The organism is Kitasatospora sp. GAS1066B (assembly GCF_041262605.1).
Taxonomy (GTDB): Bacteria; Actinomycetota; Actinomycetes; order Streptomycetales; family Streptomycetaceae; genus Kitasatospora.
The window spans coordinates 170,384-212,788 of record NZ_JBGCCO010000015.1 but is presented as its reverse complement, the minus strand read 5'-3'; the positions used below and the strand labels follow the sequence as shown (position 1 = coordinate 212,788).

The following is a 42,405-nucleotide window of genomic DNA, read 5'->3' as shown; positions in this document are numbered from 1 at the left end:
CGCCCCGCGGCCCTCCCCCCCCCCCCCCCGGGGGGCGTTGCACCCCCCCGGGGGCGGCACCCCCGGGTTCCGCCCCGGCCCCCCCGGGGGGGGGGGGCCCCCCCCGCACCCCGGGGGCGCCCCGACGCGGTTGGTCGAGCGGCCGTCAGCCCGCCTTGCCGAACTGGTCGGAGATCGCGGCCAGCATGATCTCCCGGATCGCGGTGGCGAGTTGGGCCGGTGTCGGGGAGGTGAACAGGGTGCGGACCGGCAGGTCGACGCCCAGGGTCTGGCGGATCCGGCTGGTGACCCGGGTGGCGAGCAGCGAGTGGCCGCCGAGGTGGAAGAAGTCGTCGTGGATGCCGATGGTGTCGAGGCCCAGGATGTCGCTCCAGGCGGCGGTGATCGCCTTCTCGACGGGGTTGCGCGGAGCGGCGTAGGCGGCCACCTCGGGGCGCTGGTGGTCGGGGGCCGGGAGGGCCCGGCGGTCGGTCTTGCCGTTGGGGGTGAGCGGGAGCTGGTCGAGGGTGACGAAGGCGGCGGGGATCATGTAGCCGGGCAGCCGCGGTTCCAGGTGGGAGCGCAACTCGGAAGCAGCGGGCGGAAGTTCACCGGTGGCGACGGTCAGGTAGGCGACCAGGCGCTTGTCCCCGGGGGTGTCCTCGCGGACGATCACGGTGACGGCGGTGACCGCCGGGTGGCTGAGCAGGGTGGCCTCGATCTCGCCGAGCTCGATCCGGAAGCCGCGCAGCTTGACCTGGTTGTCGATCCGGCCGAGGAACTCCAGCTGCCCGTCCGCCCGCCACTTCACCAGGTCGCCGCTGCGGTAGACCCGGTGGGTGCCGCCGTCCACCTCGAAGTCGATGAACTTCTCGGCGGTCAGCTCCGGTTGGCCGTAGTAGCCGACGGCCACCGCGACGCCGCCGATCAGCAGCTCACCGGGAACCCCCACCGGCACCGGGTGGTTGTCCCGATCCACCACGTAGACGCGGACGTTGGCCAGCGGGCGCCCGATCGGCGGGAGCGGGTCGCCGGGGGTCACCTCGACGGCGGTCACGATGACGGTGGTCTCGGTCGGGCCGTAGCCGTTGACCACCCGGAACGGCAGCTGCTTGCCCGGGGGCAGCCGGAGTTGGTCGCCGCCGGTGAGCAGGTAGTCCGGGCTGCCTGCCACGTCGTCCCAGGGCAGCGCGGCCAGTGACTCTAGCATCGGGGTGGAGAGGAAGGCGCCGCGGATCCCCTGCGCGACGATCCACTCCTGCAGTACCGGGGGTGCCAGCCGGACCGCCTCGGTCGGGATGCAGCAGGTGGCGCCGGAGGTGAGGGCCAGCCAGAACTCCCAGGCCCCGGCGTCGAAGGCGACCCCGCCGAGCAGGGCCATCGGCTCGCCGGCCCGGGGCGCGTAGTCCCGCTTCGTCCAGTGCACCAGGTTGACCAGGCTGCGGTGCCGGACCTGGACGCCCTTGGGGCGGCCGGTCGAACCGCTGGTGTAGATGGTGTACAGCAGGTCGTCCGCGCCGGAGCGGGCCGGCGGGTTGTCGTCGGGCAACTCGGCAAGGCCGTCCCAGTCCCGGTCGGTCAGGAACCGCGGCACACCGGCCGGGAACCGCGCGGCATGCCGGCTGTCGGTGATGACCAGCGGTGCGTGCGAGTCCTCGACCATGTAGCCGAGCCGCTCGGCCGGGAAGTCCGGGTCGAGCGGCAGGTAGCCGGCGCCGGACTTCAGCACACCGAGGATCGCGCAGACCAGGTCGGTACTGCGCTCCAGGCAGACGGCCACCACGGTGTTCGGCCGCACGGTGCCCAGCGCGCGCAGGTGGTGGGCCAACCGGTTGGCCCGCTCGTTCACCTGACGGTACGTCAACTCTTCGGTCTCGCTCCGGGCCGCGACGACCTCCGGGGTGCGCTCGGCCCACTCCTCGAAGAACCGGTGGATGGTGGTGCTGTCCGGGAAGTCGGCGGCGGTGTCGTTCCACTCCACCAGGACCTGCTGCCGTTCGGCTCCGGCCAGCAGCTCCAGCTCGGAGAGCCGGGCCTGCGGAGTGGCGGTGACGGCGGTCAGCAGGGTGCGGAAGTGGTCGATCAGCCGGGTCACCGTCGCGGGCTCGAAGAGGTCGGCGCGGTACTCCACCGAGCCGTGCAGCCCCCCGTCGGCCTCCTCGACGAGGGAGAGGGTCAGGTCGAACTTGGCCTGCTGCCCGGTGACCGGGATCGGCGTCACGGTGGTGCCGGGCAGCTGCCAGTCGGCGGCCTCCGAGGCGTTCCGCAGGACGAACATGGTCTGGAAGAGCGGGTTGCGGGACGGGTCCCGGTCCGGTGCGAGTTCCTCGACGAGCCGTTCGAAGGGGAGGTCCTGGTGGTCGTAGGCGCCGAGTGCGGTGTCTTTGACGCGGTGGAGGAGTTCGGTGAAGGTGGGGTCGCCGGTGAGGTCGGTGCGCATGACGAGGGTGTTGACGAAGAAGCCGATCATGGTTTCGAGTTCGGCTCGGTTGCGGCCGGCGATCGGGGTGCCGACCGCGATGTCCTGCTGGCGGCTGTACTTGGACAGGAGCAGCTGGAAGGTGCCGAGCAGCGTCATGAAGAGGCTGGCCCCGCTGTCGGTGGCGATGGCTCGCACCTGGTCCGCGAGGTCGGCGGGGATGCTGAAGAGGACGGTGCCGTCCTCGTCGGCGCCGCGCCGGGTGGGTCGCCGGTGGTCGGTGGGCAGCTCCAGCGGTTCGATGCCGGTCAACCGCTCGCGCCAGTAGTCCAGCTGACCCCGTAGCGCGTCGCCGGTCAGCCAGCCACGTTGCCAGAGCGCGAAGTCGGCGTACTGCACCGGGAGTTCGGTCAGCTCGGTGTCACCTTGGCCGAGAGCGGCGGCGTAGAGCTCGCGCAGCTCGCGGGCCAGGACGCCCTCCGACCAGCCGTCCGCGATGATGTGATGGAACGTCAGCTGGAGGAACTGGTCCTCGTCCGACAGCAGGACGAGGTCGATGCGGAGCAGGGGGCCGGTGGTGAGGTTGAGGGGGCGGCGGGCTTCGGTGAGGAGGAGGTGTTGGGCGTGGGTTTCGCGGGTGGTGGGGTGGGTGTGGTGGCGGAGGTCGTGGGTGGTGATGGTGGGTGGGGTGGGTGGGTTGATGTGTTGGGTGGGTTCGCCGTTGGGGTTGGTGGGGAAGTGGGTGCGGAGGATTTCGTGGCGGGTGGTGAGTGTGGTGAGGGCGTGTTGGAGGGCGGTGGGGTTGAGGGGGCCGGTGATGCGTAGGGCGAACGGGATGAGGTAGTCGGTGCTGTCGGGCTCGAGTTGGTCGAGGAACCAGAGGCGTTGCTGGGCGAAGGAGAGCGGCAATGGGCTGCCGTCACGCGGTGCGAGGGTGATCCTGGTCGCCTGGGTGGTGTCCAAGGTGCTGATGGCGGCCGCCAGTTGAGCGGGGGTCGGCGCGGCGAAGACGGTGCGCACGGGCAGGTCGACGCCGAGGGTCTGGCGGATCCGGCTGGTGACCTGGGTGGCGAGCAGCGAGTGGCCGCCGAGCTGGAAGAAGTTGTCGTGCACGCCGATGGTCTCGACCCCGAGGATCTCGCTCCAGATGGCGGTCACGGCGCGCTCGGTGGCGGTTCGGGGAGCGGTGTGGGTCGTGGCGGACTGCTGGACCTCGGGGGTGGGGAGGGCGCGGCGGTCGGTCTTGCCGTTGGGGGTGAGGGGGAGGTGGTCGAGGGTGATGAAGGTGGTGGGGATCATGTAGTCGGGCAGGTGCTGTGCGGCGTGGGCGCGTAGGTGGTCGGTGTTGAGGTCGTTGGGGGTGAGGTAGGCGACGAGTTTTTTGTCGCCGGGGGTGTCTTCGCGTAGGAGGACGGTGGCGGTGGTGACCGTCGGGTGGGTGAGGAGGGTGGCTTCGATTTCGCCGAGTTCGATGCGGTAGCCGCGGAGTTTGACCTGGTTGTCGATTCGGCCGAGGAACTCCAACTGTCCGTCGCCGCGCCATTTGACGAGGTCGCCGGTGCGGTAGGCGCGTCCGTAGGGGGTGTGGGTGAATTTCTCGTCGGTGAGGTCGGGTCGGCCCAGGTACCCGCGGGCGAGGCCGGTGCCGGTGATGAGGAGTTCGCCGGGGATGCCGATGGGGACGGGGTGGCCGTCGGGGTCGACGACGTACAGGGCGGTGTTGTCGATCGGGCGGCCGATGGGGGGGAGGGGGTCGCCGAGGGTGATTTCGGTGGAGGTGACCAGGACGGTGGCTTCGGTGGGGCCGTAGTTGTTGTGGATGCGGAAGGGGAGGTGGGTGTCGGCGGGGAGGCGGAGTTGGTCGCCGCCGGTGAGGACGTATTCGAGGCTAGTGGTGGAGTCCCAGGGGAGGGTGGCGAGGGCTTCGAGCATCGGTGTGGAGAGGAAGGTGCCACGGATCCGCTGGTCGGTGAGCCACTGTTGGAGGAGTGTGGGGGTGAGGCGGGTGTTGTCGGTGGGGGTGTGGCAGGTGGCGCCGGCGGTGAGGGCGGGCCAGAGTTCCCAGGCGGCGGCGTCGAAGGCGACGCCGGCGAGCAGGGCGACGGCGTCGCCGGGGCGGGTGCCGAAGGTGGCGTTGGTCCAGTGGATGAGGTTGACCACGCTGCGGTGTTCGACCTGGACGCCCTTGGGCTTGCCGGTGGAGCCGGAGGTGTAGATGACGTAGGCGAGGTCGGTTGGGGTGGCGGTGGGGGTCGGGTTGTCCGCGCGGCCGGTGAGCCAGTTCTGATCGACGAGTAGGTGCGGGACGTTGTCCGGGAGGCGGTCGGTGTGGCGGGTGTGGGTGATGATCAGTGGGGTGCTGGAGTCCTCGACCAGGTAGGCGAGCCGGTCCGCCGGGTACTCGGGGTCCATCGGCACGTATGCCGCACCGGACTTGAGGATGCCCAGCAGCGCGCAGACCAGTTCCGGACCGCGCTCCAGGCAGACCGTCACCAGGCTGCCCGACCCGACGCCCCGGGCGCGCAGATGGTGTGCCAACTGGTTGGCCTGCTTGTCGAGTTGACGGTACGTAAAGTTGCCTATCGCCGGGATCTCCGGGTGCGAGGTCGCCCGTGCCTCGATCAGTTGATGGACCGTCATATCCTGCGGAAAGGGCACGGCGGTGTCGTTCCACTCCACCAGCAGCTGCTCCCGCTCGGCGGCGGTGAGCAGCTCCAGTTCGGACAGCCGGGCCGCCGGCCGCTGTGCGACCGCCGCCAGCAGGGTCTGGAAGTGGCCGATCAGCCGGGTCACCGTCGCCGGCTCGAAGAGGTCGCTGCGGTACTCGACCGACGCGCGCAGGCCCGCGTCCGGCCGGTCGACGCCCGACCCGTCGAAGACGGTGAGAGTCAGGTCGAACTTGGCGTCCTGGGCATCGAGGGCGATCGGTTCGACGACGAGCCCGGACAGCTGCCAGGTGTCGAGGTCGGGGACGTTCTGCAGGACGAACATGGTCTGGAAGAACGGGTTGCGCGCCAGCTCCCGCTCCGGCGCCAGCTCTTCCACCAGCCGTTCGAAGGGGAGGTCCTGGTGGTCGTAGGCGCCGAGTGCGGTGTCTTTGACGCGGTGGAGGAGTTCGGTGAAGGTGGGGTCGCCGGTGAGGTCGGTGCGCATGACGAGGGTGTTGACGAAGAAGCCGATCATGGTTTCGAGTTCGGCTCGGTTGCGGCCGGCGATCGGAGTGCCGACCGTGATGTCCTGCTGGCGGCTGTACTTGGCCAGCAGCAGCTGGAAGGTGGCGAGCAGCGTCATGAAGAGGCTGGCTCCGCTGTCGGCGGCCGTGGCCCGTAGCCGCTCCGTCACCTCGGCGGGGATCGTGAAGTGCGCAGCGGCCGCGGGGGCATGGCGTTCGGCCGGGCGGCGACGGTGGTCGGTGGGCAGCTCCAGCGGCTCGATGCCGGTCAACTGCTCGCGCCAGTAGTCGAGCTGGCGATCCAGCTGCTCACCGCTCAGCGACTGGCGCTGCCAGACGGCGAGGTCGGCGTACTGCAAGGGGAGGTCGGGCAACCCGGCGGTGTCCGTGCCGACCGAGGCGGCGTACAGCTCGGTGAGTTCACGGGAGAGGACGGACACCGACCAGCCGTCGAAGGCGATGTGGTGGACGGTGATGACGAGGATGTGCTCCTGCTCGGCGAGGCGGATCAGGGTGGTTCGGAGCAGGGGGCCGGTGGTGAGGTTGAGGGGGCGGCGGGCTTCGGTGAGGAGGAGGTGTTGGGCGTGGGTTTCGCGGGTGGTGGGGTGGGTGTGGTGGCGGAGGTCGTGGGTGGTGATGGTGGGTGGGGTGGGTGGGTTGATGTGTTGGGTGGGTTCGCCGTTGGGGTTGGTGGGGAAGTGGGTGCGGAGGATTTCGTGGCGGGTGGTGAGTGTGGTGAGGGCGTGTTGGAGGGCGGTGGGGTTGAGGGGGCCGGTGATGCGTAGAGCGAACGGGATGAGGTAGTCGGTGCTGTCGGGCTCGAGTTGGTCGAGGAACCAGAGGCGTTGCTGGGCGAAGGAGAGCGGCAGCGGGCTGCCGTCACGCGGCGCGGGAGTCAGCGCGGACACCGCGCCGGTCGCCAGTTCGCCGATCGTGACGGCGAGTTGGGCAGGCGTCGGCGCGGCGAAGAGACCTCGGAACGGGACGTCGACGCCGAGTGCGGTGCGCAGCCGCGAGGTCACCTGGGTGGCGAGCAGGGAGTGGCCGCCGAGCTGGAAGAAGTTGTCGTGCACGCCCACCCGGTCGACGCCCAGCACCTCGGCCCAAATGCTGGTGACCGTCCGCTCGAGGGGGGTGCGCGGGGCGGTGTAGGTGGTGGCGAGATCGGGGGTGGGGAGGGCGCGGCGGTCGGTCTTGCCGTTGGGGGTGAGGGGGAGGTGGTCGAGGGTGATGAAGGTGGTGGGGATCATGTAGTCGGGCAGGTGCTGTGCGGCGTGGGCGCGTAGGTGGTCGGGGTTGAGGTTGTTGGGGGTGAGGTAGGCGACCAGGCGCCTGTTGCCGGGGGTGTCTTCGCGTAGGAGGACGGTGGCGGTGGTGACCGTTGGGTGGGTGAGGAGGGTGGCTTCGATTTCGCCGAGTTCGATGCGGTAGCCGCGGAGTTTGACCTGGTTGTCGATTCGGCCGAGGAACTCCAACTGTCCGTCGCCGCGCCATTTGACGAGGTCGCCGGTGCGGTAGGCGCGTCCGTAGGGGGTGTGGGTGAACTTCTCGTCGGTGAGGTCGGGTCGGCCCAGGTAGCCGCGGGCGAGGCCGCTACCGCCGATCAGGAGCTCGCCCGGAATCCCCACCGGCACCGGCCGGTCGTACTGGTCCACCACGTAGACCGTGCAGTTGTCGATCGGGCGGCCGATGGGGGGGAGGGGGTCGCCGGGGGTGATTTCGGTGGAGGTGACCAGGACGGTGGCTTCGGTGGGGCCGTAGTTGTTGTGGATGCGGAACGGCAATCGGCAGCCGGCGGGGAGGCGGAGTTGGTCGCCGCCGGTCAGCACGTACTCCAGGCTCGTGCCCTGGTCCCAGGGGAGCGCGGCGAGGGCTTCCAGCATCGGTGTGGAGAGGAAGGTGCCACGGATGTGCTGGTTGGTGAGCCACTGTTGGAGGAGCGTGGGGGTGAGGCGGGTGTTGTCGGTGGGGGTGTGGCAGGTGGCGCCGGCGGTGAGGGCGGGCCAGAGTTCCCAGGCGGCGGCGTCGAAGGCGACGCCGGCGAGGAGAGCGACGGGGTCGCCGGGGCGGGTGCCGAAGGTGGTGTTGGTCCAGTGGATGAGGTTGACCACGCTGCGGTGTTCGACCTGGACGCCCTTGGGCTTGCCGGTGGAGCCGGAGGTGTAGATGACGTACGCGAGGTCCCGCGAGCTGGCGGTGGGCGTCAGGTCGGTGCTGTCACCGGCCGGCCAGTCCTGGTCGACGAGCAGGTGCGGGACGTTGTCCGGGAGGCGGTCGGTGTGGCGGGTGTGGGTGATGATCAGTGGGGTGCTGGAGTCCTCGACCAGGTAGGCGAGCCGGTCCGCCGGGTACTCGGGGTCCATCGGCACGTATGCCGCACCGGACTTGAGGATGCCCAGCAGCGCGCAGACCAGTTCCGGACCGCGCTCCAGGCAGACCGTCACCAGGCTGCCCGACCCGACGCCCCGGGCGCGCAGGTGGTGCGCTAACTGGTTGGCCTGCTTGTTGAGTTGACGGTACGTAAAGTTGCCTATCGCCGGGATCTCCGGGTGCGAGGTCGCCCGTGCCTCGATCAGTTGATGGACCGTCATATCCTGCGGAAAGGGCACGGCGGTGTCGTTCCACTCCACCAGCAACTGCTCCCGCTCGGCGGCGGTGAGCAGCTCCAGTTCGGACAGCCGGGCCGCCGGCCGCTGTGCGACCGCCGCCAGCAGCGTCCGGAAGTGTCCGGCCAGGCGGGTCACCGTCGCCGGCGAGAAGAGGTCGGCGCGGTACTCCACCACCGCCTGTGACCCGGTGATGATCAGGCCCAGCTCGCCGGTTGCGCGCAAGCCGAAGGCCGGCAGCCGAAGTGCGTCGAAGTCAGCGCCGAACTGACGCTCGGAGAAAGGATGTTGAGCAGCAGCGCCAGCGTTCGCCGCAACCTGCTCGAGCAACTGCGCGAAGGTCGGGTCACCGGACAGATCGGTGCGGACGATCACCACCTCCCCGTCCCCGTCCCCCTCTCCGGCCCGGTCCGTAGGCATCCGTACGGCGATGTCCTGCTGCCGGCTGTACTTCGCCAGCAGCACCTGAAACACCGTCAGCAAGGCGTGCTGACTGGTGAGTTGGGTAGGAAGTCCGCCCGGCAGCTCGAAGGCGACGCCGTCGCGGTCGCCGCCGCACCCGGACCCGGACGCCGTCGCGGACCGGCGACGGTCGGTGGGCAGCTCCAGCGGCTCCAGGCCGGCCAAGGTCCGCTGCCGGTCATCCATCTGGTGGTCAGTCACCGTTCCACTCCCAACACGTCGTCCATAGCACGCTCGTCGCGGAGAGATGTCCGCGATGACGACGCTAGGGCCGGCCCGGACGGCGACCCAGTGGTCGGAAGTGCCGCCCGGGCGGGCGGTCACAAGTACCCAGTGCCACCGGAGCGGCGCGCTGGCCACGATGAGTCCGTCGCCCGTCGGAGACCGCCACGAGCGCGTCGACGCCGGCGGCGCCAGCCACGGGGGTACCGGGCCCGGTCGATCCGATCGCGGCCTTCCACACGGTGAAGAGAGAGGTAGGTCGGCTGTGGCACTGCGGCAGCAGTCCCCGAACAACGCGTTCGCACCCGGTCTCGGCACGCGCAACGTCGTCCTCAGTACCATCCCCTCCGATTCGCACACCTGGAACCTGCTCTACCTGCAGCTGCTGCTGGAGGAACACGGCTGCGCGGTCACCAACCTCGGTGCCTGCGTGCCGGTGGCGACCCTGGTCGGCGAGTCGGCGCAGGTCCGGCCCGACCTGATCGTGATCAGCACCGTCAACGGGCACGGCCTGCACGAAGGCCTGGACCTGGCCCGCGCGGTCCGGGCCAGCGAGGAGTTGCGGCAGGTGCCGCTGGTGATCGGCGGCAAGCTCGACACCGCGGGATCGCGGACCGACGCGGACTTCCTGCCGCTGCTGGAGGCCGGCTTCGACGCCGTCCTGGTCGGCGAGACGGCGGTGCCGGAGCTGCTGGCGCTGCTGGAGCGGCTGCCCGAGCCGGTCGCCCGCCCGCTCACACCGCCGGCCGGCGGCCTGGACCGGAGGGCCTACGCCGATGCGATCCGTTGAGCCCTATCGCACCCTCGATGCCGTCACGGGCGGCGGAGCCGCGCGCGACCACAGCCCCGGTGCCACCTTCCACGCGGTGCTGGACGCCGCCCGCCGGCGCGGCGCGCTGGTCGTGCAGCCCCGGATGGGTTTCAGCGACCCGGCCCGGATGCGGGCGGGCCTGAGCGCCACCAAGGCCGCGAACGCCACCACGGTCGGCACCCTGACGCTGGACAGCTTCACCCGGGTCGGCGACTTCGCCACCGCCGAGCGAGCCCTGCGCGAGCGCCGGCCGCTGAACGGCTACCCGATCGTCAACTTCCCCACCGCGACCACCGAGGCGATGCTGGCGGGCATCCGGGACCGGGACTTTCCGGTCCAGGTCCGCCATGGTTCGTCGCTGCCGGGCCGGATCTTCGACGCCCTGATCGAGGCCGGACTGGACGCCACCGAAGGCGGCCCGATCTCCTACTGCCTGCCCTACAGCCGCACCCCGATCCGGCAGTCCGTGCAGGCCTGGGAAGAGGCCTGCCACAAGCTCGCCGCGCTGCGCGAACGCGGCGTCGAGCCGCACTTGGAGAGCTTCGGCGGTTGCATGCTGGGCCAGCTCTGCCCGCCGTCCCTGTTGATCGCCATCACCGTGCTGGAAGGCCTCTTCTTCCGCCGGCACGGCATCCACAGCATCTCGCTGAGCTACGCCCAGCAGACCGACGCCGTCCAGGACCAGGAGGCGGTGCTCGCGCTGCACGAGATCGCGGCGGAGCTGCTGGGCGACACCAGCTGGCACGTGGTCATCTACGCCTACATGGGCCTGTATCCGAGCACCGAGCGGGGCGCGCTGAGCCTGGTGGCCGACGCGGCCCGGCTGGCGGTGCGCACCGGCTCCACCCGGCTGATCGTCAAGACCGCCGCCGAGGCGCAGCGGATCCCGTCGATCGCGGAGAACGTCACCGCGCTCGAAACCGCCGCCAGGGCCGGCGCGGCCACCGAGCGCCTGCCGGCCGCTCCCGTCTCGACCGGGATCAAGGAGGAGGCGCGGGCACTGATCGACGCGGTGCTCGGGCTGAACGAGGACATCGGCAAGGCGCTGGTGCGGGCCTTCGCCCAGGGGTACCTGGACGTCCCGTACTGCCTGCACCCGGACAACGCCGGCCGGGCGCGGAGCGTGATCACCGAGCAGGGGCGCCTGGAGTGGAGCCGTACCGGCTCGCTGCCGATCGGCCACCTGACGCCCGCGCACCGCTCGGCGCAGCTCACCTCGACCCGCCTGCTGCACGCCCTGAGCTATGTGCGGTCCCGCTACGACACCGCCGACACCGCCGACACCGCCGACACCGCCGACCCGGCCGACCTGCGCCAGACCGCCTGAGATCGAACAACCAGCGCCCAGTACCCAGGAACCAGTACCCAGAGGAATCCCACGATGACCACACAGATCGACCGCCCGCTCAGCACCGCCATGCCCGTCCCCGATGCCGACATCCTCCCGCTGCCGCGCCTGCACCTGGCCGACCCGCGTACCCGGGCGACGCTGCGGATCCAGCAGGCGCTGCTGGCCGGCGCCCGTGAACACCTGCGGGCCGGTGGTTCGGTGGAGATGACGCACCCGATCATCGGCCCGGTGACCGATCCCGGTTCGCGCGGCGCCAAGCAGGCCGACATCGATTTCTACGGCCACCACTACAAGCTGATGACCAGTGCGATCCTGTACAAGCAGGCCTCGCTGCTCACCTTCGACCGGATCTTCCTGGTCGCGCCCAACGTCCGCCTGGAGCCGATCGAGACCAGTTCCACCCGCCGTCACCTGGCCGAGTTCCGGCAGATCGACGTCGAGGTGGCCAGGGCCACCCGGGACGAGGCGATGGACCTGGTCGAGGGGGTGATCCGGCACGCGGTGACCAAGGTGCTGGCCGAGTGCGCCGAGGAGCTCGCGGCGCTGGAGCGCGACACCGCCGCGCTGCAGGCCTTCGTGGCCGCGCCGTTCGCCCGGATCCCGCACGGCGAGGTGGTCGAGCGGCTGCGCGCCAAGGGCTACCCGCAGGCCGCCGGCACCGAGATCGAGTGGCAGGCCGAGGAGCTGATCTCCCGGGACGCCGCGGCGCCGTTCTTCGTGGTCGGCTACCCCAAGGGCTCGCGCGGCTTCTACGACAAGGAGAGCACGGAGGATCCGGGCACCCTGCTCAACTTCGACCTGATCGCTCCGGAAGGCTGCGGCGAGCTGTGCAGCGGCAGCGAGCGGGAGTTCGAGTACGCGAAGATCATCACGCGGATGCGGGAGACCGGCGAGAACCCGGCCAAGTACGCCTGGTACCTGGACGTGGTCCGCAACGGCATCCCGAACAGCGCCGGTTTCGGCATCGGCGTCGAGCGGCTGACCCGCTGGGTCGCCGGACTGGACTCGGTCTGGCAGGCCACCGCCTTCCCGAAGCTCGCGGGGGTGGTCTCGCCGTGACCGCCAGCACCGTCAACGCCATGAACACCGTGAACGCCGCTAACGCCCTCACCGCACCCGGCTTCCCCGAGACCGAGGTCCGGCGTCGGGCCCGGGACGGCGCTGCCGCCGTCTTCCCCCCGCTGGCCGACTACGGCAGCGCCGTCTACGGTGCCGGCCCGCACCGCCCCCCGGCCACCGGCTCTGCCGACGCGATCGACGCCATCGACGCCATCGACGCGCTGCGCCTGGCCCCGCCGCTCTTCATGCCGGGCCGGCTCGCCAAGCTGATCGACCTGGGTCGCGAACCGCTCTACTCCGACGTCCGGTTGGCCGCCTCCTTCGGCGGGCTCGACTCCCCGCTGCCGGTGTACGTCTCGGCGCTCGGCTCGACCCGGGCGGCCAACACCAGCCTGGGCATCAGCCGGCAGGCCGGGCGGCTCGGCATCCCGATGATCATCGGCGAGAACGTCGCCCCGATGAACGGCTTCCGGACCAGCGGCGACGAGCACCGCAAGGGCCTGCTGGAGCGGATCCACGCGTACCTGGAGGAACTCCCTGACACCGTAGGAGGAATCTGTGTCCAGCAGAGCACCGAGGACGCCAACTCCGAGGTGTGGAACCAGGTCTACAGCGATCCGGCGGTCGGCGAGCTGCTCGCGACCGGACGCCTGGCCTTCGAGCTGAAGGTCGGTCAGGGCGCCAAGCCCGGCCTCGGCGGGCTCACCATGATCAGCGAGGCGGCGGTCGCCGGTCTGGACGACCAGTACGCCATCGAGCGCCTGGTCGTCGACGGGCCGGTGCTGCGCTGCTCCTCGCCCGGCACGTTCACCGAGGAGATCTTCCGGCAGCAGATCCACCTGATGCGCAACAACTACCCGCGGGCCCGCTGCTGGGTCAAGCTCTTCCCCGGCCGCGACGTCGGGCAGGCCGCCGAGGTCGCCTGGCAGGCCGGCGCCGACGCGGTCACCGTGGACGGCGCGGAGGGCGGCACCGGCTGGGCACCGACCGCGTTCCTGGATCACGTCGGCCTGCCGCTCGCCGAGTGCCTGCGCCGGATCGACACCGGGCGGGGCACCCTGCTGGCCAGCGGCCGGGTCTGGCACGGCCCGCGCGCGGTCAAGCTGCTCGCGCTCGGCGCCTCGGCCGTGGGCCTGGGCCGGGCGGCGCTGGTCGCGGTCGACGAGGACCCCGAACACGGGCTCGAACGACTGCTTCAGGCAATGGAGTTGGAGATGAAGTTGCTGATCAGCGCGCTGGGCAAGTACGCCACCGCGGAGCTCGGCCACGAGGATCTGTGGGAGGCCTCATCATGATCTACCGGCACGGCTACGAGATGGTCACCGACGACATCTTCCTCCAACTGCCCGAACTGGTGGCGGGATCGGATGTCTTCCTCAAGCTGGAGGGGCTCAATCCGGCCGGCTCGGTCAAGCTCAAGACCGCGCTCAGCCTGATCGAGGACGCCGAGCACCGCGGCCTGCTCGCGCCCGGCACCCCGATCATCGAGTCCTCCTCGGGCAACCTCGGCATCGCGCTCAGCTCGATCTGCGCCACCAAGAGCTACCCCTTCACCTGCGTGGTCGACCCGAACACCTCCACCACCAGCGCCGACCACATGCGGGCGCTGGGCACCGAGGTCGTGGTGGTCGACAGCCTGGATGCCAACGGCGGCTTTCTGGCCTCCCGGATCGCCTACATCCAGCAGCGCACCGCCGCCGACCCGCGGATGCTCTGGCTCAACCAGTACGCCAACCAGGCCAACCCGCGCGCCCATTACGAGCAGACCGGGCGCAGCATGCTCAAGGAGCTGCAGCAGATCGACTACCTGTTCGTCGGCGCCGGTTCGACCGGCACCTTCGTCGGCTGCGCCCAGTACCTGCGCGAGTACTCGCCCGAGACCCGGATCGTCGCGGTCGACGCGGTCGGCTCGGTGATCTTCGGCACCCGTCCCGGACAGCGGTTCCTGCCCGGCCTGGGCGCCAGCCGCCCGCCGGAGCTGTGCAGGCCCGAACTCGCCGACGAGGTGGTGCTGGTGGCCGAGCCGGAGGCGATCCGCGAGTGCCGCCGGCTGGCCCGTGACCACGGCCTGCTGACCGGCGGCTCCACCGGCTCGGTGCTCGCGGCCGTCCGCCACTACGCGGCGGGCTTCCCGGCCGGCAGCCGGATCGCCGCGATCTCGCCCGATCTCGGCGAGCGCTACCTGCGCACCGTGTACAACGACGCCTGGGTGGCGGAGCGGTACGGACTTCTCTCGTTCTGACTTCTCTCGTTCTGACTTCTCTCGTTCTGACTGATCGTCAAAAACAATTGAGAGGAAGCATCATGACCTCCTTCCACGTGGTCGACGGCACCCTCACCCAGGAGGTGATCGCCGCCGCCCCGGCGAAGATCCTGGAGCTGGTCCGGGACACCTACCTGGCGCACAGCCTGGGCCGGACGGTGAACCCCAACAGCTACTTCCTGCGGTTCCCGGACAAGCCCAGCTGCCGGATCATCGCGCTGCCCGCCCACCTCGGCGGCGAGCAGCCGGTCTCCGGGCTCAAGTGGATCGCCAGCTACCCGCCCAACGTCGAGCAGAACCTGCAGCGCGCCTCGGCCGTGCTGATCCTCAACGACGCCGAGACCGGCTACCCCTTCGCCTGCCTGGAGGCCTCGCAGATCAGCGCCGCCCGCACCGCCGCCTCCGCCGCGCTGGCGGTGGAGACGCTGCAGCCGGGCGAGCGCCCGCGTACCGTGCTCTTCGTCGGCGCCGGGGTGATCGGGCGCACGGTCTCCAACTTCCTCGCGGCGCGGGGCCTGGCGGTCGGCGACTGCCTGGTCCACGACCACGTGGACGCCTACGCCGACAACTTCGCCTCCTACCTGCGCGAGACCCACGGCTGGACCTCCGCGCAGCGGGCCGACGACATCGACTCCGCGCTCGCCATGGCCGACCTGGTCATCCTCGCCACCACCGCCCCCGCCCCGTGGCTCAGCGACGAGCAGACGCTGCGCCCCGACCAGCTGATCCTCAACCTCTCGCTGCGCGACATCCACCCCACCGTGATGATCAAGTGCCACAACATCCTGGACGACGTGGACCACTGCCTGACCGCGCAGACCTCCCCACACCTCACCGAACTCGAGTACGGCACCCGCGACTTCATCACCGGCACGCTGGCGGACGTGCTGCGCGGCGAGGTGACGCTCCACCAGGACCGCACCACCATCTTCTCCCCGTTCGGACTGGGCGTGCTGGACCTGGCCGTGGGCGCGCACATCTACCGGACGGCCCTGGAACAGGGGCGGGCCACCGAGATCCCCGGCTTCTTCCCGGAGCTGTCGCGGTGGTGAGCGCCCGGGGCACGCGGCTGGCGTCGCACGACCGGGCCACCACGGTGCCCGCGCCGGCCGTGCTGCCGGACGGCCTCCGACCACCGGACGGGTGATGCCCGGGGGAGCAGCGGCGGGGCGCGGCGGGCGCGGCGGGCGGACGTGTGACCTTCCTACCGTCAGGACCTTTCTGCCCGCCGCCCTCGCCTCTCCTGGAGCGTCCAGCCGTGAAACGTGTCGGTACCCTGCTTCTCTCCCTGGCCTGCTCGCTCGCCGGCGCCGCCGCGTTCGCCACGCCCGCCCAGGCGTTGGACAACGGCGTCTACGTGATCCGCGACCTCGCCACGGGCAGCTGCCTCACCCCTGGCACCCGCAACACCGCGATTGGCGGGGTGCCCGCCGTCCTCGGTGCCTGCACCCGGTGGCGGGTCGAGAACGAGCGCCCGGGCCAGGCCACCCTCGTCGACCTCACCAGCTCCGGACGCGACCAGAGGTGCCTCGACCGCGACGTGCCGAACAAGCTGATCGTCTACCCGTGCATCTTCCCGCAGCAGTGGCTCGTGCCGACGGACGCCGCTGCACCCACCAAGCTGCGCAACGTCGAGACCGGTCTGTGCGCCACCATCGTCCCCGGCAGCAGCGGCACCCTCCAGCCCTGCGACACGGCGACCACCTGGCGCTTCGAGCCCGTCCCGCCGGGCGGCGAGCCGTGCCCGTCCGACGAGTCGGCGACGGAACGCGGCTGACCGTCCGGCTCGGAGGTCGGTGCGCTCGCCGAGCGCGGTCGGTATCTCCCGAAGCTCATCGACCTCGAAGCTCGCCTGGCTCGGCCAGTTCGAGGGCGCGGAGCGCGAGCCACAGGTCGTGGACAGCGCTGGGGGACTGCAGCAGCGAGCGTTTGAGCAGTGCTTCGCTCCGTGTCAGTCGCTTGCGCACGGCGGATTCCGAGATGGCCAGTGCGTCCGCGGTGGGGCCGATGTGTGCGTCGAGGCGCAGCCAGGTGGTGAGGGTTTCCGCGATGGGTGCCGGCGCGTCGGGCGCGGTCACAGGACGGAACTGCTGTTGGGCCCACGCCCCTGTCCGGGGCAGCAGTAAGAGCTCGTCCAGGGTGGGCGATGCCTGCTCCGCGCCTGAGGCGTCGTGCTTTCGCGGGGGCGGGATCCTGGTGGTGGTCGTCCGCAGAGCGAGTGCCAGCGCTGATTGGTCGGCGAGCCGATGCAGGTTCAGGCCGAGCAGTTCTTGGATGTGGGTCAGGCGCGCGCTCAGGGTGTTGCGGTGGATCTTCAGGTGGGCTGTCGTGCTGGAGTGGAAGTTGAGCCATGAGGCGGCGGTCGCCAGAAGTTCTGTGCTGTCGGGGTCCTGGGGCCGCCTGGGGCGGTGGGCGCGGATCGGCGCGAGGAAGGTCTCGGCCCAGGTCGCCGCGGCGGGCCCGATGGTCAGCGTCAGGTCGGGGTTGGCCGTGAACGAAGCGTGCCGTTCTGAGGAGCTACGTGCGGTGGCGAGGGCGTGGAACGCCTGAGCGTAGCCGGTTGCGGTCTCCCGCAGGGGCACCGCGTTGCTCTCTCCGATCCAGCAGGCGGCCGCCAGCTCAGACGGCCACACCCGGGTCGGGGCACCGTCGCCAGGCGCGAGCATGAAGTGGTGATCGGAGTACACCGGGCACGGCACGATCCATGCGCCTTCGGCCACGTTGGCCAGTTCCCTGGCCAGCCGGCCACGAACTTCCGGCGGCCCCTCGATGACGTACACCCGTACCACCGCAGGCAGAGCCGGGCGCAGCGCCCCCGCGACCTGGCGCGCGGCGGAGGTATGACCGTTCAGCAGCAAGTGGAGGACTGCTTCCCGAGTCCCGGCGTCGGCGATCCTCAGCCGACGCTGTTGGCGCCGGGTGTGTTCCGCCAGCCAACTCAGGCTCAGCACGGAGGTGGCATCGGCGAGCAGGAGGGGCAGCTCAGGCGGGGTCGGCCGGGGCACCACGGCGGCGAGGAGAGGTGCGGAGGCGCCCCGTGATCCGTCGAGGGGAAGGACGATGCACGTAAGCCCGTCCTGGTCGATGGCAACCGAACCCAGCCGCCGCTCAGCCAACTCTCTTGCACCGCGCAGCGCGAGACCACGCCGGGCGTCGCCCAGGGGAGCCTGGGGCGGGTGGGCCAGAGTGCCAGCAGAGTTCATCAGAAACACGTCAGCGCCGATGCGGCAAGCCAGCCAGCGAAGCACCAGCGGGGTGCCGCCCTTTCGGGCAGCACGCTGCATGTCCAGCAAATCGTCGGCCCGTCGAATCCGCCCGACAGACGCCACGTCCGCACGCAGATCACCCTGCATCTCGCCCCCGAGAGACATTCGCAGATTGGTGCGGTCACAGAATAGGCAGCGGGCTGGTAGGAGCACAACAGAACTCACAGTGCAGTCCGGCACCGGAACCCCCGCTTCACCGTGCAACTTGGCACTTCACACGATGCGTCGCCGGTCCTAGGTTGGTGAGCGGCTGAGGGGGAGCCGCACACGCCGCCCCGCCAGCTGCACGCGACCTTGAACTACATCTACTTCACCGGTTGGGGCGGTTGAAACAGCCCCGCTGCCCCATGACGGGCGGCCGGGCCGCTGCTCCCCGAATCCTCTGGGGGATGCTCAGAACGGGAACCGGGAACCACGCTGGGGGGGAAAGCGCATGCCTGACGTGACCGGCGGCGGCACCAAGAACACCGAAACCGCGACGAACACCGAGCCCGCGGCGGAGCGGGCTGAGGAGCAGAGCATCGTCGAGGAACCACAGGCGGCCGAAGCCGAGCCGTCGAGCGAGTGACCTGACAGCACAAGGGAGAGAGGGAAGGTATGCCTGGTTGGGGGGGTGGCCGCGCCGACAAGGGCGACGCCAGCACGGACACAGCCGAGGAGACCACCGCGGCGACGGAGGCGGCGGACACGACCGCCGAGGACACATCGGCGGCGGAGAGCGAAGCCGAACCGACGTCGCCGACCAGCGAGTGAACCGAGCAGCGCGAGGGAGGGCGAGCGGATGCCTGGTGCGCTGCGATGCGGTTGCAGTACCAAGCAGTCAGAGCAACCTGCTGCCCTCCCGAGACGCGGCAGGCAACCGCGGGATCAGCGGAGCTTCGACCGCCCGCCCCCCGGCGACTTCGCCCCGCGGCGGGTGCGGGTCGGGCGGGAGGGGCGGACGTCCGGTCGGGGTGCGCCCTGCTCGACGGCCGGGTCCGCTGCTCGCTGCCGGGCGGCCAGCAGCGCGATGGCGACGGCCGACGGGGGCTCGCTGACCCCGCGTTCACGCATCACGCTCAGATGCTCGGTGCACCACAGTGGGCTGGCCGGACTGCCGTCTCCGTAGGTGAGACCCTCTGGCGGCAGGTAGTTGATCCCGCACTCGGTGCACTGGAAGACAAGTCGCATCTCAGTTCACATGGCCTTTCCCGCCGCAGTGGTCGCAGGGTGAGAGGTAGCTCTCCGTCCTGGGCTGCTGCCGCCCGTCAGGGCAGGTCTCGACGGTGTACCGGACCTTCTCGGTCACCCCGGTGCCCGCGCAGCGTGGACAGGTCTGCTGATTCATGGCCCTTGACGTTACCGCTGGTCTACCGGGGTCAGGCGGTTTTTCACACGGACGGGTGACCCGCGCCGGCCCCGGGCCGGGCCCGCGCGCAGTGGCGTAAGGCATCGGTGAGCCGGCGGTGAGCGCGGGGCGTCAGGGTGGGCTCAGCGGCGCACGGGGGAGCCTGACGGCTTCTAGCTGCCGCCAATTCGACTACGAGGGAGATACCTTGAAGCTTCGCCTCGCCGCCGCGTCCGGAGCCGTCGTGCTCGCCGCGGCCGCCGGACTCGCCACCGCCGGGTCCGCCTCGGCCTCCACCTCCGTCGGGGGCTGTCGCGCCCCCCTGCCGGCGGACGGTCTCTCGATCCAGACCTGCGTCGGCGGGAACGGTGGGAACGGCGTCCAGTCCGGCGCCTTCACGTCGGGCTCCAACAACACCGACATCACCCTCTGCGCGGAGGTCGTGGACAGCAACCAGAACGTGGTCAACGGCAGCCGCAACTGCGCGGTCGTCTGGGGCCCCAACGGGGCGGTCTACTCCAACTGGGTGTCCGTGGGCACCGGAACGTACTACGGCGTCTCGTACTTCACCAGCCCCACCTACTGGTACGGCGGCGAGAGCCCGTGGGTGTACGTCGTCGGCTGACACGGAAGCACCGGTGGGTGACCAGGGGACGAACCCCTGGTCACCCACCGTCGCACTGCCTGACCGTCAGATTCCGGTCAGGGGCCCGGGAGATCGAACGGGCATCGGCCGGGCCCCTTCTCCGTCGATCAGGACAGGGTCACGAGCCACAGCCCGTGCTGGCGGTGGTGCTGGTGCAGCCCTCACAGCTGAGGACGACCAGCTTGTTGGGCTCCTCGAGCATCTGCAGAGCGAGAACCTCGGACATCGGAGACTTCCCTTCTGTTATCGGTCCCTGTGCGCAGGACCGGTTGCGTGTGCCCCGGCCGACCGGGGACATCTGGGGGGAGCGGCTGTGACAGTCGCTCGGCCAGTTCGAATGCTCAGCGCGGAGCAGCGGACCGGACCAGGTCGTCGAGTGTGAAGAAGGCATCAACCGGGCCGTCGAGCAGCCGGGTCAGCCCGAGCAGGACGCCGGCCGAACCGCTCCACAGGTCGGCGCTGAGCCGGAACGTGTGCTCGCCGGAGAACCGCACGCCGGTGGGGTGGGTGACCGCGTGGCAGTACAGCCGGCGGGCGGCGGCCAAGGCGGTCTCGCGGTCGGCCGGTGAGCCGGTCCAGGTCGCGTGGTCCGCGAGCGCGAGCACCAGCCCGGCGCGCCCCTCGTACAGGCCGCTGTAGGCGGTGGTCGGGACGGAGCCGGGCGTCAGGCACCTCTCGATGAGCGTGGCCAACTCGGTGCTGGTCCACTCGGCACCGGCCGACTCGTCGAGGTGCGGCAGGTAGCGGTCGGCGACCAGGGCCAGGCCCGCCGAGCCCCGATGCAGGTAGGGGAACAACCGGTTGTCGGTGGTGGAGATCCGGAACGCCAGGCCGCCCCCGGGATACTCGACCGCGCGCCCGGCCTCCGTGCGCAGCAGGGCGAGGCCGCGCCGGATCGCCGTCGGGTCGCCGGTGAGGTGGTGCAGGTAGTAGTCGAGCAGCGCCACCCCGGGCCTGCCGTGCAGCAGGCCGGTGGCGTCGTCGGGACCGAGCAGGGGCGTCAGCTCCGGATCGTCCGGGATGGTCGCGCGCAATTGTGCCGCGCGGTCCAGGTGCCGCTCGTCCCGGTCATGGCGGTGCAGAGCGAGGTGGGTCATGGCCACGCCGGCCACGCCTTCGCCAAGGGTGGCGCGCTGTCGCAGCAACGGAGGTCGATCTGTTCGAAGGCTGGATTCGATTCCTCTTTGGCCGATTTGGCGATGAGGTTTGACCGCGATCCGTCACCGCATTTTGCTTGCCGTGTCGCATGTTTCGCGGGTACGTGACTCGTGGACGACGGTCTTTTCGGAAAGCGCCCCTGGGTGACCAGGACAAAAACCCTGGTCACCCAGACAAGAGCTGACGACGGGTCAGATATTCCGCTCCAGTTTGTCGAGCGCCGAGGCCAGTGCCTCCAATTGCTCGGCGCCCTTCACCATCTGCAGGTGTCGCCCGGGCAGGTCCAGGATCTCCAGGCCGGCGGGGTAGCACCGCTGCCAGTGGGCGGTGTACTCGGCGGGGCCCACCTCGTCGGCGCTGTCCTCCGGGCCGGCGGTGCGGACCGACTCGCTGACGAAGAGGGTTCCGCGCGTGAAAGCGCGGCCGGGCTGGTAGGCGGCCAGCGAGCGGACCTCCGCCTCCAGCACCTCGTAGGGGAGCCACTCGTCCAGGGTGACGGCGTCCACCTCGATGTTCATCTGCGGCGCAAGCTGCTTGAGGGCGCGTTCGGTTGCGGCACGGTCGGCCCCGGTCTGCCGCTGGCCGTGCTGCCAGAGGGCGTTGACCTGCTGGTAGACCTCGGTGTAGCGCTCGAACCGCGCGCGCTGCTCCGGACCGGTGACGGCCGGTTCGAGCAGGAACGCCGCCATGACGTCATCCGGGCGCTGCACGCACAGCTCGTGCGCCACCACCGCTCCCGTCGACCAGCCGAGCAGCAGGCACGGCCCCTCCGGCTGGACCGAGCGGATCTCCGCCCAGTACCGGGCCGCCATCGCCTCGATGCCGATGATCGGCGCCTCGCCCGGGTTCAACCCGGCCGCCTGCACGCCGTAGACATCGAACGCACCGGCCAGCCGGGCGGCCAGCTGCCGGTACGAGTGCGTGCTGCCGCCGCCCGGGTGGACGCAGAACAGGCGCGGGAGGCCGACCGCCTGGGCATCCGACAGGTGGACGATCAGCCCGGCGGGAGCGGCGGTAGCGGCCGTTCCGCTGGGCGACGGCTCGGTGAGCGCGGCCGCCAGCTCGGCGATCGTGGTGTGCCGCATGATCTGCTGCAGGCTGACTCGCCAACCGGCCTCGCTGATCCGGGAGGCGATCCGGACCGCGTTGATCGACTGCCCGCCGAGCTCGAAGAAGTTGTCGTGGATGCCGACTCGCTCGATGCCCAGCACCGCACTCCAGGCACCCGCGATCGCCTCTTCCACCGGGGTGCGGGGTGGGGTGTAGGTGGCGTCGAGGTCGGGGCGGTGGTGGTCGGGGGTGGGGAGGGCTTTCTGGTCGATTTTGCCGTTGGGGGTGAGGGGGAGGTGGGGGAGGGTGATGTAGGTGGTGGGGATCATGTAGTCGGGGAGGTGGTGTTGGAGGTGGGTGCGTAGTTCGGTGGTGGTGGGGGTGTTGGTGGAGACGAGGTAGGCGACGAGGCGCTTGTCGCTGGGGGTGTCCTGGCGCAGGACCACGGTGGTGGCGGTGATGGTGGGGTGGGTGAGGAGGTTGTTTTCGATTTCGCCGAGTTCGATGCGGTAGCCGCGGAGTTTGACTTGGTTGTCGATGCGGCCGATGAACTCCATGTGGCCGTCTTCGCGCCAGCGGACGAGGTCGCCGGTGCGGTAGACGCGTTCGGTGGCGCCGTTGAGGTCCAGGTCGACGAAGCGGGTGGTGGTGAGTTCGGGGCGGTTGTGGTAGCCGCGGGCGACGCAGATGCCGCCGAGGAGGCATTCGCCGGGGATGCCGATGGGGACGGGGTGGTTGTGGCGGTCGACGATGTAGGCCGTCGTGTTGGTGATCGCTGTCCCCACGGGGGTGGTTCCGGCGGTGGGGTCGATGGTGGTGTTGAGGCTCATGACGTTGGCGACGGAGCCTTCGGTGGCGCCGTATTCGTTGGCGATGACGGTGTGGCCGGTGCCGGTGGTGAGGATGCGGTTGGCGAGGGTGGGGGAGAGGTCTTCGCCGCCGGCGACGATGGTGGCGATGTTGTGGTGCTTGCCGCTGTGCTCCAGGTGGGTGGTGAGGAGTTCGAGGTGGGAGGGGGTGGCTTTGAGGAAGCTGATCTCGGTGCCGGTGAGGATGAGGTCGATGGCGGCGTCGAAGGCGCTCTGGTCGGCTGCGGGGACGGGGATGGCGAGTTGTTGGCCTTGGATGAGGGGGAGGAAGAGGGCGGTGATGGTGAGGTCGAAGGTGACGGAGGAGTAGAGGAGGGTGCCGATGCCGTTGTCGGTCTGGGTGGGGTAGTTCAGGTCGCACCAGTGGAGGTAGTTGACGACGCCTCGGTGGTCGAGTTGGACGCCCTTGGGTCGGCCGGTGGATCCGCTGGTGTAGATGAGGTAGGCGAGGTGGTCGGGGGTGGCGATGGGTGCGGGGTTGCTGGTTGCGGCTGCGGTGGGCCAGTCCTGGTCGACCAGCAGGAGCGGTGTGCCGCTTGGCAGCCTCTCGGCGTGGGTGCTGTGGGTGATGACCAGGGGTGTGGCGGTGTCTTCGATCATGTAGGTGATGCGGTCGGTGGGGTAGTCGGGGTCGAGCGGCACGAAGGCGGCGCCGGCCTTGAGGATGCCGAGCAGTGCGCAGATGAGGTCGGGGCTGCGGTCCAGGCAGACGGCGATCAGCGTGTCGGGAGTGACGCCCTGGTCGCGCAGGTGGTGAGCGAGCTGATTGGCCCGTTCGTTGACCTGACGGTACGTCAGAACACTTTCCCCGTACGTGAGGGCGATGGCGTCGGGATCGCGCTCGCACCGTTCCTCGATCAGCGAGTGGATGGTGGCGGTGTCCGGGTAGTCACCTCCCGTGGCGTTCCAGTCGACGACGATCTGCTGCCGCTCCGCCGCCGTCAGCATCTCCAGCTCGCTCAACCGCGCCTCCGGCCGTGCGGCCACCCCGGCGAGCAGTGTCTGGAAGTGCCCCACCAGCCGCTCCATCGTGGCTGGTTCGAAGAGATCGGTCCGGTACTCCAGAGCCGCCAGCAGGCCGTCGCCGCTCTCCACCAGGTTGAGCGTCAGGTCGAACTTCGCGAAACCCCGCTTGAGCTCCACGGGTTCCACCCGCGTGCCGGCGAGCCCCCAACCCCCGTCCGCGGACTCGCCGCTGCTCTCCGGAGCCTGCAGCACGAGCATCGTCTGGAAGAGCGGGTTGCGCGACAGGTCGCGCTCGGGCGCCAGTTCCTCCACCAGCCGCTCGAACGGCAGGTCCTGGTGGTCGTACGCGCCCAGCGCCGCCTCCTTGACCCGCGCCAGCAGCTCGCCGAAGGTCGGGTCCCCCGAGAGATCGGTGCGCAGCACCAGCGTGTTGACGAAGAACCCGATCACGTCCTCGATCTCGGCCCGGTTGCGGCCGGCGATCGGGGTGCCCACCGCGATGTCCTGCTGTCCGCTGTACTTGGACAGCAGCAGCTGGAACACCCCCAGCAGGACCATGAACAGACTCGCGCCCTCACTTGCCGCCGCGCTCTTCAGCCGCTCGGTCACCTCGGCCGGAACGCTGAACAGCACCGTGTCCCCGCTGCCGCCGTGCCGCGCGGGCCGGCGGTGGTCGGTGGGCAGTTCCAGCGGCTCGATGCCGGCCAACTGTGCGCGCCAGTAGCCCAGCTGGCGCTCCAGGGTGGTGCCGGTCAGCCACTGGCGCTGCCAGAGCGCGAAGTCGGCGTACTGCACGGCGGGCTCCGGCAGTTCGGCCGCCTGCCCGGTCAGCGCTGCCGCGTAGAGCGCCCGCAGCTCGCGGGCGAGGATGCCCTGTGACCAGCCGTCCGAGGCGATGTGGTGCACGGTCAGCAGCAGGTACTGCTCGTCCTGCGCCATCCGTACCAGGTCCGCCCGCAGGGGCCGCCCCGCCGCCAGTTCGAACGGCAGGCTCGCAGCATTGCGCAGCAGCTCCCGCGCCGCAGCCTGACGGTCAGTCAATTCACCGTCTGTCCGCAGGTCGTGGACGGTCACGGACACCGGCCACGGCGCCTCGACCAGCTGGGCGGGCTGGCCCGTGTCGTCGGCGACGAACCGGGTTCGCAGCACCTCGTGCCGCGTGACCAGCCCTGACAGGGCGGCCTCCAGCGCGTCCAGGTCGAGCGTCCCGGTGATCCGCAGCGCGCACGGCATCAGGTACTCGGCGCCGCCGGGCTCCAACTGGTCCAGGAACCAGAGTCGTTGCTGGGCGAAGGAGAGTGGCAGCGGGCCGCTGATGTCCCGGCGGGCGATGCGGTCGGCGGTCGCCCGCCGGCGGATCCGGGAGAGCAGGCGCGACTGGACGGACGTGACGCTGGAATTTGGATCGGGAATCTCGTTCATGATGGTTCGTTTCCTCACTGTCCACGTGATGCGGACGGACGGTTTTCCCAGAAAGAGCCGTTCTTCCGTGCCGAGCCGGTCTGAACCAGCCGTCGGGTCAGGCGGGTTCACCGATCTCATCGCCTTCATCGAGTTCATCGAGTGCTCCGAGCAGTTCGACGAGCTGGCTCTTGATCCCGACGACGGTGGGCACCAGGAAGAGCTTCCGCAGGCTCACGCGGACACCGGTCAATGCTTCGATCCGGTTGACGAGTTGGGTGGCGAGCAGCGAGTGGCCGCCGAGTTCGAAGAAGTTGTCGTGAATGCCGACCCGGTCGAGGTTGAGCACGTCGCCCATGACCTCCGCGAGTGCGACCTCGATCTCGTCGCTCGGGGCCACGAAGTCGGTGCCGTGGTCCGTCCAGGCGCCGTCGGGCGCGGGCAGCACCTTGTGGTCGACCTTGCCGTTGGCGGAGAGCGGCAGTTCGTCCAGCACCACGAAGCCGCTGGGCACCATCGTTCGGGGCAGCACCTCGCCGGCCCAGGCCCGCAGGCCGGCCAGGTCGATCCGCTGCTCGGGCGCCGCGACGCAGTACGCGACCAGTTGCTTCTGACCGGGGGTGTCCTCGCGCACGATCACCGCGCAGCTGCCGACCGGCTCGTGCCCGAGCAGCATGGCCTCGATCTCGCCGAGTTCGATCCGCACCCCGCGCAGCTTCACCTGGCGGTCGACGCGGCCGAGCAGGTCGAGTTCACCGCTCGCGGTGAAGCGTCCCAGGTCCCCGGTCCGGTACATCCGAGGGGGCCGGTCGCCCTCGACAGCCGCCGCGAACGGGTCCGGCAGGAAGCGTTCCGCCGTCAGCTCGGGCCGGTTGTGGTAGCCGCGCCCGACGCTGGCCCCGCCCAGGTAGACCTCGCCCAGCACGCCCGAGGGCACCGGGCGCTGGGCCGGGTCCAGCACGTAGACGGTCTGGTTGGTCATCGGCCGCCCGGCCAGCACCGGGCCGCCGGGCGCGGAGCGGTTGGCCCGCCAGAAGGTGCTGTCGACCGAGACCTCGGTGGCGCCGTAGAGGTTGATCAGGTCGCCGGGGAACCGGTCGAGGAACCGGCTGACCAGGGCCGGCTGCAGCGGCTCGCCACTGGCGAAGGCGTACCGCAGGTGGGTGCAGTCCTTGGGGCGGGCCTCGGTGACGAACAGGTCGAGCAGGCTGGGCACGAAGTGCAGCCCGACGATCCGGTGATCACGCATCAGGCGCGTCACCCTGGTCATGTCGAGCCGATCCGAACCGGGCACCAGGACCACGTTCGCCCCGCGCCAGAGCGGCCAGAAGATCTCGTAGGCGGAGACGTCGAAGGAGAGCGGTGTGGCCTGCAGGAAGCCCTCGCCGGCCGCGATCGGGAACTCGTTCTGCATGCCCGCCAGGTAGTTGACCACCCCGCCGTGCTCGATCCGGACACCCTTGGGCCGGCCGGTGGAGCCGCTGGTGTAGATCAGGTAGCAGAGGTCGTCGGGGCCGGCCAGCGGCGTCGGGTTGCCGGTCGGCTGTCCGGCCAGGGCGGCGCGGTCGGCGTCCAGGGCCAGGCGCGGGGTCGTGGGGGGCAGCCGGTCGCTGAGCGTCGTGTGGGTGATGACCAGCGGTGTCGCGGTGTCCTCGACCAGGTAGGCGAGCCGTTCGGCTGGGTGCTCGGGGTCGAGGGGGAGGTAGGCGGCGCCGGCCTTGAGGATGCCGAGCAGCGCGCAGATCAGGTCCGGGCCGCGCTCCAGGCAGACGCCGACCGGGGTGTCGGGGGTCAGGTCCAGGCCGCGCAGGTGGTGGGCGAGCCGGTTGGCCCGCTCGTTGACCTGACGGTACGTCAGAGTCTCCTCGCCGCAGGTAACGGCGGTGGCGTCCGGGTCGCACGCGACCCGTTCCTCGAAGAGCGAGTGGAGGGTCGCGGTGTCGGGGTAGGCGGTGGCGGTGTCGTTCCAGTCGACCAGGATCCGCCGCCGCTCCGCCGCCCCGAGCAACTCCAGTTCGGACAGCCTGGTCTGCGGCCGGGCGGTCGCGGCGGTCAGCAGGTGCTGGAAGTGCTCGGCCAGCCGGTGCATGGTGGGTGCCTCGAACAGGTCCGTGCTGTAGACGATCGCGCCCTCCAGGCCGCCGTCCGCCGTCTCGCTGAGGTACATGGCCAGGTCGAACTTGGCGTCCTTCGCGGTGAGCGGGATCGGCGCCACGGTCAGCCCGGGCAACTGCCAGGTGTCGAAGTCGGGGACGTTCTGCAGCACGAACAGGGTCTGGAAGAGCGGGTTGCGCGACAGGTCGCGCTGTGGCGCCAGCTCCTCGACCAGCCGCTCGAAGGGCAGGTCCTGGTGCTCGTAGGCGCCGAGCGCCGTCTCCTTCACCCGGTCGAGCAACTCCGCGAAGGTCGGGTCGCCGGACAGGTCGGTGCGCAGGACCAGGGTGTTGACGAAGAACCCGATCATCTCCTCGACCTCGGCCCGGTTGCGGCCGGCGATCGGGGTGCCGACGGTGATGTCCTGCTGGGCGCTGTACCTGGCGAGCAGCAGCTGGAAGGCCGCCAGCAGGGTCATGAACAGGCTCGCGCCGTGCCCGGCCGCCGTGGTCCTCAGCCGCTCGCTCAGCTCGGCCGGGACGGCGAACGCGATGGTGGCGCCCTCGCCGGTGCGCTGGGCGGGGCGGCGGTGGTCGGTGGGCAGCTCCAGCGGCTCGATGTCGGCCAACCGCCCGCGCCAGTAGGCCAGTTGCTGCTCCAGCGTGTCGCCGGTCAGCCACTCGCGCTGCCAGACGGCGTAGTCCGCGTACTGCACCGGCAGCGCGGGCAGTTCGGCCGCGCGTTGCTGCTGGGCGGCCGCGTACAGCTCGGTCAGTTCACGGGAGAGAACGGTCACTGACCAGCCGTCGAAGGCGATGTGATGGACCGTCACCACCAGGATCGACTCCTGCTCGGCCAGCCGGATCAGCAGCGTCCGGAGCACCGGACCGGTGCTGAGCTCGATCGGCCGGCAGGCCTCGGCTTCCACCAACCGCCTGGCCGCCGCCTCGCGCTCGGCCGGGTCGGGCAGCCGCCGCAGGTCATGGTCGGCCAGCAGTGGTTCGGCCAGCAGTGGTTCGGCCGGCAGCGGTTCGGCCGGCAGCGGCTCGGCCGGCGGGTCGATCAGCTGAGCAGGTCCCTCGGCGCCGGTGGTGAACCGGGTGCGGAGCACCTCGTGCCGGGCCACCAGCCCGTGCAGCGCGGCCCGCAGCGCGTCGGTGTCCAGCGGCCCGGTGATCCGCAGCGCGAACGGGATCAGGTACTCGGCCCGCGCGGGGTCGAGCTGGTCCAGGAACCAGAGCCGCTGCTGGGCGAAGCTCAGCGGCAGCGGGCCCCGGTCGCGCGCGGCGGGGGTGATCCGGCTCGTCTCGGCGCTCTCCAGCTCCTCGATCACGGCGGCGAGTTGGGCGGGCGTCGGCGCGGTGAACAGGGCCCGGACCGGCAGCTCGACGCCGAGCGTCCTGCGCAGCCGGCTGGTGACCTGGGTGGCGAGCAGCGAGTGCCCGCCGAGGTGGAAGAAGTTGTCGTGGACGCCGATGGTGTCGATGCCCAGTACCTCGGACCAGCTCGCGGCGACCGCCTGCTCGACGGGCGTGCGCGGGGCCGTGTAGGCGGCGTCCAGCTCGGGCCGGTGGCCGTCCGGCGCGGGCAGCGCGCGGCGGTCGAGCTTGCCGTTCGGGTTGAGCGGGAAGCGGTCGAGGGTGACGAAGGCGGCCGGGACCATGTGGTCCGGCAACCGCTGCTGGAGGTGGGCGCGCAGCTCGCCGGTGGTCGGCGTGGTCGGTGTCGTCGGCGTGCTCGACGCGGTCGGCGTGGCCGCTGGGGCGACCAGGTAGGCGACCAGGCGGCGCTCCCCGGGGGTGTCCTCGCGCAGCACGACGACGGCCGCCGCCACCTGCGGGTGGTCGGCCAGCGCCGCCTCGATCTCGCCGAGCTCGATCCGGTAGCCGCGCAGCTTGACCTGGTTGTCGGCCCGCCCGACGAACTCCAGCTGCCCGTCCGGGTGCCACTTCGCCAGGTCGCCGGTCCGGTAGACCCGGCGGGCGACGCCGTCGACGCGGTACTCGGCGAACTTCTCGGCCGTCAGCTCCGGGTGGTTCTGGTAGCCGCGGGCCAGGCCCGGGCAGCTGATCAGGATCTCGCCCGGAACCCCGACCGGGACCAGCCGGCCGCCCCGGTCCACCAGGAAGACCTCGGTGTTCGCCACCGGTCGTCCGACCGGGACGAACCGGCCCGGTCCCTCGATCAGGGCGGTGGCCGCCTCCTGTGCTCCCTCGCTGGGGCCGTACCCGTTCACCAGCGGGACCGCGCAGCGCTCGAACCACTGCCGGACCTGCTCCTGCCGCAGGGCCTCACCGCCGAGCCGGACCAGCCGCAGCGCCGGAGAGAGCGACTGGGGTCCGTCGAGCTGGGCGGTCAGCGCGGCGAAGGCCGTCGGGGTCAACCAGGCGACGGTCACGTCGGCGGCACGGATCAGCTCCGCCAGCCCGGCCGGGTCCCACTCGGCGTCACGCAGCGCCACCGAGGCACCGCAGCTGAGCGGCGCGAAGAGCTGGCCGACCGAGGAGTCGAAGGCGATCGAGGCGAACTGCAGTACCCGGTCGTCGGGGGTGAGCCCGAGCTGCCGGACGGTCTCGCGCATCCGGGCCCGCAGCGCGCCGTGCTCGATCTGCACGCCCTTGGGCCGGCCGGTCGAGCCGCTGGTGTAGATGAAGTAGGCGAGGTCGCCCGGGCCGGCCAGCGGTTCCGGGTTGCCGGTGTCGCCGGTCGGCCAGTCCTGGTCGATCAGCAACTGCGGGACCGAGGACGGGAAGTGGCGGCTGTGCGCGCGCTCGGTGACGATCAGCGGCGCCCCGCTGTCGGTGACCATGTGACCGAGCCGCTCGGCGGGGTACTCGGGGTCGAGCGGGAGGTAGGCGGCGCCGGCCTTGAGGATGCCGAGCAGCGCGCAGATCAGGTCCGGGCCGCGCTCCAGGCAGACGCCGACCGGGGAGCCGGGAGTCAGGCCCAGGCCGCGCAGGTGGTGGGCGAGCCGGTTGGCCCGCTCATTGAGCTGACGGTACGTCAACTCTCCCGTGCTGGCGTGGACCGCGACGGCATCGGGGCGCAGTTCGACCTGTCGCTCGAAGAGCTGATGGATCGTCACGTCATCCGGGCCGTCGGTCTTCGGACCGTTCCAGTCGATCAGCAGTTGCCGGCGCTCGGCCGCGGTGAGCAGCTCCAGTTCGGACAGCCGGCGGTCCGGGGCGGCCGTGGCGGCTGCCAGCAGGGCCTGGAAGTGGCCCACCATGCGCTGCATGGTGGATGCCTCGAACAGGTCCGTGGTGTAGACGACCATCCCGTCGAGGCTGCCGTCGGGCGCCTCGGTCAGATACCAGCTGAAGTCGAACTTGGCGTCCTGGGCCTCCAGTTCCATCGGCTCGACGCCCAGCCCGGCCAGCTTCCAGCTGCGCGTGTCGGGGACGTTCTGCAGCAGGAACATGGTCTGGAAGAGCGGGTTGCGGCTCAGGTCCCGCTCGGGGGCGAGCTCCTCGACGATCCGCTCGAACGGGAGGTCCTGGTGGTCGTAGGCACCGAGCGCGGTCTCCTTGACCCGCTCGACCAGCTGCCGGAAGCTCGGGTCACCGGACAGGTCGGTGCGCAGCACCAGGGTGTTGATGAAGAACCCGATCATCTCCTCGATCTCGGCCCGGTTGCGGCCGGCGATCGGGGTGCCCACCGCGATGTCCTGCTGGCCGCTGTACTTGGCGAGCAGCAGCTGGAATGCCGCCAGCAAGGTCATGAAGAGGCTCGCGCCGGTCTCGGCGGCCAGCGCGCGCGCCTGCTCGACCAGCCCGGCCGGGACGGTGAAGGTGAGCTCGGCGCCGTCGCCGCTGCGCCGGGCCGGGCGGCGGTGATCGGTGGGCAGCTCCAGCGGCTCGATGCCGGCCAGCCGGTCGCGCCAGTAGCCGAGTTGGCGCTCCAGCGTGTCACCGCTCAGCCACCGCCGCTGCCAGAGGGCGAAGTCGGCGTACTGCAGAGCCGGCGCGGGCAGCGCGGCGACCGGGTCCCGGCCGGCTGCCGCTGCCGCGTACAACTCGGTGAGCTCGCGCGAGAGGATCCCGGTGCTCCAGCCGTCGAAGACGATGTGATGCACCGTCACCGCGAGCAGGTGATCCGCGTCGGCCACCCGCACCAGCACCGCCCGCAGCAGCGGCCCGCGCGCCAGATCGACCGGCTGGAAGGCCTCGCCGTCCACGATCCGTCGGGCGCTCTCCTCCCGGGCGCCGTGGTCCGTGAGATGCCGGAGATCGTGCACGCTCATCGTCACCGTGCCTGGCGGGTCGATGAGTTGCGCGGGCTGCCCGTCCTGGTCGGCGACGAACCGGGTGCGCAACACCTCGTGCCGCGCCACCAGCCCGCTCAGCGCCGCCTGCAGCGCGGCGGTGTCGAGCACCCCCGTGATCCGCAGCCCGATCGGGATCAGGTATTCGGCGCGCCCGGGCTCGAGCTGGTCCAGGAACCAGAGCCGCTGCTGCGCGAAGCTCATCGGCAGCGGGCTACCGTCCCGGACAGCGGCGGGTATGGCGGGCTCCTCGGGGCCGCTCGCCTCGAGTTCGAGTTCGGCGCCCTCCTCGAACATCCGCATCGCCTGCAGCATCGCCTGCTCGGCGAGGTGGGAGGAGATCGAACTCACCGTCAGCGGCCCGCTGATCGCGTCGGCCCGGAAGGCGGTGCCGAATTCGTCCGCGACCCGCTCCGCCATCGCCGCGGCAGCGGCGTGGTCGCCGCCGAGCTCGAAGAAGTCACGGTCGCCGTCGGTCACCTCGACCCCGAGCAGTGCCTGCCAGATCCCGGCAATGCGCAGCTGGGCCGGGGACAGCTCGTCGCGCCTCGGTTCCGCCGTCGGATTCGTCGTCATGAGTCCACCAGATCCTCGTCATCGACCAGCTCCGGTTGAGCCGTTGGCCGATATCGAGGCTGGCAGAGGGGGCCTGACGGGATAACTGGGCACTTTCACCCGGCGGTGGGCGGGGTACTTCTGACCAACGGGAGCTCGGCTCGGCCAGGCTCACGCGGTCCTGACCGGCGCGCACCCCGACGGCGCACCCCGACGGCGTACCCCGATGGCGGTGCCGACGGCGGGCGCCGGGGTGCGCGGCCGGGTGACCGCTCAGGCCTCGGGGCCGTCCTCGGGGAGCGGGGTGTGCCAGTCGAGCAGGCGCAGCAGGCCGTCGTCCACCCGGGGCGCGGGGTGGGCGGAGTCGCGCGGCGCTGCGGTCGTGGTGGTGCGACTGGCGGTGAGTTTGGCGCTCGTCTCCATGTTCTGCTCCGCCCGGGGGCGGCGGAGCCGCTCGTAGCGCTCCAGGGCCGCCGGCCTGGCGTCGGCGTCGGGCAACGCGTCGCGCAGGGCCTTGGCGAGCACCACAGCGTCCTCGAGCGCCATCGAGGCGCCCTGGCCGGTGGCGGGCGATGCCGCGTGGGCGGCGTCGCCGACCAGCACCGTGCGCGTGCCGCGCCAGTTGCCGCCAGCGGGCAGGTGTTGGGCGTTGGTCACCATGAGCCGGTCGGTGGTGGCGGCGACGATGTCCGCGGTCGGCGTGCGGTCGGGCCGCAGCAGCGGCAGCAACTGCTCGCGCCACTGCGCCGGCCCCGTGCCGGCCAGCTCCGCCGCGCTCGCGGGCGGCCCCGGCACCCGGGCGAACCAGTACGCCTCGCCCGCAGGGGAGTAGGCGTAGCCGAAGGCGGCACCGCTGCCGCGCACCATGGTGATCCGGTCCGCGCACTCCTCGGACGGGGCCGGCGCGTCGGCGGTGTAGCCGTAGAAGACGCGCTGGCCCGCGTACTCCGGTCCGGGCGCGCCCGGGTCGAGCTGTCCGCGCACCGCGGAGTTGAGCCCGTCGGCCCCCACCGCCAGCTCCGCAGTGGCCGAACTGCCGTCTGCGAAGGTCGCGGTGACGCCGCTGGGGCCCTCGGTCAGCCCGACGAGCCGGGCCCCGTGCCGGATCGGGATCCCCCGGTCACGGACCAGCCGCCGCAAGCACTCGGCGAGCTCGGCCCGGCGCAGACAGCGGTAGCTGGTCAGCACCTGATCGTGCTCCCCGAGCGGCACGTCGGCGAGCTGCGCCCCCGCCTCGTCCAGGACGCGCATCGTGGCGAGCGGAAAGCCGAGCTCGGCCACCGCGGCCGCGGCATCCAACTCGGCGAGCGCCCGCATCCCGTTGCTCGCCAGGCTGAGGAACGCGCCACCGTCCGCACCACTGTCCGGATGCGCCTCATGGACGGTGACGTCGAACCCCGCTTTGTGCAGCCCCAGCGCCGCCGCGGTGCCGGCGATGCCCCCGCCGATGACCATGATCTCCGCCAACTCGACCCCTCCGGCTCCGCCCCGGCCGCTGCGGACGGGAACTGACGATGTCTCAGCTTGACCTTAGGGCGCCGATCGAGCCCTGATCAATGGGCGGTCCGGGTGTGAGGTCGTTGATCCGGATCAGCAAGGCGCGCAACTCGATCCGCGCCCTGGGGCGCGGATCGGGTCGTCAGATGTCGAGTGTGCGGCTCCACTCGCGCAGGGTCCGGCTGTAGAGCTGTGGATCGCTGCCGTGCATGACGTGGCCGGCCTTCGGGAACGTCTTGTAGTCGAACCGCTGGCCGGCGCCGGTGATCAGCTCGCGTACGTGCCGGACCTGCAAGTCCGAGATGGCGCCTTGGAGTCGGCCCGACTCCTCGTCGACGTGGTGGAAGTGGTGGGTGAAGAGCACCGGGACCTTCACCGCCGCGAGCATCCGGGCGTGGTCGACCGAGGCGCTGGCCGAGCCGCTGGCGAAGGCGCGGGCCCACTCGGGGTCGTACTCCTTGAACGTCTGGGGTGGTTCGTCCCCGCCCAGGAAGTCGCCCATCGCCGCCAGGCCTCGCGCGAGTGCCGGCGGCAGGTCGGTGGCCATGGCTCGTTTCAGGCCCGGCCAGTCGCCGACCGACCACTGATCGCCGAGGTACTTGTTCATCAGCTCGAACCAGGGGCCGATGACCTGGTTCATGCCCTGGCCGTAGGCGGGCTGGATCTCCGAGGAGAACAGCGGCGGGTCCTCGTAGTACGCGCCGCGCAGCATGCCGGGCGGCGCGTAGGCGGAGAGCCATGCGGCGATGACGCCGCCGGAGGACAGACCGCAGGCGATGACCGGGCGTCCGATCCGTCCGGAGACGAAGCGGACCAGGTCGTTGCCCATGTTGTCGAGGGTGTAGCGGCCGGGGGTTCGGCTGGAGCGGCCCTGGCCGCGCAGGTCGACGGCGAAGACCTCGAAGTCGTCCTCGAGCAGCCTCATCGCCGCCTCGTAGCCCCACCAGGACTCGCCCTGTGCGGGGATGAGCAGCAGGGCGGGGCTGTCGGGCGATCCGGTCGTGGCGTAGTTGAGGCTGATCTCCCCGGTGTCGAAGGCGTGTTCGGGGTAGTCGTGAGCGACGTAGGTCGCCGCTGGGTCGTGCGGTCCGTAGGTCATGGGAACTTGTTCCTCACAGGGTGAGCAGGAGGTACTCGTCAGGGCCGTCCTGGCGCGTCTCAGGGTTCGATGTTCTCCAGGTCGGCGAGCAGGCTCGGGTGGGTCGGCTGCCAGCCGAGGGCGGCGCGGGTGTGGGCGCTGGACGCGGGCTGGTCGGCCGCGAAGATCGGGCCGAGGGGGCCGAAGTTCTCCTGCGGCACCGGCTCGACGGGCAGGCCGAGCCGTCGGCCGATGACCGCGGCGATGTCGCGGACCGCGTCGCCCTCGTCGGCGACGGCGTGCCAGGAGCTTCCGGCCGGCGCCTGCTCCAGGGCGAGCCGGAACAGCACGGCGGCGTCCCGCGCGTGGACGGCCGGCCAGCGCTGCGCGCCGTCCGAGGGGTAGCCGGCGACGCCGGTACGACGGGCGATGTCGGTGAGCAGCCCGGCGAACCCGCCCCGGCCCTCGTTGTGGACCGTGCGCGGAAGCCGTACCGCCGAGCTGCGCACGCCCTGCGAGGCGAGTTCGAGCGCGCGGGTCACCGACCGGCTGCGGCCGGCGACCGGCCCCTCGGTCGGCAACGCGTCAGCCTCGGTGGAGGTGCGCCCCGGCAGGAAGGGCGTGCCGGCCACGGTGACGAGCGGGCGGTCCGTGCCGACGAGGGCGTCGCCGAGCGTCGCGAGCGCGGCAGCCTCCTCGGCGATGCCCTGGGCCAGGGCCTCGGGCGAGCTGAAGTCGTTGCTGAAGGCGAGGTGGATGACGCCGTCGGCCCGCTCCGCGCCGGCTCGCAGCACGGCGAGGTCGGCGAGTGCGCCGCTGAGCACCTCGGCGCCGGTGGCCTTGGCGTGCGCCGCGGAGGCCTCGGAGCGGGCGAGGGCGGTGACCGAGTGTCCCGCGGAGAGCAGTTCGGCGACGACGGCCGAGCCGATGAGGCCGGTGCCGCCGGTGATGAAGACGCGCATGACGAGCTCCAAGAAGTGATGCGACTGGTGTCCCATCACCGTACCGCATGATGCGACACGTGTCCCGTCGTCTAGGATGGGGACATGCCTAGATGGAAGCCGGATGCGCGTCAGCGTCTGGTCGTGGCGGCGCTCGGGCTGTTCGCCGAGCAGGGCTACGACGAGACGACGGTCGCGCAGATCGCCGAGCGCGCCGAACTGACGCGCAGCACGTTCTTTCGCCACTTCGCGGACAAGCGCGAGATCCTCACCGCCGGGCAGCAGGCTCTGAGCCGACTGCTGGCAGAAGGCATCGACGCCGCTCCCGACGAGGCGACGCCGATGACGGCCGTCGCGGCCGGCCTGGAGCGCGCGTCGGGGGAGATGACGGCGTTCAACCGCTCGCTCGGTCCGCTGCTGCACGCGGCGATCGAGGCGAACGAGGAGTTGCGCAGTCGCGAGGCGCTGAAGAGCATCGGCATGGCCGCGGCGATGGTCGACGCACTGAAACGGCGCGGCGTTGCGGAACCCACGGCCCAGGTGGCCGCCGAACTGGGCGTGCTCGCGTTCAGGCTGGGATACGCACGGTGGGCGGACCCGGCTCGCGACGACGACCCCGGCGAGCTGGCAGCCCTCACGGGAGCAGCGTTCGACGAACTCCGCGCGGCGGTCGCGGACCTCAGCTAGAAGGCTCGGAGCGCGGGTCGACACCCGCCATCGCATCGGGCCAGGCGATCCTGTAGTGCTTGAGCCGTTCGTCTGCTGCGACGAGACGCATGCCGACGGCGGTCATGACCTGTTGGGACGCGACATTGTCGTGCGTCGTGTCGCCTTCCACGCAGTTGACGCCGCGTCCGCGCGCGAATGCCAGCAGTGCACGGAGAGCCTCGGAGGCGTATCCCTGGCCTTGCGCTGACGGGATCAGACCGTAGCCGATCCTGACGCTCCCGTTCTCGTCCGCAGGTCCGTGGAAGCCCAGCCCGCCGATGGCTTCTCCGTCTGCGCGGCGACGGATCTCGTAGGCGCCGAACGGCTGGGGATCACCGGTGTTCGCACAGGTGTTGAGGAATCCCCTGGCCCCGGTCACGACACCCTCGGACGGGTATCCGGGTGCCCACCGGGCACCGTCGTCCGGCTCGCCCGCCACTACCCGCTTCGCCTCGATGACGCTCATCGGATGAAGCGTCAGGCGTGGTGTCACGAGATCGTCCATGACAGGGAGGACTATCACGCGGGATGGCCGGTCCGCACTCGGATTATCCGACCGGGTAGCGGCCTGCCTCCGGTTGGTGATCGGCGATGCGGACGAACCACGGTGAGTGCGGGGATGGGCTGTTCGAGGCTGAGTCGGTCGAGAAGAAGCAGCAGGGCCGCCCACCGCTCCCGGCCCGCGCAGAACGCCTGGAGCAGCATTGCGCGGGGGACGTGACCTATGGCGCCAGGTCGAGGATCAGCACATCGTGCTCGACCGCACCCTCCCACGGGATCGTCGAGCCCACCCGCCGGTATCCCCACGCTCGGTAGGCGGCTTGCGCGGCGATGGCCTCCCAGTGGCTGTTCAGCATGACCCGCCGGTTGCCCAGCCCGTCGACCAGGAGGCGATGCATCCGGGAGGCGATGCCCTGCCTGCGCCAGGCGGGCCGCACCGCGAGCTCGAACAGTCCGAACGTGCGCTGCCCGTCCTCGCGCCGAAGCTCCTCGGGCGCGGGCTCGGTCAGGGTGTCCCACCAGCCGGTGCTCGGCGGGAGTGGATACCCGTAGGCCATGCCCACCACCGTGTCGCCGTCGAACGCCACGGCTGCCCGGAACCCGCGCCGGCGTACTTGCGACCGGAAGCGGCGAAACGCCCGCTCCACCTCGGCCGGTCCTTCGTGGTAGGGCGGCTCGGCGAAGGCCTCGGCGTAGACCTCTCTCAACTGCCCTTCCAGCTGAAGCGTCTCCGTGCCGTTCAGCAGACGAAGCGTCACCCTCACCTGGTTCTCCCCGTCCTCGCTGCCACGCCGAGCGTCCGCAGCTGTTCCACGCAGTCCCGCGCAGTTGCCGTGTCCGTCATCGAGGCCGAGGCTGCCACCGAACGCAACCTTTCCGCCAACCTCGTCGAGGTCATGCCCTGTGCTGTCGAGGCGCTGGCCACCGCCTCGGTGCACGCCTCCTCCACCTCCCCGGTCTTCATCAGTACCTCGGCCAGCCGGGCGCGGTAAAGGGCGGCGTTGCGGCTGTAGTTCGGGCCGAGCCCGTTGACGGCGGACCGCAGGAACGGGATCGCGTAGGAGGAATGACCTGTCTCCACGTGCCAGGCGGCAGTCGCGTAGTCCACTTCAACCTGTCCGGCGAAGGCCGTCCATGCTGGGGCGTCGGTGTCCTTGTCGGACCTGTCCTGCCAGCTGAGAGCCCGAGACAGAGCTTGCCGCGCCGCTGAGTGATCCCCGGCGGACATCAGCGCTCGGGCCTGTCGTAGTGCGATCACCGACCGCACCTTGGGGCCGCCATGTGCCTGAGCCAGATCTCCTGCGGCAGTTGCTGCGGCCGCCGCCTCCCACGGCCGCTTCTGCTCAACTGCCAGCAGCGACAGGCTGTCCAGCGCTCGTACTTCCAGCAGCGGGTCGCCGACCAGCCGGGCCGAACTCAGTGCCTCCGCGCACGCGGCTCTGGCCCTCGTCGGCCGCCCGGCGTCGAATTCGATCCATCCGAGGTGCGAATGCAGTGTGCCGATCAAGGCATGCAGATCCCGGCCGACCCTCGCCAGGTACGACCCGTCCGTGGTCGCCTTCTCGACCCGTCGCAGTACCCGCAGGGCCGCCTGCCGCGCGGCTCTGCCACCCTGCGAGTGGTCAAGGGTATACAGCTCGGAGACCTCAGACCGGAGTAGCCGCACATCGACGGCGCCGATCCGGTATCCGGATCGGGCAACGGGGAGAACCGAGGCGCCAAGGACCGCGCCCACATCGGTGACGAACCGGCGGCGGTGCACGACCTCATCGTGCCCGCCCGCGACGACGCCGCGCATCCTTTCCGGCGGCAACGTGAAGCCCAGCTCAGCAAGCGGTACTCCCAGCATCGCCTCCAGCACGGCCTGCTGCCCCGGATGCGGTAGCGGCGGGTCGGGCGCCTCCCAGCGGCGCAGCTGACGGACGCTCACAGCCGCGTCGACACCCAGGTGCCTCGCCATGGAAGAGAACGCCGCGGCGAACCTTTCCTGCGTGTACCCGGAAGCTTTCCTCAGCTCGGCCAATGAGCGTGCGACCACGATGTCCCCCCAGCCTCCGACGATTGGCGATACCTTGCCACGCTTGATAGTCGGCCACACCCGAAACGTCCGGTGAAACGTCCGGTTGAGCGACGCCCACGCCTGGCTGTGACGCGATGAACTGGGATCAGCCGCTTGAAGATCTGAGCCGAACCCCTTGGAGAAATCGATGGCCGACGCTGTATCCCGTAGCCGTTCCACTCACCCGTGGACCCTCAGCCGCCCCACCTCCGCTTTGGCGGACCCCGACACGCGCCTCCTGCCCCGTCGGACTGTGGCCGGACCGTCATCGACCTCAGGCCGCACCGCCACTACCGATCGGATCGTCCTGGATGAGCACCGGAGCGATGGCGGTCGGTGTGCGCTCGGATGCGGGCGGTGGCTGTGCGGCGTGGCCATCAATGTCCGGTCCAGGAGCGCGCGGTGAACGACCACTCGACCGTCGACGAGTTCCGGGTGCGGTGGAGCGATGGCGCGGTGTCGCAGGCCCGGACCCGGATCGTCGGTCTGATCCGGGACCTCCCACTGTCGGGTGCCTCACTGGCCGACGTGGAACTGTGCGCCAGCGAGCTGATCACCAACGCGCTGATCCACGCCGGCGGCGAGTGCTGGGTGCGGGTCGCGTGGACCGGCAGCCATGTGAAGGTCCAGGTTACGGACCGTTCGCTGCGACTTCCTGTCGTCCTCAAGCCGGACTGGCAGACGGGCTCGGGGCGCGGGCTCGCCCTGGTCGCCTCGTTCGCATCTTCGTGGGGCTGGGAGCCGAACGCGTCGGGCAAAGCCGTCCACTTCCTGGTCGCCGCCGACACGGCGCTGACGGTGGCCCCGGCATGACCGAGAAGCCGTTCTTCACCTTCACCGTCAGGAAACAGGACGAGACCGGCGAATGGGCGGAGGTGAAGCGCGAAGAAGTCGCCAGCGGCGAGGACCGCACCTGCGTACCCCGCTAGGAGAGCTGGCCGCTCTGCGACTGTCCGCAGCACCGGAACGCAGCCGATTGACTTCCTGCCCTCCCAGGGAGGCCGCACCAGCCGCCGGCGGAGCAGCCACGCCAAGCCCGCCGCCCACTGCGCCAGCACGCTGAAATCATCGATGGTCAGCCCGGACCGCGGGTTGACCCGGTCGCCGATGCGGCTTCGCGGCATACGGGTTCAGCGGTCCGTCCACATCAATCAGCAGTACTGGGCGCACCGGCCCACCCCCTCAGTCCGCACAAGACACGGCGCTGAGGCGCCCCCATGAACTCCCGTGCCCGGGGCGGCGTTCAGCTTCTTCCCCCGTCTCCTGGCATGGGCTCACTGCTCCCTTGCTGGTGCTGAAAGGGTCGTCGCCCCAGCGAGGGCTTGCACCACCCGGCCGCCCAAGAGGGCAGCCGGTTCCTACTTCCTAGGAGTCTTCGTGACTGCAACCGCAACGCAGCTCACCACCACCCGCCCGTGGGGTGCAGGCCGACTCGCGCCGTACCCGACCAGCACCCGCCTCCCGTACGCCTCGGTCAGCATCGACGCGGGCACCCAGCTCGGTGTGTTCCGGGACCGCACCGGCCTGGTGGTCGAGATGGGCAAGCACGGCACCAGCAGCGGCACCGAGACCAGCACGACCACCAACTCCGACTCGGCGAACGACCAGGGCCACGACCAGGACAGCCAGCAGGACTGATGCCATCGACCGAGGAGAGGCCGGTGCTCGTGGCCACCGAGGCAGCAGACGTCACCGCTGACATGGTGATCACGGAACTCAACCGGCGAGGTGTGCCGGTGCTCCGATTCAACCCCGCCGACATCGGTTCGGGGTTGACGGTCTCGGCTCGGTTCGGAACCTGCCCGGCCCCCGTGGCCGGGCAGGTTCGCACCCCGTCGAGAACTGCCGAGCTGTCCCGTGTTCGCGCGGTGTACTGGCGTCGGCCGGTGTGGCCGACGTTTCAGGGCTGCGGTCTGAACGAGGACGACGCTCGCTTCGCAACCGCCCAGGTGCGGTACGGACTTGGGGGCATCCTCTATGCCCTTGACGGTCCGCTGTGGGTCAATCATCCGCTTCGCGCGGCGGCATCCGACTACAAGCCGACGCAGCTGGCCTCGGCTCAACGGCTCGGGCTGGCTGTGCCACCTACGATTGTCACCAACGACCTTGACGAGGCGAAGCAGTTCATCGCCGCACACGGTCAGGTGATCTTCAAGACTTTGCGATGGACACCGTACGAACGGGACGGGGTTCCGGTAACGGGCTGGGCTGAGCCGGTTACCGCTGCCGATCTGGACGACAGCGTGCGCGTGGCGCCCCACCTGTTCCAGGTCCGGATCGACAAGGTTGCCGATGTTCGGGTGCTGGTGGTCGGCCGCCGCGTGTTCGCGGTGCGGATCGACTCCGGCATGCTGGACTGGCGCAAGGACTACTCGGCTCTGTCGTACTCGGTGGTGGACCTTCCCGGCGGCCTGGAGAAGGCCCTCCTGGCGTTCCTGGACCACTTCGGGCTGGTGTCCGGGTCCTTCGATCTCGCCATCGACCGAGCCGGGGACTACTGGTGGCTGGAGTTGAATCCGAACGGCCAATGGGCGTGGTTGGAAGGGGAAACCGGACTGGAGATGTCCGCTGCATTCGCTGATCTGCTGACTCAAGGAGAAACCACATGAGCGACACGGCACCGCTGCGGCGTGCTCTCGCTGACCGGCTGGAGAAGGCCGGCGTCCTTGTCACTCCCGCCTGGCGGGCCGCTGTGGAGGCCGTTCCGCGCGAGAAGTTCCTGAACCCCGGTGTGTTCCTGCCGGTGGACGGGGGCCGTTGGCGACCCGTCACGCCCTCCGGAACGGACCCGGTTGAGTGGGAGGAGATCGCCTACCGTGAGGAATCGTTGACCACCCAGCTCGACGGCCACCTGACCGCCGATCAGGTCACCGACCTCGTGACCGGCTCGCCCACGTCGTCGTCCACGACGCCTGTCACGGTGCTGGGCATGATCGAGCACCTGGACGTAGTCGATGGGCACCAAGTGCTGGAGATCGGCACTGGCACCGGCTACTCCTCCGCCCTGATGTGCCACAGGCTCGGCGTGGACAACGTCACGACCGTGGAGGTTGATCCGGAGGTAGCCGAACGCGCGGATGTCGCGCTGGAGTCGGCCGGCTTCTCCACCTGGACGGTCACGGGGGACGGTCTTCTCGGGCACCCTCGCCGGGCGCCCTATGACCGGGTCATCGCCACCTGTGCTGTTCGCCGTATCCCTCACACGTGGATTCGCCAGACCAAGCCGGGCGGGACCATCCTGACCACCCTCGGTTCCTGGGGGTACGGAACGGCCCTCGCAAAGGTCACAGTCGGCGAGGACGGGACGGCCGAGGGGCAGATCATCGACCGCTCTTCGTTCATGCAGGCCAGGTCCCAGGCCATCGTGCCGGTGACTGGCGACCTGTCCGCTCGCACGGCCTACCCCGACAGCGAGCGGGAGGCGAAGTTGCCGCCGACCATCCTGACCGGGTGGATGCCGGCCTTCCTCGCCCAGCTGTCAGCACCGGGCGCTCAGCTCGTCCACGCCGCGACAACCGGCGGCGCGCAGCTCCTGTTCCTGTTCGACCCCGAACGTGAGTCGTTCGCGGAGTTCGTCGCTGAGGACGACATGTGGACCGTTCGCCAGGGCGGCCCCGTCGCGCTGTGGGACGACATTGAGCGGGCTCTCATCGCCTGGCAGGACTCGGGATGCCCGGACAT

The 42,405-nt window shown here is 70.6% G+C and carries 27 protein-coding genes (1 of these 27 running past the window's edge); 15 read left to right on the top strand and 12 right to left on the bottom strand.

Annotation, left to right across the window (positions count from 1 at the left end; all coding sequences use genetic code 11):
- Positions 1 to 145: 145 nt before the first annotated feature.
- Positions 146 to 8,839: an amino acid adenylation domain-containing protein gene (locus tag ABH937_RS19100; RefSeq protein WP_370218927.1), complete on the bottom strand. Its 8,694-nt coding sequence runs from the start codon at positions 8,837 to 8,839 to the stop codon at positions 146 to 148.
- Positions 8,840 to 9,125: 286 nt separating this feature from the next.
- Here ABH937_RS19100 and ABH937_RS19095 point away from each other — a divergent pair, with 286 nt between their 5' ends.
- From ABH937_RS19095 to ABH937_RS19065, 7 genes are all read left to right on the top strand, one after another.
- Entirely contained in the window at positions 9,126 to 9,650 is a 525-nt protein-coding gene (locus ABH937_RS19095; RefSeq protein ID WP_370218926.1) for a cobalamin B12-binding domain-containing protein, read from the top strand.
- Positions 9,637 to 10,998, top strand: coding sequence for a methylaspartate mutase (locus ABH937_RS19090; RefSeq protein ID WP_370218925.1), 1,362 nt, complete (start codon positions 9,637 to 9,639; stop codon positions 10,996 to 10,998). Before ABH937_RS19095 ends, ABH937_RS19090 begins: the two co-directional genes overlap by 14 nt.
- 54 nt (positions 10,999 to 11,052) lie before the next feature.
- Positions 11,053 to 12,081 carry an asparagine synthetase A gene (locus ABH937_RS19085; protein ID WP_370218924.1) on the top strand — a complete coding sequence of 343 codons (1,029 nt, stop codon included), beginning with the start codon at positions 11,053 to 11,055 and terminating at the stop codon, positions 12,079 to 12,081.
- A gap of 20 nt (positions 12,082 to 12,101) precedes the next feature.
- Positions 12,102 to 13,376, top strand: a complete 1,275-nt coding sequence (locus ABH937_RS19080; protein WP_370218930.1) for a glutamate synthase-related protein — start codon at positions 12,102 to 12,104, stop codon at positions 13,374 to 13,376.
- Positions 13,373 to 14,323, top strand: coding sequence for a 2,3-diaminopropionate biosynthesis protein SbnA (gene sbnA / locus ABH937_RS19075; protein ID WP_280694914.1), 951 nt, complete (start codon positions 13,373 to 13,375; stop codon positions 14,321 to 14,323). Before ABH937_RS19080 ends, sbnA begins: the two co-directional genes overlap by 4 nt.
- Before the next feature lie 62 nt (positions 14,324 to 14,385).
- Positions 14,386 to 15,396, top strand: coding sequence for a 2,3-diaminopropionate biosynthesis protein SbnB (sbnB, locus tag ABH937_RS19070; RefSeq protein WP_370218923.1), 1,011 nt, complete (start codon positions 14,386 to 14,388; stop codon positions 15,394 to 15,396).
- A 206-nt stretch (positions 15,397 to 15,602) separates the two neighbouring features.
- Complete coding sequence (locus ABH937_RS19065) at positions 15,603 to 16,121, top strand: RICIN domain-containing protein (protein ID WP_370218922.1); 519 nt, start codon at positions 15,603 to 15,605, stop codon at positions 16,119 to 16,121.
- 55 nt (positions 16,122 to 16,176) lie between these two features.
- Here the strand turns inward: ABH937_RS19065 and ABH937_RS19060 are convergent, their stop codons facing one another.
- The gene (locus ABH937_RS19060) at positions 16,177 to 17,697 is read right to left on the bottom strand and encodes a helix-turn-helix domain-containing protein (RefSeq protein WP_370218921.1); all 1,521 of its coding nucleotides are present in this window, start codon (positions 17,695 to 17,697) and stop codon (positions 16,177 to 16,179) included.
- Between the two features lie 346 nt (positions 17,698 to 18,043).
- Here ABH937_RS19060 and ABH937_RS19055 point away from each other — a divergent pair, with 346 nt between their 5' ends.
- Both ABH937_RS19055 and ABH937_RS19050 read left to right on the top strand, forming a co-directional pair.
- The gene (locus tag ABH937_RS19055; protein ID WP_280694910.1) at positions 18,044 to 18,178 is read left to right on the top strand and encodes a hypothetical protein; all 135 of its coding nucleotides are present in this window, start codon (positions 18,044 to 18,046) and stop codon (positions 18,176 to 18,178) included.
- 29 nt (positions 18,179 to 18,207) lie between these two features.
- Complete coding sequence (locus ABH937_RS19050) at positions 18,208 to 18,363, top strand: hypothetical protein (protein WP_280694909.1); 156 nt, start codon at positions 18,208 to 18,210, stop codon at positions 18,361 to 18,363.
- Positions 18,364 to 18,477: 114 nt separating this feature from the next.
- On the opposite strand, the gene ABH937_RS19045 is transcribed toward ABH937_RS19050, so the two are convergent.
- Complete coding sequence (locus tag ABH937_RS19045; protein WP_280694908.1) at positions 18,478 to 18,780, bottom strand: hypothetical protein; 303 nt, start codon at positions 18,778 to 18,780, stop codon at positions 18,478 to 18,480.
- 365 nt (positions 18,781 to 19,145) lie between these two features.
- On the opposite strand from ABH937_RS19045, the gene ABH937_RS19040 reads away from it, so the two are divergent.
- A complete protein-coding gene (locus ABH937_RS19040; RefSeq protein WP_280694907.1) occupies positions 19,146 to 19,562 on the top strand; it encodes a hypothetical protein in 417 nt (138 codons plus the stop codon).
- A 362-nt stretch (positions 19,563 to 19,924) separates the two neighbouring features.
- On the opposite strand, the gene ABH937_RS19035 is transcribed toward ABH937_RS19040, so the two are convergent.
- The 6 genes from ABH937_RS19035 to ABH937_RS19010 all read right to left on the bottom strand — a co-directional run bounded on the left by ABH937_RS19035 (position 19,925) and on the right by ABH937_RS19010 (position 35,477).
- A complete protein-coding gene (locus ABH937_RS19035; protein WP_370218920.1) occupies positions 19,925 to 20,680 on the bottom strand; it encodes a lanthionine synthetase C family protein in 756 nt (251 codons plus the stop codon).
- A gap of 252 nt (positions 20,681 to 20,932) precedes the next feature.
- Positions 20,933 to 25,048 carry an amino acid adenylation domain-containing protein gene (locus tag ABH937_RS19030; protein WP_370218919.1) on the bottom strand — a complete coding sequence of 1,372 codons (4,116 nt, stop codon included), beginning with the start codon at positions 25,046 to 25,048 and terminating at the stop codon, positions 20,933 to 20,935.
- A gap of 97 nt (positions 25,049 to 25,145) precedes the next feature.
- On the bottom strand, positions 25,146 to 31,961 hold the full coding sequence (locus tag ABH937_RS19025; protein WP_370218918.1) for an amino acid adenylation domain-containing protein: 6,816 nt from the start codon (positions 31,959 to 31,961) through the stop codon (positions 25,146 to 25,148).
- A 252-nt stretch (positions 31,962 to 32,213) separates the two neighbouring features.
- Positions 32,214 to 33,407, bottom strand: coding sequence for an FAD-dependent oxidoreductase (locus ABH937_RS19020; RefSeq protein WP_370218917.1), 1,194 nt, complete (start codon positions 33,405 to 33,407; stop codon positions 32,214 to 32,216).
- Between the two features lie 172 nt (positions 33,408 to 33,579).
- A complete protein-coding gene (locus ABH937_RS19015; protein ID WP_370218916.1) occupies positions 33,580 to 34,536 on the bottom strand; it encodes an alpha/beta fold hydrolase in 957 nt (318 codons plus the stop codon).
- Positions 34,537 to 34,595: 59 nt separating this feature from the next.
- A complete protein-coding gene (locus ABH937_RS19010) occupies positions 34,596 to 35,477 on the bottom strand; it encodes an SDR family oxidoreductase (RefSeq protein WP_370218915.1) in 882 nt (293 codons plus the stop codon).
- Positions 35,478 to 35,561: 84 nt separating this feature from the next.
- Here ABH937_RS19010 and ABH937_RS19005 point away from each other — a divergent pair, with 84 nt between their 5' ends.
- Entirely contained in the window at positions 35,562 to 36,143 is a 582-nt protein-coding gene (locus ABH937_RS19005; RefSeq protein ID WP_280692135.1) for a helix-turn-helix domain-containing protein, read from the top strand.
- Here the strand turns inward: ABH937_RS19005 and ABH937_RS19000 are convergent.
- The 3 genes from ABH937_RS19000 to ABH937_RS18990 all read right to left on the bottom strand — a co-directional run bounded on the left by ABH937_RS19000 (position 36,136) and on the right by ABH937_RS18990 (position 38,595).
- Positions 36,136 to 36,669, bottom strand: coding sequence for a GNAT family N-acetyltransferase (locus ABH937_RS19000; RefSeq protein WP_370218914.1), 534 nt, complete (start codon positions 36,667 to 36,669; stop codon positions 36,136 to 36,138). The two genes, ABH937_RS19005 and ABH937_RS19000, sit on opposite strands and share 8 nt — an antisense overlap.
- 217 nt (positions 36,670 to 36,886) lie before the next feature.
- Entirely contained in the window at positions 36,887 to 37,423 is a 537-nt protein-coding gene (locus ABH937_RS18995; protein ID WP_370218913.1) for a GNAT family N-acetyltransferase, read from the bottom strand.
- A gap of 2 nt (positions 37,424 to 37,425) precedes the next feature.
- Positions 37,426 to 38,595 carry a hypothetical protein gene (locus ABH937_RS18990; RefSeq protein ID WP_370218912.1) on the bottom strand — a complete coding sequence of 390 codons (1,170 nt, stop codon included), beginning with the start codon at positions 38,593 to 38,595 and terminating at the stop codon, positions 37,426 to 37,428.
- Between the two features lie 531 nt (positions 38,596 to 39,126).
- On the opposite strand from ABH937_RS18990, the gene ABH937_RS18985 reads away from it, so the two are divergent.
- The 4 genes from ABH937_RS18985 to tgmC all read left to right on the top strand — a co-directional run.
- Positions 39,127 to 39,537: an ATP-binding protein gene (locus ABH937_RS18985; RefSeq protein ID WP_370218911.1), complete on the top strand. Its 411-nt coding sequence runs from the start codon at positions 39,127 to 39,129 to the stop codon at positions 39,535 to 39,537.
- Between the two features lie 564 nt (positions 39,538 to 40,101).
- Positions 40,102 to 40,362 carry a putative ATP-grasp-modified RiPP gene (gene tgmA / locus ABH937_RS18980; protein ID WP_370218910.1) on the top strand — a complete coding sequence of 87 codons (261 nt, stop codon included), beginning with the start codon at positions 40,102 to 40,104 and terminating at the stop codon, positions 40,360 to 40,362.
- Positions 40,362 to 41,333 carry an ATP-grasp ribosomal peptide maturase gene (tgmB, locus tag ABH937_RS18975; RefSeq protein ID WP_370218909.1) on the top strand — a complete coding sequence of 324 codons (972 nt, stop codon included), beginning with the start codon at positions 40,362 to 40,364 and terminating at the stop codon, positions 41,331 to 41,333. Before tgmA ends, tgmB begins: the two co-directional genes overlap by 1 nt.
- Positions 41,330 to 42,405 carry the 5' portion of an ATP-grasp peptide maturase system methyltransferase gene (gene tgmC, locus ABH937_RS18970; RefSeq protein ID WP_370218908.1) on the top strand. 91 nt of this gene lie beyond the right edge of the window, so only the first 1,076 of its 1,167 coding nucleotides appear in the window; it begins with the start codon at positions 41,330 to 41,332; its stop codon lies beyond the right edge, outside the window. Before tgmB ends, tgmC begins: the two co-directional genes overlap by 4 nt.

Bases quoted from the DNA above. Each gene is read 5' to 3' on its own strand.
- ABH937_RS19090 (WP_370218925.1), top strand. From the start codon at position 9,637: ATGCGATCCGTTGAGCCCTATCGCACCCTCGATGCCGTCACGGGCGGC.
- ABH937_RS19085 (WP_370218924.1), top strand. From the start codon at position 11,053: ATGACCACACAGATCGACCGCCCGCTCAGCACCGCCATGCCCGTCCCC.
- ABH937_RS19080 (WP_370218930.1), top strand. From the start codon at position 12,102: ATGAACACCGTGAACGCCGCTAACGCCCTCACCGCACCCGGCTTCCCC.
- sbnA (WP_280694914.1), top strand. From the start codon at position 13,373: ATGATCTACCGGCACGGCTACGAGATGGTCACCGACGACATCTTCCTC.
- sbnB (WP_370218923.1), top strand. From the start codon at position 14,386: ATGACCTCCTTCCACGTGGTCGACGGCACCCTCACCCAGGAGGTGATC.
- ABH937_RS19060 (WP_370218921.1), bottom strand. From the start codon at position 17,697: ATGCAGGGTGATCTGCGTGCGGACGTGGCGTCTGTCGGGCGGATTCGA.
- ABH937_RS19055 (WP_280694910.1), top strand. From the start codon at position 18,044: ATGCCTGACGTGACCGGCGGCGGCACCAAGAACACCGAAACCGCGACG.
- ABH937_RS19050 (WP_280694909.1), top strand. From the start codon at position 18,208: ATGCCTGGTTGGGGGGGTGGCCGCGCCGACAAGGGCGACGCCAGCACG.
- ABH937_RS19045 (WP_280694908.1), bottom strand. From the start codon at position 18,780: ATGCGACTTGTCTTCCAGTGCACCGAGTGCGGGATCAACTACCTGCCG.
- ABH937_RS19035 (WP_370218920.1), bottom strand. From the start codon at position 20,680: ATGACCCACCTCGCTCTGCACCGCCATGACCGGGACGAGCGGCACCTG.
- ABH937_RS19030 (WP_370218919.1), bottom strand. From the start codon at position 25,048: ATGAACGAGATTCCCGATCCAAATTCCAGCGTCACGTCCGTCCAGTCG.
- ABH937_RS19025 (WP_370218918.1), bottom strand. From the start codon at position 31,961: ATGACGACGAATCCGACGGCGGAACCGAGGCGCGACGAGCTGTCCCCG.
- ABH937_RS19015 (WP_370218916.1), bottom strand. From the start codon at position 34,536: ATGACCTACGGACCGCACGACCCAGCGGCGACCTACGTCGCTCACGAC.
- ABH937_RS19010 (WP_370218915.1), bottom strand. From the start codon at position 35,477: ATGCGCGTCTTCATCACCGGCGGCACCGGCCTCATCGGCTCGGCCGTC.
- ABH937_RS19005 (WP_280692135.1), top strand. From the start codon at position 35,562: ATGCCTAGATGGAAGCCGGATGCGCGTCAGCGTCTGGTCGTGGCGGCG.
- ABH937_RS19000 (WP_370218914.1), bottom strand. From the start codon at position 36,669: ATGGACGATCTCGTGACACCACGCCTGACGCTTCATCCGATGAGCGTC.
- tgmB (WP_370218909.1), top strand. From the start codon at position 40,362: ATGCCATCGACCGAGGAGAGGCCGGTGCTCGTGGCCACCGAGGCAGCA.